We start from the raw sequence: 54,720 nt of genomic DNA, 5'->3' as shown, positions 1-54,720 counted from the left end.
TTCGACGCCGCGCGCCTGGCTGCGCACCGTTTCGTGGCCGTCGACAACGACGGGGTGGTGCTCGGCTGGATCGCCGTCTCGCCGACCTCGACCCGCGCGGTCTACGCGGGAGTGGTCGAACACTCCGTCTACGTGGACCCGGCGGCCCAGGGGCGGGGCATCGCCCGACTGCTGCTGAGCGCGCTGATCGCCTCCACCGAGGCCGCCGGCATCTGGACCATCCAGTCTGGAGTCTTCCCGGAGAACACCGCCAGCCTCACCCTCCACCAGCGGGCCGGTTTCCGGGTCATCGGCGTACGCGAGCGGGTCGGTCGCCATCACGACCGCTGGCGCGACGTCGTCCTGCTGGAACGCCGCAGCCCCACCATCACCTGACCAGCCGTGGCCCTCGACCCGGGCCCACCACACCGAGGAGCCACTGATGACCGCTCTGGACGACCTTCCCACCATCGTCATCGGCGCCGGTCCGACCGGTCTCGCCGCCGCCGCGCACCTGCACGAACGCGGACTGCCCTTCACCGTCCTCGAAGCCGGCGACACCCCGGGCGCCGCGGTACGCCAGTGGGGGCACGTGCGGGTCTTCTCGCCGTGGCGTTACAACATCGACCCGGCCGCCCGTCGTCTCCTCGACGAGGCCGGCTGGGTCGCCCCCGACCCGGGGGCACTGCCCACCGGCGCGGAGCTGGTCGACGACTACCTCCGGCCCCTCGCGCAGCTGCCACAACTGAAGCCACACGTGCGGTACGGGGCACGGGTCGAGGCGATCAGCCGGCTCGGCCTCGACCGGCTGCGTACCGCCGGGCGCGACACCGCACCGTTCCTGCTCCGCCTCGCCGACGGCGACGAGCTGGTCGCCCGCGCCGTCATCGACGCCTCCGGCACCTGGAGCACGCCGAACGTCCTCGGCGCGTCCGGCCTGCGGGCGCGAGGGGAGGCTGAGGCGGCGCCGTACCTGGAGCACGCGCTGCCGGACGTCCTCGGCGCCGACCGGGGCCGCTTCGTCGGACGGCACACCCTGGTGGTCGGCGCCGGTCACTCGGCCGCGAACACCCTGCTGTCCCTGGCGGAGCTGGCCGCCGTCGAGCCCGGCACCGAGGTGACCTGGGCCATCCGGGCCGCCGCGCCGACGCGTACCTACGGCGGCGGGGACGCCGACGCCCTCCCGGCGCGGGGCGCGCTCGGCGCACGGCTGCGTGCGCACGTCGACGCCGGACGGATGCGGCTGCTCACCGGCTTCTCCGTGCGGGCGCTCACCCCGACGGACGGCCGGGTGAGTGTGGCCCTGCGGCACGGCGACGGCAGCGCCGAGTCGATCACCGTCGACCGTGTTGTCGCAGCCACCGGCTTCCGCCCCGACCACAGCATCGCCGCCGAGCTGCGGCTGGACCTCGACCCGGTGCTGGGCGCGACCCGTGCCCTGGCCCCGCTGATCGACCCCAACGAGCACTCCTGCGGCACCGTGCCCCCGCACGGCGTGGACGTACTCGCCCACCCGGAGCAGGGCTACTACGCCGTCGGCATGAAGTCCTACGGCCGGGCACCGACGTTCCTCATGGCCACCGGCTACGAGCAGGTCCGCTCCGTGGTCGCCGCGCTCGCCGGTGACTGGGCGGCCGCCCGCGACGTCCAGCTCGACCTGCCCGAAACCGGCGTGTGCAGCAGTGACTCCGCCGTCTCGGCGGGCGGCGACGACTGCTGTGGGCCGCAGGCGACGGGGCGTGGACTGTCGACCGGCATCGCCGGAGGGCTGCTGTCCGCACCGATCAGCCTCATCGCCCTCGACGCCGCGCCCGCAGGAGGTTGTTGCGCCAGCTGATCACCGGTTACGACGGTGCCCACCGCCCTCGCTGGCGACGGGCGCCGTCACCGTCGGCTGGCGCAGGCGACACACGTACGCGCGGACGGGCGGGCGACGAGGCGCTCGGCGGGAATGGGGCGGGAACACCGTTCGCACACGCCGTAGCTGCCGTCGTCGACCCGTCGCAGCGCGACGTCCAGCTCGGCCAGGCGTCGGCGGGTGGCGTCCAGGACGGCCGTGAGCTGCGCGCGTTCGAAGGCGATCGTGCTGCCTTCGGGGTCGTGCTCGTCATCGGCGTTGGACGAGCGGGACGCCTCGAAGAGGCTCCGGAGGTCGCCGTCCAGGGCAGTGGCCTGGGCCTCGGTCTGCTCGCGCAGCCGTAGCAGCTCCTCGCGGACCGCGCTGGAATCCCTGTTCATGGCCTCTTCACTGTACCTGGGGGATGACAGCGGTCACTTCACTGGCATTCCGAGACGACCGGTCATATCGTGGTGTCTGTCAGCCAGTCGGAACCCTGGGCGGAAGGAGTGCACGAGATGCCACGACCGAAGTCACCGAACTCCGCCGGAACCCGGCAACGGTTGTCCGACGCCGCGTTGGACCTGTTCCACCTGCGGGGCTACAACGGGACGAGCGTCCAGGACATCGTCGCCGCGGCCGGGGCGCCCAAGGGCACCTTCTACAACCACTTCGCCAGCAAGGAGGACCTCGCCCTGGACTCGGTGGCGAGATACTCCGCGGCGATGGGGCTGGAGATGCTCGACGAGAAGCAGGGCGGCACACCGCTTGAGCGGATCACCGATCATCTGAGATACGTCACCGGCCTCGGCGACACCATGGGTGATCGCGGATGCCTGCTCGGCAACTTCGCCACCGAGATCCCGGCGCACAGCGATGCCCTGCGCAACGCCGTCGACGCCGGCTTCGGCCGCTGGGTCGCCGCGCTCGCCATGGCGATCGAGCAGGCGCGGGCTGCCGGTGAACTGCACGGCGACGAACCTGCCACCGATCTCGCCGGCTTCGTCGTCTCCAGCTACGAGGGCGCGGCAGCCCGGGCGAAGGCATCCGGTGACCCGGCCGCCCTCCGGGAGTTCTTCACGATCACCACGGCCCGGATCCTCACCTGATCCGCGTCCGATCCCGTCGGTAACAGTCCGGGTCTTTGCATCCGGCGCGGCGTGTACCCAATCCAAGACGACCGGTCGTACGCCCTCGGCCGGGAGCAGCACCCGAATTGAGGAGTGAGACATGAGCACGTACCTGATCAATCACCTGCGTATCCCGGGCGGAGTGCCGACCGAGGAGTCCCTGCGTTACCTGGAGCAGGTGCAGGCCACCACCGAGGCGTACGGCGCCAAGTGGCTCGTTCTGGATGCCCAGGTGGAGGTCCTTGAGGGCAGTTGGCCCGGGTCGGTCGTGCTGATCGAGTTCCCGGACGCGGAGACCGCCAGGAGCTGGTACAACTCGCCCGAGTACCAGGCGATCCTGGCGCTACGCGTCGATCACACCATCAACGACCTGGTCCTGGTGGACTCCGTCGGCCCGGACTTCACGGTGGCCGGCTACGCGCGTCAGATCCGCACCCTGCTCGGCCAGTGACCAGTTCTCGCTGACCTGCCGTACGCCGATCCCCGTGCACCGCACGGCGTGCGCGGGGATCGGCTACATGAAGTTGCGGGTGTGCAGGGCGGAGAGCGCCGCGGCCTCGTCGGGCCGGAAACCCAGCCGGACCAGCCGGCGCTGACGGCCCTGGTCCATGGCGTGTTGCAGAGCCCGCACCCGGTCGAAGCCGGCGGACACGTCGTCCGGGTGCCACCCACCCGCCGCGAGCACCACCAACGCGTCGAGAACGTCAGCGTTGAGGCCCGCCGTGTCGACGAGCGCGTCGTGACGGCGGTGGATGGCCGCCCGCAGCCGGTCGCGCAGCAGTGGATCCGACTGCGCCTGATGCTCCAGGTGTGCCATGCCGAACACCACGTGCCGGCGCTCGTCCTGCATGGCGAGCCAACAGATCCGGCGTGTCACCGGGTCCGGGGCGAACTCGTGCAGGAAGGACAGCAGATCGACGAAGCTGCCCTCGCCGAGCACGGAGAGCAGGAACGACGCCAACGCGAAGTCCGACTCCGCGACGAGGGTGAACAGCGACTGCCGACCGCCGGCGGACGACGTGCCCATCTCGGTGCCCCGTAGCAGTGCCCGCCGGCTGAAGACCTCCATGTGTCGGGCCTCGTCTGCCATCTGCACGGCGAGAAGCTGCACGACCTCCCGGAAGTGCGGGTGGATGCGCCCCACGAACCGGGCCGGCACGACGAGCGCTGCCTGCTCGTTCTCGACCAGGTACGTCATCACCTGCACCACCGCGGCCTCGACGTCGGCCGGCAACGCGAACGGGTCGTCCCACGGCACTGCGGTCTGCGGGTCCCACTGTCGCGCGGCGGCCTGCGCGTACAGGTGGGGGGCGATGTCGGCCCAGACCAGGTCGCGGTCGTCCAGGTCGAACCGGGCTTCGGGACCACCGGCCTCCAGGAGCGCGCCCCGGGCGCCGAGCCCCCATCGTGCGGGTGGTCGGCTGCTGAGCGCCGACGGCAGGGCCGGTCCGGCCCGCTCCGCGCCGAACCAGCGGTCGTCGTCCACCGACCCCCGGATGACGACGGCGACCAGGTCGCTCCGGTCACCCCGATCCGGCCACTCGACGCGGTGGCCCCGGCCACGACACCAGGCGGGCAGGTGAACGCGGAGCGCCGGGTCGCGACCGGAGACCGCCAACCGGCCGCCCGGCGGCAACCCGGCCAGGGCGCGCTGCACCAGCAGGTGTGCGCCCCGGCCGAAACCCAGCACACCCAGGTCGAGCGCGGCGACAGGTGTCGCGCTCACGGCCGGTAGTCCGTGGCCGTCACCCGCCCGTCGGGGGAGTAGAAACCGCTGGTGTCGACGGCGTCGGCGAGGACGTCGTACCCCGTGGTGCGGCCCTCCCGCCAGGCCGTCAACCCCTCCAGGTCCAGCAGCGGACGCACCTGCGGATCGGCGTACGACATGCCGAGCAGGAGCGTGCCGAAGAGCCGGACCCCCTCGGATTCCGGTGCGCGGACCGTCATGTTGCAGTGGTCGTAGCGTGCGGTCTGCGCCACGATCCGGGTGCCCTCGGGCGGTAACGTGCCCTCCTGGACGAAAGCCAGATGGTTGGCGTCGATCATGCAGGCGGCGTCGACCTCCCCGGCCACCAGGGCGCGGGCCGCGTCGCGCTCACCGCCGATGTGGTCGCCGTGCAGGCCGACACCCACGTCGAAGCGGCGTACGTCGACAGTGACCCCGCGCGCGGCGAGGTGATCCAACGGGATCAGCGTCGCCTGTGGACTGTCGACCGCCCCGACGGCGACCACCCGTCCGGCGAGGTCCGCGAGTTGGCGCACCGGCGAGTCCGCGCGGACCACCACGACCGAGGTGAGGTCCTGGTCGGTGTCGCGCATGGTGAGCGCGCGTACGGCAGTGCCGTTGGCGGACGCCAGCCGCTCGGCCCGCAGGTAGGCCAGGGGAGAGTTCCAGGCCGCGTCGATCCGCCCGGCGATGAGATCCTCGACCTGTCGCTCGTAGTGCGAGTAGAGGACGAAGTCGAAGTCCAGGCCCCGCCCGCGCAGCCAGGTGCGGAAGCCCTCCCAGATGGTCACCACCTTCGGGTCGTACGCGACAGCTCCCAGCAGAACGGTTGGCGCGGGCATCAGCGGTTGGCCTCGTCGAGCAGTGGCAGCCCGGTGGCGACCCGACCGACGAAATCGTGCAGCGCGTCGGTGGTCGGTGCCATCACCCGGGCCGCGCGGGCGTCCCGGAAACGGCGCTCGAGGCCCAACTCCTTGCGGAAGGCGCTGCCGCCGCAGAGCTGCATCGCGCCGTCGGTCACGTCGGCGACGGTCTCGCCGGCGAGCGCCTTGACCTGGAGCACCCGCAGCATCGCGTTGTCGCGGCCGGTCTCCAGGGCGGTGAGCGTGTCACCCAGGAAGGCCCGCAGCGCGTCGGTGCGGATCATCAGCAGGGCGAGGTCGCGTCGGGTGACGGGCGCGTCGCGCAGGGCGGCGCCGGTGTGCGCGAGCGTGGTCCTGGTGAGATGTCGGCCGGCCTCGGCCACCGCGCTGTCGGCGAGACCGAGACAGAAGGCGGCGTTGAGCACCAGGAACCAGGGCAGGACCGCCCCGAGCGCGGTGTCGAGCCCGGCCCCGTCGGCCGCCATCCTCGCCGTCGACGGAACCCGCAACCCGTCGGCGGTCATCGGGCGGGAGCCGTTGCCCCGCAGGCCCAGCCCGTCGAAGTCGCCTGTCACGCTGAGGCCGGCGCTGTCGGAAGGCACCAGCCACAGCGTCATCGGGCCGGCGTCGGGGGTCAGCGGAAGGCTCGACCAGACGTAGCTGTTGGCTTCGCCCGCCGCGGTGACCCAGCTCTTCCGGGCGTCGAGTCGGACGGTGTCGTCGTCGGCGGCGGCGGTAGCGGTGCCGGTCGGCGACCAGAAGTGGCTGCGCGAGCCGTACTCGGAGAACGCCAGCGTGGTGAGGTGATCGCCGGCGGCGATGGCCGTACGGACGTCGCGTGGACCGTGCGCCTCGATGACGGCGGTCGCCGCGTAGTGCATGAGCACCACCATCGCGGTGGACCCGCACTCGGCGGCCAGCCGCTCGATCACCTCGGCGACCGCCCGCATGCCGTGGCCGGCGCCGCCGACCTCGGTCGAGGAGGCCAGGCCGAGGAGGCCGGCTGCGGCGAGAGCATCGACACCCGGACGGGGGAAGGCCCCGTCCCGGTCGACGAACGGTGCCTGCGGGCGGATCACGTCGTCGATCACCGTGCCGAGCGTGTCTGTGGAATCGGTGGCGGTCTGGGCATTGTCGACACTGGCCGTCATGCCGGTACCCCTTCAGAAGGGCCGATGGGACCTCCGCCGACCCTATCCGAACGCGAGAACGCAGCGCGAGCGTCGGATCACCGTCTGGCGCGGGCGTTGTCCCGGTGGGATCGGCCGTGCCCGTCGTCGCGGTCGATGCGCAGCTCTCGTTCCAACTCGGTGATGACAGCCCGCAGATCGTCCAGTCGTTGGGTGAGCGCGATCCGGTCCACCTCGTCCGGTACGCCGTCGCCGTCCTCGTCGTATCCGGGGGCCAGTCGCTCGGTCATCTCCAGCCGGCGGGCCTCCTCCATGGAGTTCACGATGACCGCGATGAGGATGTTGAGCAGCAGGTTGACGGTGACGATCACGTAGCTGACGTAGTAGAGCAGTGTCCACGGTGAGATCGCCATGCCCTGCTCGATGAGGTCAGGCAGCGTCTCCAGAGACAACAGCACGAACAACGTCAGCAGTGACCGGCCGATGTCGCCGTACTCCTCCGGATACCTGTTGCCGAAGATGAGCCAGCCGGCCATCCCGTAGACGTAGAGCGTCACCACGGCCAGGGCGAAGAACCCGGTGACGCCCGGCAGGCTGCGCCACAGCGCGGAGACGATGGTCCGCAGACCTGGCGAGAACCGCACCAGGCGGACCATGCGGACGACCCGGACGACCCGTAGCAGCGCCGGGTCGCCGTGCAGGCCCGGAATGAAGATCGCCGCGATCACCACGAAGTCGAAGACGTTCCAGCCGTGCCGGAAGAAGTCCTGCGGGCGTCTGCCGTACGCCGCCAACCGGATGGCGATCTCGACGACGAAGACGGCTCGGAAGAACAGCTCCAGCCCGTGCAGCACGGTGCCCGCCGGGCTCAGGTCGTCGTACGTCTCCAAGCCGAGAACGATGCCGTTGGCGAGGATGACCACGACGATGGCGATCTCGAAGGGGCGGGACCGGGCGAGCTGGTCGCACCGGTCGGCCCATCCCGAGCGCGGGCCCGGTGTGGACGGCCCACCCCGGGGGGCGGGAACGGGTGCGTCACTCACCAGTCGGCCGACTCGATCGTGTGACGGTGCGAATGGTGTGCGGGCATGCCCACCAGACTAGCCAAGATCAAGACAGTGGAGATCGCGTGACCGCTCAGGAGTGGGGCGTCCGCTCTGTCGTCACGGGCGTGGCGAAGAAGGCGGCGAGTGGTTCGACGGTTCTCGGGTGCGCCCGGTTGATGGCGTCGTGGCCACTGCGCGCGATGGTCAGGGTCCGGGCGTGCGGCAGCGCGCGGGCGAGCGCCGCGTTCTGGTGCACGTAGTAGGGCGGGCCGTCGGCCCCGCAGGCCAGCAGCACCTCGGCGCGCACCCCGGCCCACCGGGTGGCCGGGCCGTCGTGCGCCAGGATCAGCGCGGCCTCGTCCAGCGTCGTCGGCAGCAGCTCGCCCATGGTCCGGCCGATCGGCGTTCGCAGGAACGCACGGATGATCGCGGTCCGAATGCCGAGTGGGAGTTTCGCCGCCGCCATCTGCGAGTTGATTCCGGCGGTCGTGATGGCGAGGCTGCGGGCGGTGTCGCCGGCCTGGGCCGCTGCCCGGGCCGGCGCGAGCCAGCCCGACGGGAAGCTGCCGTCGATCGAGACGGCGGCGTCGTAGAGGGCGAGCCGGTCGATCGGCAGTCGGAGCGCGGCTTCGAGCGCCAGGAAACCGCCGCCGCTGTGGCCGATGACGTTGCCGGACCCGGTGTGCTCCAGTACGGCGGCGAGGTCGTCGACCTCCTGATCAGCGGTGTAGGGCATCGACCTCGGTGGCGCGTCGGCCCGTCCCCGTCGGTTGTAGAGGTGAACGCTGAACCGGTCGGCGAGTGCCGTGGCCAGCCGCCGGTAGACGTCGATCGTCACGCCGCCGCCGTGCACCACGACGATCCCTGGCCCCGTCCCGGTTGAGTGCAGCACGATCGTCGCGCCGTCCCGTGCCCTGACCTGCTCCATGTCTGGTCCACCCTTCTCCCACCGACAAACAACTGCAAACGACGTTCGCAGTTTACAGTAGGTCGGTGAGCGACGCACCCGCGAGTACCGGCGACGGCGGCCCCGAGCGGCAGTCGATCTGGAGCAGACCCGAACGCGGCAGCCGCGGCCCCGCCCCGGCACACAGTCGGGACGCCATCGTGGAGGCCGCCATCGCCCTGGCCGACGCCGAAGGGCTGGCGGCGGTGTCGATGCGCGCCGTGGCCGCCGCGCTCGGCACCGGCGCCGGGTCCCTCTACCGCTACCTGACGTCCCGCGACGACCTGTTGGACCTGATGACCGACCGGGCCGTGGGGGAGCTGCGCCCGTACCCGCAGGTGAAGGGCGACTGGCTGGAAACGATGGTGCTGCTGGGGCGACGGCAGTTGGCGCTGTTCGCAGCCCACCCGTGGTTGCCTGACGTGATCCATCGGCCCTCGGGCGCCGGCCCGGAGAGCCTGGCCTGGTTCGACAACTGCATCCGGGTCCTGGAGCCCGTGCGCTGCCCGGTGACCGCCAAGTTCGAGGCCATCGCGATGATGACAGGCGTGGTGAGCCTATTCGCCCGCCGCGAATCCGCCGCTGGGGCGTTCAGCTTGGCCGGGGTGGACCTCACGACGTACCCGCACCTCGTCGCGGCGTTCAGCCAGCCCGCCGGACCACCGCCCCGGGCGGACCTCGTCGAGCGGACCCTGCGCGGTCTGCTCACCGGCCTGCTGGTCGCGGAGTCGACCGAGTCGGGCTGAGCGGATCGGCGTACGGGCGGTGTCCGTCGTTCGTCCGCCACCGCGACGCCCGCTGGTCTAGGTTCTCGATGGTGAGCGGGACCAGCTGCGAAGAGGTGCGCGATGTCCGACCCTGATCTTGCCGACCTGCGCCGACGGGCCACTGACGGTGACCGGGACGCGGTCGACCAGCTCGTCGAGCTCGCGGGGGAGCGGGGTGACCTCACCGAACTGCGTCAGCTGGCCGAGAACGGCAACGCCGACGCGGCGGCCCAGCTTGTCGAACTCGCCACCGAACTCGGCGACATGGGCGAGTTGCGGCGTCTCGCCGACCGGGGCGACAAGGACGCCGCTGACCAGCTCGTCGAGTTGGCCGCGGAGCGGGCCGACGTCGGTGAACTTCGCCGGCTCGCCGACGGCGGGAACCGGGACGCGGCCGACGTCCTGGCCGAGCTCACCGAGGAGCAGGACGAGGCGGAGTAGTCGGGCGGGACGCGGCAGCGGTCGGCGTCAGGTTGTCGTGGTGAGGTATCGGCGGTAGCCGAGGGCCGACTGCGCGAACCCGAGGGACGCGTAGAACCGGTGGGCGTCGGTACGCACGGCGTTCGACACCAGTTGGACCTTGTAGCAGCCGGCCGCCGTCGCCTCGTCGAGCGCCGCCAGCATGAGGGCCCGGGCGACTCCACGACGACGCCAGTCGGACGTGACCACCACGTTCTCCACCACCATGTACGGTCGCGCCCCGTGGGTGAGGTTGGGGACGACGACGGTGTCCAGCGTGCCCACGAAGGTGTCCCCGGCAACTGCCAGCAGGAGGCGGCGGCCAGCTTGGGCGTGCAGGTCACGCCAGGCGGTGGCGAGCCGGTCGACGTGCGGCCGTGCGTCGTCCGGAGCGAGCTGCCCCAGCACGTCGAAGACCAGCTCGGGGTCGTCCTGCGCCACGGCGGTGCGGATGACGACGTCGCCGCTCACCGAGTCGACGCCAGACTGTCCAGATCGGACGGCGCGGAATGCCGACGTCGTTGCCCCTCGTACCGGGAGAGCCGGCTGTCAATGTTCCTCACCATGGCGCCGAGGATACGGTCACCGGGTGGCGGGCGACGGCGACCTGCCACCGCCGCCCGCTTCGGCGATGACCCCGGTCAGGTCCGCGCCGCCCGGACGGCGTCGCGCAGTGGGGTGCTCGGTCGGCCGATCAGCCGGCTCAGGTCGTCGCTGTCGGTCGCCAGTTCGCCGTCGGCGATGGACTGGTCGAGCGCGGCGACGAACCCGGCGGTGCCCGCGTCCAGGCCGACGTTCTCCAGGGCCGAGGCCAGCGCGGCGGCGGACATGTCCTGGTGAACGACAGGGGTGCCGGTCACCTCGGTGACGGCTTCGGCCAGTTCGTCGAAGGTGAACGCCGTACCGCCCAGTTCGTAGACGGCGTTGCCGTCCTCATCCCGGGTCAGCGCGGCGACGGCCGCCCCCGCGTAGTCGGCCCGGGTCGCGGCGGAGATCTTGCTGCCGCCGGTGGCGCCGAGGATCGTGCCGGACCCCAGGTACTGCGGTAGCTGGTCGGTGTAGTTCTCGATGTACCAACTGTTGCGCAGCACGGTGTAGGCCAGGCCGGACGCGGCGAGCACCTCCTCGGTGGCCTTGTGCTCAGGGGCGAGCGGGTTCGCGGTGGTGTCGGCCCTCAGGATGCTCGTGTAGACGAGACGCTCGACGCCGGCGAGCTTGGCGGCGTCGATGACCGCGGTGTGCTGCGCGACGCGCTGACCGGGAGTGTCGCCGGAGATGAGCAGCAGGCGGCGTACGCCGGCCACGGCTCCGGGCAGCGTCGACGGGTCGTCGTAATTGGCCTTGCGGATCTCGACGCCGCGCGTGGCCAGGTCGGCGGCCTTCTCCGGGCTGCGGACGATGGCGGCGATGTCGGTGGCGGGTACCCCGTTGTCGAGCAGTTGCCCGATCACGAGGCGGCCCAGCCGGCCGGTGGCGCCGGTGACGGCATAGGTGGGCATGGGAACCTCCGGAGTTAGTGACAGATCAGCAGGCACTTACGAATCTACAGCACTAACCAACGGGCAGCGTGGGTTAGGCTGGTGAGGTGAGCGACATGCCGGCCCAGGACCCGGCGGGGCCTACCCAGGAATTCGTCAGCGATGTCTTCGCCCGGGGTTGCACCTCCCGCGCGGCCTTCGAGGACGTCACCTCGAAGTGGGCCTCGCTGGCCCTGTTGGCGCTCGGAGAGGGTCGCTACCGCTTCAACGCGCTGCGTCGGCGCATCGACGGGGTCAGCGAGCGGATGCTCTCCCAGACCCTGCAGACACTCGAACGCGACGGGATGCTCACCCGCGAGGTGCTCACCGCGATCCCACCGCGCGTCGAATACTCGCTGACCCCCCTCGGCGCCCGGGTCGCCGAGCAACTGCGTGGCCTCGCCGATCTGCTGGAGGCCTCGGTGCCCGAGTTGCAGACCGCCCGCGACAGCCGCGAGCGCGACCGGGGCTAGGACGAACCCGCGCCTGCCTCGCGTCGCGTCACGACCGACCGTGGGCTCTGGCGGATGCGCTGGGTCGCCACGACGCATCCCAGCACCGCCAGCGCCGCCACGATCGAGGCGGGGGAGACCACCTCGCCGAGCAGCAGCGCCGACCACCCCAGGGTCAGCACCGGCTGGGCGAGTTGGACCTGGCCCACCTGCGCTACACCGCCCCGGGCCAGGCCCGCGTACCAGGCGAAGAAGCCCAGGAACATCGAGACCCCGGTGAGATAGCCGAACGCCGACCAGCCGAGAGCGTCGGCCTGCGGCGGACTGACGGCGGCGGCAACGGCCGTGACCGGAACGGTGATGGGCAGCGAGAGCAGCAACGCCCAGCAGATCGTCCGAGCGCCGCCCAACTCGCGGGCGAGCGCGCCGCCCTCGGCGTAGCCAAGGCCGCAGAGCACGACCGCCGCGAGCAGGAACAGGTCGGGCAGGGTGAGGGCACCGCGTACCGCGCCACTGGCGCCGAGAAAGGCGAGAACCGCCAGCAGCCCGCCGGCGCTCACGATCCAGAACAGCGGCGGTGGGCGTTCGCCGGCCCGCAGCACCGCGAACACGGCCGTCATCGCGGGCAGCGCGGCGATGACGACCGCGCTGTGCGCGGAGGTCTGGGTGAGAAGCGCCATCGAGGTAAACAGGGGAAAGCCGACGACGACTCCGAGAGCGACGATCGGCAGCCGTCGCCACTGACCGGGGGTGGGCCGCGGTGCGCCGGTGAGACGCAGGTACGCCCATGCCAGCAGGCCCGCGCCGACAGCCCGGCCGAAGGCGACGAACCACGGGTCGAGTTGCTGCACGGCCATGCGGGTGACCGGAAGTGACAGGCTGAAGCCGAGCACGCCCAGGGCGCCGAGACCGAGCCCGGAGAGCCGGTCCGCTGTTACCGTGTTTTCCGCAGTAGCGCTACTCTTGTCCCTCATGGAAAACGGTAACGCAGCCCAACGCGTTATCCAAGATCTGCGGACCCTCGCGGCCGTCGCCGGCCCCGGCGCCCGACTGCCCTCGGTACGAGAGCTGACCGCCCGACATCAGGCCTCGCCGGTCACCGTCGCCGAGGCCATCCGACAGTTGGCGGCCGAAGGGCTGATCGAGGCGCGACCCGGCCGAGGCACCTTTGTGGCCACTGCACCGGACGAGCCGGGCGTACCCGACCTGTCCTGGCAGACCGTCGCGCTCGGGCCCCGCCGGTTCGGTCAGGATGAGATGCAGGCGCTGTTGGCGCTGACGCCCGCCGGAACGATCCCGCTGTCCGGTGGCTACCTCGACGCGGACCTACAGCCTGCCGCTGCGCTCGGAGCCGCCCTCACCCGAGCCGCCCGCCAGCCCGCGAGCTGGCAGCGGGGGCCGGTCGAGGGCCGCGCGGACCTGCGCACGTGGTTCGCCCGCGAGGCCGGGGCGGGGCTGCATGCCGAGGACATGGTGATCTGCCCCGGCGGGCAGGCCGCCCTGTCGTCCGCGTTGCGGGCCCTCACCGCGCCCGGTGATGCCCTGCTCGTCGAGTCGCCGACCTACCTGGGTGCGTTGGCCGCCGCCCGCGCGGCCGGGCTGCGGGTGGTGCCCGTGCCGGCTGACGCCGACGGGGTACGACCCGACCAACTCGCCGCCGCGTTCGCCCGCACCGACGCCCGGCTCTTCTACTGCCAGCCCTTGTACGCCAACCCCCACGGCGCGACGTTGGCGGAGCACCGCCGGGCGCAGGTCGCCGCTGTCGTCCGCGAGGCCGGGGCGTTCCTGATCGAGGACGACTACGCCCGTGACCTCACCATCGACGATGCGGCTCCGCCACCACTGGCCAGCGATGATCCCGACGGTCACGTCATCTACCTTCGTTCACTGACCAAGTCGACCGCCCCCGGGCTGCGCGTCGCCGCCATCGGAGCCCGCGGCCCGGCCGGAGCGCGACTGCGCGCCGCCCGGCTGCTCGACGACTTCTTCGTCGCCGGACCACTGCAACAGGCGGCGATCGACTTCGTCACCTCTCCGTCGTGGTCGCGGCATCACCGGGCACTGCGCAGAGCCCTCCGGATACGCCGTGACGCGTTGCTGACCGCGCTACGCCGGCATCTGCCAGGCATTGCCCCCCCATCGATCCCACGTGGCGGCATGCACCTCTGGGTGCGCCTCGCCGCCGGCGCCGACGAGGCGGCACTGGTCGCTGCCGCGGCGGCCGAGGGCGTCGCCGTCTTCCCGGGCCGGCCGTGGTACGCGGCCGACCCCCCGGCCCCGCACCTACGCCTCACCTACGCGGCAGCCGCACCCGAACTCATGGACGAGGCCGTTCGACGCCTCGCCCGCGTCCTCGGTTGAACACCGGTCGCAGACGTCCGGTGCGTGGGTTTCAGGCATTCAGCGTCTCGCGCGGCGGCACACCGAAGTTGGCGTGGTAGCGCGCGGTGAACCTGCTGTGGCTGGCGAATCCCCACCGACTGGCGATCGCCGAGACCGTCTCCTGGCGCGGGTCGGCGCGTACCAGGTCGTGGTGCGCCCGGACGAGCCGGACCCGACGCAGGTAGGCCATCGGGGTGGTACCGAGGTGACGGCGGAAGGCGAGTTGCACCGCCCGGAGGGAGACACCGGCGGCGCTGGCGATGTCGGCCGCGCTGATGTCCCGGTCGGCGTGCTCCTCCAGAAACGTGATCGCCCGTCGCAGCGTGGCGGTGGTGGCGTCGTTCCGGTCCGCCGCGGTCGGCTCGGTGAACGCGGTGTTGGGGAAGACCGCCAGCGCCGCCGCGGCCAGCATCCGGGCAGCGTTGCCGATCACCAGCGACTGTGCCCCGTCGGCCGGGCTGTTCAACACGATGTCGCGGACGAAGCTGGTGGTGTTGCGCCACTGCCGGGCAAGGGCAGTGCTGGCGGCACCGAGCTCGGTGAACTCGATCCGACCGGGCCGGCGGGCCGGCGCGGTGGTGGCCACCTGCTCCAGCACCGACAGGTCCAGTACGCAGAGCTCCACCTCGCCGGGATTCCAGTGGATGGTGCACGGCTCCTCGGGCCTCGTCACGAGGAATGCATCGCCGGGGCCGAACCGGTGGGCCGATCCGGCGCAGGAGCGACCGCCGTGCGCGGTGCGGTTGCGACCGATGGCCAGCCTGCCGAGGGCGCTGACGTCGATCTCCAGGTGCCCGTTCTGGCGCGTGGTCGCGATGGCGAAGGGGCCGGTGTCGACGCGGTGATGGGTGAGCCGATAGGCGTTCCTGCTCCGAATGCGCAGCTTCGGGTCGTATGTGTCGGACAGGAATTCCTGGATGGCCGTTGGATCACGGCTGTCGAACTGGTGGGTCTGCACGTGCGATGACGTCATCCGCTGTCTCCGTCGGGTGGAGGTGCCGCCGGGTGCTGGAACGGTTGCCGGCGGCAGGTTCGGGACGTGCCGGGGTACTCGGCGGTGACCCGGCACATCGTTGGCCGGCGGTGCGGGTGGGATGAAACGTCGCGAGCGGGACGGCAGCGACCGGTTGAGCGTGTCGGCTCTGGCTCTGGTCAGACCATTCACTGATGCTGATGCGCAATATCTGTAGATGGGAATGTCACCATACGACAATCGCCGACGTGTCGTGCTCCGAATCACGGCGATGTGTCAGCAGCTCGACTTCGTTTTCCGGCTAGCGCGCCACGTGGTTCTGCGTCCGCTGTCCTAGCCATCCGCGCGGCCGACAGCGAAATCTTGTTCATGATTCGTCGGAGGATGACCGACCGGCTCGTTGCCGGGAGGCCGACCCACGGAGGGGGAAGCGTTGGACAGTACCGATCCTGACCGCATCGTTCGGCTGGCTGTCGCCGAGGCGCTGGCCCGGGTGGCGGACGAGGACAGCCTGGGTCTGGGCGAGGGGGACGCGCTGGAGAGGCTCGGGCGTGGGCTCCGGGAGGTCCTGCGGCGCGCACTCGATGACCGGGTGCCGCTGACCACGCCGGAGTTCGTCGACCTCTGCCGGGACCTGCGTCTGCACCGTGACGCCTTCGACCTGCTCGGGCACTACCTGTTGACCGCGTTGCTGGCCCAGCACGTCGGACCGGACGCCCTGATCCGCGTCGGCGTGCTCTTCGGCACGGTCGGGCGTTACCTGCCCGGCGCCCGTCCGGTGGCCCACCGCAACGAAGGTCCCGCCGCACGGCGACGCGACGTGCGCTCGGACAACAGCGTCGTCGGTCGGTACCGGCGCGCCAAGCTGCCGGAGCACCTTCCCAACCCGCCAAGCTGGACCTGCACCGGATGCGGCCGCGAGTGGCCCTGCGCCACCAAGCAGAGCCAACTGCTCGCCGAGTTCGGTGGAGCGCGCGCCTCCCTCGCGGTCTATCTCGGCTCCTGCCTCGTCGCCGCCGCTCAGGACCTGCCCACGATGCCGTTGCCCCGGGTCCGGCTCCGCTTCCTGGGCTGGCTGCCGCGGGCCCGGATCTGACCGGGCCGTCGGCGGGGGACCGGTCGGCGAACGCCCTGACCCGGCCCCGCCGGGGCCGGGCCGGTCTGGACACGGCGCGATCACGGGGTGACCCGCTGCTGACCGGCCCGGCGCCTTGGCCAGGTCGGGGCAGGGTGTTCATCGCGCGCACCCGCTGCGTACGGCGGCTGTTCACCGCCTTCTCCGAGGCTCCTTGATCGAAAGAGCATTCGCTTGATCGAGGAGAGGCTCTCAGGTGAGAGACAAGCATCCCGAAGAGACCGAGCACGCGCAGCTGTCCCGGCGCAAGCTGGTCAAGTACGCGGGCGTCGGTGCGACGCTGGCCGCGGCCAGCCCACTGGTCGGCGCTGGCGCGGCCTGGGCCGCTGAGGACCGCAGGCCGGGTGACGACGACAAGACCGACCGGGGTAATTCCAAGAACCGGGCGTGGCGTGCGGGCGACCACCACATCCACTCCGAGTACAGCGGCGAGTTCGACACCACGAAGTCCCCGATCGTCTTCCACAAGGGCGCGGACGCGGTCTACCCGATCGTCACCAACGCCATCATGGCGAAGAACTTCGGCCTGACCTGGGCGATGTGCACCGACCACGGTGGACCGACCCACTCGAAGGTGAACATCGAGCAGGCATACCCCGACCTGCTGCGATCCCGCAAGCTGGTCCCCGAGGTGCTCCAGTTCTGGGGCATGGAGTTCGACGCGCCCTCGCTGGACCACCACACGCTGATGATCCCGCGCCATGAGGACGAGGCGAAGCAGCTCTTCGAGCTGGAGAGCCGGTTCGCCAAGTACGACGCGTTCCCCACCGACCCGGCCCGCGACACCGAGGCCAAGATGGTGGAGTTCCTCAAGGTGGCCCGGGGCATGCCGCACAAGCCGCTGGTGATCGCCCACCACGCGTCCCGTTCGGCGCCCGGTCTCGGCGTCTACGGTCAGGACACCCCGCGCGAGTTCCGCAACGGCAACAACGCCGCGCCGGACGTCTACATCGGCTTCGAGGGCGCGCCCGGTCACCAGGCCGGCCCGCTCAACGGCGGCAAGCGGGGCGGCTACGGCAACCACCCCACCTACGGCGGCTTCGACCAGATGACCGCGCGGGTCGGCGGCCTGTGGGACTCACTGCTCGGCGAGGGCCGGCGCTGGTGGATCACCGCGACCTCGGACTCGCACGTGCACTGGACCCGGGGTGGCTCCGACTTCTGGCCCGGCGAGTACAGCAAGACGTACGTGCACGCCCGTCAGGACTACGGCGACATCATGGACGGCCTGCGCAACGGCCGGATCTGGGTCACCACCGGTGACCTGATCCGCAGCCTCGACGTCACCGCCACGTCCCAGGGCAGGACCGCCGAGGTCGGCGAGACGATCACGGTGAGCCGTCGTAGCCGTACCGATGTCGAGATTGAGATCACCTTCCGCCCGCTGGGCGGGGTGAACGCGAACGGCGACCGGCCCGAGGTCCGCCGGGTCGACCTGATCGTCGGCCAGATCACCGGCCCGAGCGCCAGCCTGGACGCCGACACCAATCCCACCACCACTGTGGCGGCCCGGTTCGGCCCGCGGGACTGGCGTCGGCGGGGCGACAGCTACGTCATCCGGCACACCCTGCGCAATGTCGAGGCGGACACCTACGCACGGGTGCGCGGCACCAGCACCGACGAGGCCGAGCCGCTCGCCGACGGGCTGGAGAGCCCGTGGGACGACCTGTGGTTCTACTCGAACCCGGTCTTCGTGCACGTGCGCTGACCGATGCGGTAGCGACATCGCGGGCCTGTCCGGCACCGCACGACGTCCGGTGGTGCGGGGCAGGCCCGTTGCGCTGCAGTCGCAGGTCAGTCGGGCCTGCTGCGCCGGGCCCGGGGAGTGGCGGTTCGCCCACTCCGCGCCGCCGCGGCACCGCTGCGAGGCGCAGCGGGCGCGGCGGGCTCCGGGTCGGCCTGCACCTGTGTCACCACCTCGCAGAGGTCACGCAGCGGGTCCGCCGCCTGGGCCGAGCAGGCGACCTTCTGAAGCAGTGACCGCAGCGTCGCCGACTCGGCCGGGGTGAGCGCCCCCAGCAGATGCGACTCGACCTGCCGCAGTGCGACCCGCCGCTTTTCCCAGGCGGCACGGCCGGCGTCGGTGACCTCGATGAGCCGGTTGCGCCGGTCGGCCGGGTCCGCGCGCCGGGCAACGAACCCGGGCCGCTCCAGGTCGTCGATCAGGTACGTGAGGACGGTGCGGTCGATGCCGATCTCCTCGGCGATCGCGCCCTGGTTTCGGGCCGGCCCGTTGCTGGCCGCGGTGAGTAGTTGGTAGCCGCGCGGGCCACCGGGGAAGTCGGTGAGCGCGTGCTCGGCCGCCCGGACGTAGCCGCGGAAGACGATGCCGAGCATCCAGCCCAGGTCGTCGTCGAGCGGATCGGGCCGGTCCGGCCGGTGAGAGGCACCCGTCATCCCCCGACAATACCGCAGCGAGGCAGACCTTGTTGGCAGAAGATGTTCTGACTGGCATAAGGTTATGGCCACGGCGCATCGACCGAGGCGTCGGGGAAATCGGGAGGCTCGCAGATGAGCGACTACGGCCACGACCTGGTCTTCGGCTCCTTCGTCACGCCCAGCGCTGACAATCCGGACCGTACGGTCGGTGTCGCCGTCCTGGCCGAGCAGGTCGGGTTGGACCTGGTCACCTTTCAGGATCACCCGTACCAGCCGGCGTTCCTCGACACCTGGACGCTGCTGAGCTTCGTGGCGGCCCGCACCAGCCGGGTGCACCTGGCGGCGAACGTGACGAACCTGCCGCTGCGCCCGCCGGCGGTGCTCGCCCGCAGTGTGGCCAGCCTGGATCTGCTCAGCGGTGGCCGGGTCGGCCTCGGCCTCGGGGCAGGGGCGTTCTGGGACGCCATCGAGGCGATGGGCGGTCGGCGGCTGACCCCCGGCCAGGGCGTACGGGCGCTGGAGGAGGCCATCGAGGTCGTCCGTCAGCTCTGGGACGTCGAGACGCGCGGCGGAGTGCGGGTCGACGGAGAGTTCTACCGGGTGGTGGGTGCCAAGCGCGGTCCGGCTCCGGCCCACGCGGTGCCGATCTGGCTGGGCGCGTACAAGCCCCGGATGCTCCAGCTCACCGGTCGTCGGGCCGACGGTTGGCTGCCCTCGCTGGGCTACCTCCAGCCCGGTGATCTGACCAGGGGCAACGCGATCATCGACGACGCCGCGCAGCAGGCTGGCCGGTCCCCGCAGGACGTGCGTCGGTTGCTCAACATCGCCGGGGAGTTCTCGGCCGTCGGGCGCGGCCCGCTGAACGGACCCGCCGAGCAGTGGGCCGAGGAGTTGGCCGAGCTGGCGCTGGAGGAGGGCGTCGGCACCTTCATCCTGGGCAGCGACGACCCCGACGACCTGCGCCGCTTCGCCGGCGAGGTGGCGCCCGCCGTCCGCGAGCTCGTCGCCGCCGAACGTGACCGGGGCGCGGCTCCGGCACGTACGCCGGAGCCGGAACCGGAGCCGGAGCCGGTCGCTGCGCAGCCGGTCCGGGCGAGCCGCGCCACCGCGACCGGTGGTGCGTTCGCCGTGGTGCCGACCCCCGACGACGGCGTACGGCGAAGCGAGCGGCAGGTGTGGGACGAGGCGGCCCGGCCGACCGGGCCCGCGCCCGACCCGGAGCGCACCTACACCCCGCAGGAGCAGGCCACCGGCGCGCACCTCGTGCAGGTCCACGACGGGCTGCGCGCCGAGCTGGCCCAGATCCACGACCTGATCGAGCAGGTGGCGACCGGCGAGATCGACGCCGGTGCGGCCCGGTCCCACATCAACACGATGACAATGCGGCAGAACCGGTGGACCCTCGGCGTCTACTGCGAGTCGTACTGCCGCATCGTCACCACCCACCACACGATCGAGGACCAGTCGCTCTTTCCCAGGTTGCGGGCTCGTGACCCGCGACTCGCCCCGGTGGTCGACCGGCTGGAGCAGGAGCATCACGTCATCCACGACGTGCTGGAGGGTGTCGATCGGGCCCTGGTCGCGTACGTCGGGTCTCCGGACGGGCTCGCCGAGCTGCGGGCCGCGGTGGATCTGCTGACCGACGCCCTCCTGTCGCACCTCAGCTACGAGGAGCGGGAGCTGGTCGAGCCGTTGGCGCGTCTGGGCATCGCCTGATCAGCGCGCCGCTGTGGCGGCTCGGGGTTGCCCCGATCCAATCTGAGAGACTACTCTCGAAACATGTCTCTCAAGAATCCGTACGGGGATTTCGAGATCACCGAGCCGCAGGCGCTACGGGCGCTGGCCCACCCGGTGCGGCTGGCCATCCTCGAACACCTTCAGCGGCACGGCCCGGCGACGGCGACCGGGCTCTCGCCGCACGTCGGCGCCACACCGTCGGTGGTCAGCTGGCATCTGCGGCACCTCGCGACCTTCGGTCTGGTCAGCGACTGGGACGGTGCCACCAGCAAGCGGGAACGCTGGTGGCAGGCCGTCGCCCGGGGCTTCCGCTTCACCGTGCCCGACAGCGCCGAAGGGCAGTCCGCCAGCCAGCAGTTGCGCGGCGAGATGTTCGCCCGCAACGCCGACGCGCCCCAGCAGTGGCTGCTGCGCGAGGAGCCCCGGCTGGACCCCGAGTGGCGCGCGCTGGCCGGCATGGCCGACACCCGGTTCGTGGCCACCGCCGATGAGCTCCGCCAGCTGGAGGAGTCGATCGAAGAGCTGATCGCCCCGTACGTGCGGCGCAAGGAGGAGCCGGCCCCGGACGGCGCGCGGATCGTCCGGATGCTGCGCTACCTCCTGCCCGAGCCCGGCGACGACGACGCGGCCACGTCATGACCGCCACCGGCACCGGCTCCGTGAGCGCCACCGGCGCCGTGCCCCCGCCGGCCCTGCACCGCCACCGACGGTTCCGCACCTTCTGGATCAGCGAAACGATCTCCCAGTTCGGTGACCGGATCAGCGAACTGGCTCTGCCGCTGATCGCCGTCACCCTGCTCACCGCGACGCCCATTCAGGTGAGCGTCCTCACCGCGCTGATCTGGCTGCCCAACCTCCTGGGCCTGTTCCTCGGTGCGTGGGTCGACCAGCGCACCCACAAGCGGCGACTCCTGATCATCGCGGACCTGGTCCGCGCCGCGGTGCTGCTCAGCCTGCCGGTGGCCTACCTCTTCGACGCGATCACCCTCACCCAGCTCTACCTGGTGGCACTGCTCACCGGCCTCGGAGCGGTCCTGTTCGCCATGGCGCGTCAGGCGTTCTTCGTCGCGCTGGTGCCGCGATCGGCGTACGTGGACGCGAACAGCAAGCTGAGCATGAGCCGGTCGCTGTCGTTCATCGCCGGCCCGGCCGTCGGCGGCGGGCTCGTCCAGGCCCTCAGCGCGCCGGTCGCGATCCTCGTCGACGCGGTGTCGTTCCTCGGCTCCGCGCTGCTGCTCCGCCGCATCCCGGTGACCGAAACGCCGCCACCGCCGCGTCGAACGTCCACGCTGGGCCTGGTCCGCGAAGGGCTCACGCTGGTGCTGCGGCACCCGGTGCTGCGGGCCGCCCTTGGCTGCACCAGCACCGTCAACTTCTTCACCTTCATCTCCGGCGCGCTGCTGGTGCTCTACGCCAGCCGCGAACTCGGCCTGTCGGCCGGCGCGATCGGCATCGCCCTCGGGTTCGGAGCGCTCGGCGGCTTCGCGGGAGCGGCGCTCGCACCGCGGGTCTCCCGCGCCATCGGCCTGGGCCGTACCGCCATGATCGGCGCGGTGCTCTTCCCCGCGCCGCTGGCGCTGACCGCGCTGGTCTCCGGACCGACCTGGACGAAGGTGGCCATGCTGGCGGCCATCGAGCTCGTCTCCAGCATCGGGGTGATGCTCATGGACGTGAACCTCAACGCCCTGCTCACCGCCGTGACACCCGACGACGCGCGGGGCCGCCGGGCCGGCGCCTACAGCGCCGTCAACTACGGCATCCGACCGCTCGGCGCGCTGGTCGGCGGCACCTTGGGCACCACCATCGGGCTGCGGCCCACCCTGGCCATCGCCGGCCTCGGCGGCGTGCTCGCCGTGCTGTGGTTGTTCGCGTCACCGGTGCGCCACATCCACACCCTCGACGAAACGGCGACCTGACCGACGAGGCGGCGCGGTGTGCTGGGCCGCGGCCCAGCACACCGCCCGTCAGGCGGTCTGCGCCAGCAGGATCCGGGCCAGCTCGGTGGGCTGGGAGAACATCGGCCAGTGGCCCGTGTCCATCGTGACCAGTCGCCAGTTGTCACTGGTCAGCAGCGTGGCCACCGTGTCGTTGGGCTCGGGCCCGTCGAGCAGGCACTTGACGTACGTCGCCGGCAGCTCACCCAGCGGCCGGCCCACCATGGCCGGCTCGGTCAGCGTCGCGCCCGGATGCGGCGTGGAACCCTCGATCAGCCGGGCGACCTGCTCGTCGGTGAGACCCTGACCATCGAAGTCGGCCGCGCCGAGCGGCGCCCAGTCGCCGCCGTTGTCGGCGAGCTGCGCCTCGAACGCCGCCTGGCCCTGCCACCAGCCGGAGGCGAACGACCCACCGTCGACCGGAACCTCGGAGTCCACGAAGACCACCCGGCTCAACCGGTCGCCGATCCGCTCGGCCGCCTGACCCACCGGAATGCCCGAGTAGCTGTGCCCGACCAGCACCACATCGCGCAGGTCGCCGCGCTCGATCTCGTCGACGATGTCCTGCACGTGGGTCTGCTGCCCGGCCGGGACACCCCGCTTGTCGGCGAGGCCGGAGAGGGTCAGCGGGTGGGTGCCGTGCCCGGCCGCCCGCAGGGGCGGCACCACCTCGTCCCACGCCCACGACCCCAGCCACGCCCCTGCCACCAACACGAAATCAGCCATGGCCCGGGACCCTAGCGGCACCCTGCGACACCGCCGACACGTCAGGACAGGCGCGTGCCTGGCCGATGACCGCGAACGGTCAGCCGGTGGCCAGGACGGGGGAAACCCGGTGCGGATCGGCGGCTGCGGGATTCAGCACTCAGACGTGGTCCCGGGCGGGCGGCCCGATCTCGACGGCCATCCGGTAGATCAGGGCCGGGTAGTCGACGGCCGCGACGCCGCCGTTGAGCCCAGCGGTCAGGTGCAGCTGGGCCGCCGGCATCCAGAGCCGGGCATCGGCGTCGAGCCACATCGCGTCCACCCAGGCCAGTCGGGGGTCGGCGACGAGCGTCCGTACGCTGCGGTCGGGTGCGAGGACGAGGACGCGCCGCCGCTCCAGGTCGCTGAGGTAGATGGTGCCGGTGGCGTCGATGGCCGTGCCACCGGTACTGGGAGTGTCACACCAATGTTCGACAGCCTGGGCCAGCTCGTCGGGGGACACCGACGGATCGTCCAACCACCGGGTGGCGATCCTGGACATTCCGCCGGAGGCCGGCTGGTAGTAGAGCCAGCGACCGTCCGGCGACACCTCCAACTGGTCCACGTGCAGGCGTACCTCGGCCCCGCCCGGGTCACGCAGCACGCGACCGTCGGCGACCACCGGCCCGCCCGCCGTGCTCGGATGCCCGTCCAGCACCCGTCTCGACCGACCCGAGTCGAGATCGAGCACGATGAGGCCCGCCGCCCCGGCGTCGCTGACATACGCCACCCGGCCGTTGAAGCGGACGTCGTCGACGTAGCTGCCCGGGTGCACCGCCTCGTCGAGGTGGTAGACCCGCTCCACGCGGTCGTCGTCCGGGTCGACAGCGATCAGCCGAGCGCCGCCCGGCACCTGCGCGCCGCCGATCCGCGGCGAACCCGAGTCGACGATCCACAACCGGCCGTCCGGGCCGGCCCGCAACCCGTTGACGTGCACGAATGCCCCGTCCGGCGGCTGGTCGGCACGGTTCCAGGCGACATCGGGGTACGGGACACGACGACCGTCCGGCAGCGCCTCCACCACCTGCACGCCGGGCCGATCCGCCGACGGGTAGCTCAGGAACACCCGCCCCCGCACAGTGGTCACGCCCGTGCACACCCGGTCTTCCTGGAACACCGGCGTCAAACGGTGATCCTGTTCGGTGGGCAGCGACGACATCGCGCGGTATCCCCGGATCGTGCCGGCCGAAACCGCCGGTTGAAGGCGCCGCCGTGCTCAGCGCATCTGCGGTGCCGGGGGGCCCACCCGGGCGGCGAGCCGCTTCGGAGCCATGACGCAGTAGCTCTCGGTGAGCAACTCACTCACCTCCTCCCAGTCGGTGTCGTCGTCCAGGACCATGCCCATCACGGTCGGGCTCCAGTCCGGTTTGTAGAAGGGGTGCCCGGTGGCGAGGAGCCCGGCGATCTCGTCGAGTGGCGACCGGAAGGTCAGCAGGCAGGCGGGCTGGTCGAGTGCGGCGGCCCGTGCGTGCACCGGCTGGCGATCCGGGTCGACGGTGAGCACGTGGGCGATGGTCCGCTTGCGAATCCGCCAGCGGGTGCCCACCCAGGCAGGCTCCTCGTAGGTCTCCGGCAGGCCGAGGCAGATCGGCCGCAGCCGGTCGAGGACCTCGGGCGGGACGTCTCCGGGTGCGGTCACGGGCAACGACGCTAGTCGTACGGTGTGACAAGTTCCGCTCGTCGAACTCCACCCCGCCCGGTGGTGCGCGCCCTGCCGATCGGCCAGGATGGGCCGGGGCGACAGTGGGCCGTCGCCTTGGCCCGACCAGCCGCCCGTGCCCGCTGAGGAGTGCCGTGCCGTCCACCCTGCTCTCCCGCCGTGACCTCGATTTCCTGCTGCACGAGTGGCTGCGGGTGTCCGAGCTCGTCGAGCGCCCCCGCTACGCCGAGCACTCCCGGGAGACCTTCGACGACGCCCTGGATCTCGCCGAACAGGTGGCCACCGAGCAGTTCGCCCCGCACAACCGCGCCGCCGATCTGGCCGAGCCCACCTTCGACGGGCAGCGGGTGCGGCTGATCCCGCAGATCCGTGCCGCGTTGGACAGCTTCGCCGAGACGGGCCTGCTCACCGCCGGGCTGGACGCCAGTGTCGGTGGCCTGCAACTGCCGCACGCCGTCGCGGCGGCGTGCTTCACCTGGTTCCAGGCCGCCAACGTGGCCACCTCGGCGTACCCGTTCCTCACCCTGGGCAATGCCAACCTGCTGCTGGCCCACGGCAGCCCCGAGCAGGTGGACACCTACGTCCGGCCGATGCTGGACGGCCGATTCTTCGGCACCATGTGCCTGTCCGAGCCGCACGCGGGCAGCTCGCTGGCCGACATCACCACCCGCGCCGAGCCGCAGGCGGACGGCACGTACCGGCTGCACGGCACCAAGATGTGGATCTCCGGTGGTGACCACGAGTTGGCCGAGAACATCGTCCACCTGGTGCTGGCGCGCATCCCGGGCGCGCCGCCCGGCGTCAAGGGCATCTCGCTGTTCATCGTGCCGAAGGTGCTGGTCGGCCCGGACGGGACGCTCGGTGAGCGCAACGACGTGGCGCTGGCCGGGCTCAACCACAAGATGGGGTTCCGGGGCACCACCAACACCCTGCTCAGCTTCGGCGACGGCGCGCACACCCCCGCCGGCCGCGCCGGAGCGGTGGGCCACCTGGTCGGCGCGCCGCACCAGGGTCTGGCGCAGATGTTCCACATGATGAACGAGGCCCGGATCGGGGTCGGGGCGGGCGCCACCGCGCTGGGTTACACCGGCTATCTCAAGAGCCTGGCGTACGCGAAGGAGAGGCCGCAGGGCCGGCCGGTCGGCGCGAAGGACCCGGCCGCCGCGCAGGTGCCGATCATCGACCACCCTGACGTACGACGGATGCTGCTGGCCCAGAAGAGCTACGTGGAGGGGGCGCTGGCGCTGGTGCTCTACTGCGCCCGGTTGCTCGACGAGCAGGGGACCGCACCGGCCGAGGCCGACCGCGAGCGCGCGCACCTGCTGCTGGACGTGCTCACCCCGATCACCAAGAGTTGGCCGTCGCAGTGGTGCCTGGCGGCAAACGACCTGGCGATCCAGGTGCTCGGGGGCGCCGGCTACACCCGCGACCACGACGTGGAGCAGCACTACCGGGACAACCGGCTCAACCCGATCCACGAGGGCACCCACGGCATCCAGGCACTGGATCTGCTGGGGCGCAAAATGGTCATGCAGGGCGGCGCAGGTCTCACCCTGCTGACCACGACGATCGGTGACACGGTCGAGCGGGCCCGCAAGGTCGGGGGAGAGGCGTCCGAGCTGGCCGAGCGGCTGGCCGCCGCGGTGGACCGGGTCACCGCTGTCACCCGTCGACTGTGGGCTGACGGTGACCCGGTGCTCGCGCTGGCCAACGCCAGCGCCTACCTGGAGGCCGTCGGGCACGTGGTGATCGCGTGGATGTGGCTGGAGCAGGTGCTGGTGCTGCCGCCGGAAGGCGCCGGCGACGCGTTCCACGCCGGCAAGCGGCAGGCCGCCCGCTACTTCTTCACCGTCGAGCTGCCCCGGACCGGCCCGCAGTTCGACCTGCTGGACAGCCGGGACCGGACCACGCTCGACATGCGCCCGGACTGGTTCTGACCCTCAGCGTCGTCGGCCCTGGTGCTGCACCGCCTGCCGCCCCTTGACGACGCCCCAGACGATCACGATCACCAGCGCGATCAGACCGATGATGATCAACCAGCGGACCGCCTCGAGGATCAGGCCGAGCAGGATCAGCACGCCGGCGACCACGCCGACGACCCAGAGCAGTGCGCGCATGTCGACCTCCAGTGACCGGCCGTGCCTGGTGCGGCCGGCCCCGGTTTCTCATTCCCCGTCCGGCCGACACCATGCGCGGGCGGCACAACCGAAGTCGATCAGAGGCCGGTACGCGCCACGTAGACGGTGTTCGCCGACTCCCCGCCGGTCAGCGGGTTGGCGAACGGCACGACATGCGCGCGTACGCTCACGAACACCTCGCTGAGCGCGGCGGTGAACTCGGCGTCCGGCGGGTCGTCCGACCAGAGCGCGAAGACTCCCTCGGTGCGTAGCAGGGCGGCCAGGCGACGCAACCCGGCCGGCTGGTAGAACGCCGCGTGGCTCGGGTGCAGGACGTTGCGCGGGGAGTGGTCGACGTCGAGCAGGACCGCGTCGAACCGCCGGCCGGGCACCTCGGCGTCGAAGCCGGTGTCACCGGCCACCGCCGCGAAGAAGTCGGCCTGCACGAAGCGGGTCCGGGGGTCCTCGGCGAGCCCCGCCGCGAACGGCAGCAGCCCTCGTTGGTGCCAGTCGATCACGTCCTCGATGGCCTCCACCACCAACAGCGAGCGCACCCGGGGGTCGCCCAGCGCCGCGCAGGCGGTGTAGCCCAGCCCGAGGCCGCCCACCACCACGTCGAGCGAATCACCGGCCACCTCGGCGAGACCGAGCCGGGCCAGCTCGATCTCCGCGACCGGGAAGAGGCTGGACATCAGGTACTCGTCGTCGAGCTTGACCTCGTACACCTCGACCTGGAGTGCCGGGTCCCGGCGTCGGCGCAGGCTGATCGCGCCGATCGGCGTCTCCCGCCAGGCCAGCTCTTCGAAACGCGCGCCCACGGGTGCCCTCTCGCCGCCGGATTCGTCCACGGATGGTACCGGTTGCCCCGCGACGGGCGGCCACGCAGGGTCCACGGGACATTGACGCAGCGCATATCCTGTGCCCGGCCGATCCACCGGAGGGGACTCATGCCGTCGCGGCAGGACCAGCTGCACTCCTACCAGTTCAGCGTCCAGCGTGCGGTCGCCGCCCTGGTCATGCGGGAGACCGACCCCGCACAGTCGCCGTTTCGGCGGCTGGCCGGCGCCGGCCTGGCCAGCGTCCTGGTCGCGGCGATCGGGCTCGGTGGCTTCGCCCTCTACGGCCTGTTCGCCGGCGGCGGCAAGGGCTGGCGGGACCCGGGTGCGGTGATCGTGGAGAAGGAGTCCGGCGCCCGGTTCGTCTACCGCGAGCAGAAGCTGCACCCGGTGCTCAACTACGCCTCGGCGCTGCTCATCGTCGGTGCGGACCGCTCGAAGACCGTCCTGGTGTCCCGACGCACGATCGACGGAGTGCCGCGCGGGCTGCCGTTGGGGATCGCCGACGCACCCGACTCGCTGCCCGCCCCGGGCCGGCTGGCCGCCACGGCGTGGACGGTCTGCTCGACTGTCCCGGCCGGCACGGGCGTCGAGGCGCCCCGCTCCGCGTTGCTGATCGGCACCGAGCCCGACGGCGGCCGGCCGTTGGGCGACGACGCGCTGCTCCTGCGCCACCCCGACGGCGGGCTGCACCTGGTCTGGCATCAGCGCCGCTACCTCGTCCGTGACCCGAGCCGGGTGCTGGCGGCGCTCGCCACCACCCGAGCCCAGGCGGTCGGGGTCGCGCCGGCACTGCTCAACTCGCTACCCGCCGGCACCGACCTCGCTCCGCTCGATCTGCCCGCGTTGGGTCGGCCCGCCACCCGGGTGCCGGGTGCCGCGATCGGCACTGTCTACCTGGTGAGCAACTCCGGCGGCGGTCGGCAGTACGCGGTGGCGCTCGACGCCGGCCTGGCCGGCATCACCGAATTGCAGGCGGGGTTGCTGCTGGCCCGCACCGGGCAGGTCGAGCCGGCACCGATGACGTTGGGTCGGTTCGCCGCGCTGCCCACGGTGCCTGATCTCGCGCCGACCGGCCCGAACGCACCGCCACCGACCCCGCCCCGGCTCGCGGCCGGCGACGGCGGGGCGCTCTGCACGCGCATTGGTGACGACGGCGGGGTTGGTGAGGTGCGGTGGGGCGTACCGCTGCGGGACCTGACGGCCGTGCCCCGGACGGCGCGGACCGGCGGCGCGGTGCTGGCCGACCACGTGGTGGTGGAGCCGGGCCGCGGCGCGGTGGTCGAGGCCGCCGCGGCGCCCGGCGCGACCGGCGGCGCGGTCTCCGTGGTCACCGACCTGGGCCGACGGTACGTGCTGGCCGACCGGGAGGTGCTCCCGATGCTCGGCTACCGCGACGTGCGGCCGGTGCGGTTACCGTCCGGGCTGGTCAGCCTGGTACCTGCCGGCGCCACCCTCGACCCGGTCGCCGCCCGCGCCGTCGCCGCCCCGGACTGACCCCGCCCGAAACCCGCCGGCCGCGGTGCTCAGTCGGCTGGGCGGCGCAGGACGGTGACCGCGAACGGGGCGTCGTCGCGCCACGGTCGCAGGTCCCAGGTGGCGAAGCGCTGCTCCACGCGCAGCCCGGCGGCCACCGCGTCGGCGTCGAACGCGGTCAGCGGGTAGCCGCGCTCCGTGCCGAAGCCCACCGTCAGCACACCATCGGGTCGCAGGTGCGCGGCCACCCGGCGCAGCACCTCCGGTTCGGTGCCGACGGCGACGAAGGCGAGCACGTTGCCGGCCAGCACCGCCGCGTCGAACGGCTCGGCCTCACCCAGCGCCGGTAGATCAAGCTCGGCGAGGTCGGCGACGAGCCACGTCGGGCCGGGATAGTCGGCGCGGGCGGCCTCCACCAGCGCGGGGTCGGCGTCCACCCCGACCACCGTGTGGCCCCGCTCGGCCAGCGCGGCACCGACGCGGCCGGTGCCGCTGCCGGCGTCGAGAATGCGGGAGCCGGGAGCGACGAGGGCGTCCACCAGTCGGGCCTCGCCGGCCAGGTCCGCGCCCTCGGCCATGAGCTTGCGGAACCGGTCGATGTACCACTGTGAGTGCTCGGGACCGGTGTCGGTCGCCCAGCGGGTCGGGTTGGCCATGAGGCCACCGTATCCGGGCCGGCGGGGGTCGGGCGGGCGACCCGGACGAGACGATCATCCCTTCTCCGCGCCGCTGGTCAGCCCCTCGGTGAGCAGCCGTTCGCTGGCGAAGAAGAGGATCACGATGGGCAGGGTGAGCACGACCGACCCGGCCATCAACACCGTCTTGGGGACCTCCACCCCGTCGGCGAGCAGGGACAACCCGAGCGACACTGTCCACCTGTCGGGTTTGTCGACCAGGAACAGCAGGGCGAAGAGAAACTCGTTCCAGGCGATCATGAAGTCGTAGAGCGCGACCGCCATGATCGACGGCATCGCCAGGGGCAGGCTGACACGGCGGATGATGCCGAGCCGGCCGGCGCCGTCGATGGCGGCGGACTCCTCCAGGCTGACCGGGATGGTCTCGAAGTAGTTCTTCAGCATGTAGACCGACACCGGCAACGTCTGCGAGATGTAGACCAGCACCAGACCGAACAGCGAGCCGCGCAGCCCGGCCCGGGTGAAGACCACGAACAGCGGGATCGCGATGACGATCGACGGGAACAGGTAGACCGCCAGGAACAGGAAGTCCACCTGTCGCCGGCCGAAGAACCGCAGCCGGGCCACCGCGTACGCGCCGGGGATCGCCACCAGGAGAGTGAGCACGGTCGCCGCGACGGCGACCAGCCCGCTGTTGCGGATGAAGGTGAGGAAACCCTGGCCGCCGTCGTCGGTGGCCTTGAGCACTTCGGCGTACGTGGCCACGGTCAGCTCACCGAAACCGACCACCAGCGCCCCGGGGTCGAGCAGCAGCCGCTCGATGGGGCGCACCGAGAGCACCAGCATGTAGTAGAAGGGGAAGACCGTGATCGCCAGGAACACGGCGATCACCAGGCGGCGCAGCCAACGCAGGCTCACCGTCTCGACCACGTCCCGGTCCATCAGCTCACCCTCCGTCCGAAGAAGCGCAGATAGATCAGCACGAACACGATGAGCACAACGGCCAGCACGACCGCCTGCGCGGCTGCGGCTCCGATGTCGGTACGGGCGGTCAGGAACTCGTACACCCGGACGCTGACCACCTCGGTGCCGGCCGCACCGCCGGTGAGCAGGTAGACGTCGTCGAACTTGTTGAACGTCATGATGAAGCGCAGCACGCCCAGCAGGGCGATCACCGGCAGCAGTTGCGGCAGCAGGATGTGCCGGAACCGTTGGGTGGGGGTGGCGCCGTCGACACGGGCGGCCTCCTCCAACTCGCCGGGCACCGCCTGGAGCCGGGCCAGCAGGAACAGGAACGCGAACGGGAAGTACCGCCACGCCTCGAAGACGATCACCGTGGCCAGCGCTGTCGACTCCTGGGTGAGGAACGGCACCGGGGCGTCCCAGCCGAGCAGGCGTTGGCCCCACGCGTTGACGATGCCGAGCTGTGGGTCGAGCATCACCTGCCAGACAAATGTGACGGCGACCACCGGCGCCACGTACGGCAGCAGCATGGACGCCCGGACCAGGGTGCGACCCCGGAACGGGCGGCGGACGACCAGTGCGGCCACCAGGCCGAGCACTATCGACCCGACGGTGCCGCCGATGCTGTAGATCAGGGTGACCCACAGCGTCTCGGCGAAGCCGGGGGTGTGCAGCACCCGGTCGATGTTGTCCATGGTGAACTCGCCGAACAGGCCGGTCTTGCGCAGCGTGGCCAGCCGGACCCGCTGGAAGGCGAGCACCACTGTCCACACGATCGGGATGCCGATGACCGCGATGGTGACGAGCAGGGTCGGTGCGACCAGCGCGAGCCCGGCCCGGGATTCGCGGCGGCGCAGGGTCAGCGGTCGGCGCCCGGGTGGCGCCGGCTGCTCCCTGGTGGGGGAGCGGCCGGGGCCGGGCGCGGTGGTGGTCAATTGACGCCCGCCTTGATGGCGTCCACGTCCTTCGTGGCGCGCTTGGCGGTGGCCGCCGCGTCGGACTTGCCGGAGACGAGGTCGCCCAGCACCTTGGGCACCGGCAACTCGCCGAGCATGGCGCCGACGAGTTTGCCCTGCCCCTGGCTGAGGCCCCAGCGCCCGAAGGTGTCCGGGCTGCGGCGTAGCGTGGCCAGCACCTCGTCGCCGTACACGTCGGTGAGGGGTTTCTTCGCGTCCACGCCGGCCTGGCTGGTGTTCCAGGCGGTCAGGTACGCCTCCGGCTCGGCGGGGGTGCCCTTGCGCACCGGGAAGCGGCCCTCCGGCGACATGCCGAACCAGCGCGGGTAGCCGTCACCGAGCATGTACTCCACGAAGGACTTCGCCGGGTCGGTCACCGCGCCGTCGAGGACCGCCCACGAGCTGATCTCGCCGTACTGGGCTGGTTCGGCGCCGTTCGGGCCCTTGATCGCGGTGACGAACCCGCTGTTCTTCGCGAGGAACGCCGGGTCCGCCTGGCACTGGGGGCAGGTCGGCTTGGCGTCGTTGCGCAGCCCGGCCAGCTCGTCGAGGATGAACGGTGACCAGATCACCATGGCCGCCTTGCCCGCGAAGTAGGTGGCCCGGGTGGTGTCCACGTCCTGTGCGCCCTTCACCGAGCTGGTGCGGATCAGGTCACCGTAGAAGCGGAACGCCTCGACGCACTGGGGCGAATCCAGTGTCACCTTTCCCGAGTCGTCGGTGAGCTGGCAGCCGTTGGCCAACGCCAGGTGCTCGAAGGTCTGTTGGGTGAACACGTCGCTGGGGGCGGTCGCCGCGGTGATGCCGGCGACGCCGCCGGTGTTCAGTCTTGCGGCGGCGGTGGTGATCCGCTCGTACGTGTCGGGGGCGGGCAGGCCGGCCGCGGCGAACAGGTCCTTGCGGTAGACGAGCAGTTGCCCCCACCCGTCGCTGGGCACGGAGAGCTGCTTGCCGTCGTCGGAGGTGAGCTCCAGCGCTCGGGGGGAGAACGTCTGCCTGCCCAGCTTGTCGACGACCTCCGCGTTCGCCGAGGCGTGCAGCAGCTCGTTGCCGGCGAGCGTACGGATGCCGGCAAGCGAGACCGACCCGACCACGTCGGGCAGGTCACCGGCGGCGGCGTTTGCGGCGATCAAGGAGGGGAACTGGTCCTCGTTGACGGTCACGAGATCGACCTGGATCCCGGTCTTGGCGGTGAAATCGGCGATGATCGCCTTGGTGGCGGTGACCCGGTCGGCCACGTCCTCCAGGCTCCAGACGGTGATCTTCTTGCTGTTGCTGTCTGGTTCGTCGTCGCCGCAGGCCAGCAGGGTGGACGCGGTCAGTGCCAGGATCACTGTGGTGGCGAGTATCCGCCTCGGAGGTGCTGACATCGGTGGCACTCCTCTCGAAGGGTACATGAAGGATCCAACACCTTCGATTGATCAATAGCAAGACATATGGCGATTTTTTGCTATCCTGGAGCCCAGTGCTACCGGGATGTGACACATGGGCAACTGGGTGGTCTCTCTCGCCGGACCTCGACGCATCAGCCTCGAGCCCTGCCCGCCGGATCAGCTCGGCCCAGGCCAGGTCCGAGTCCGCACCTGCTACTCGGGCATCTCCGCCGGCACCGAGCTGACCCTCTACCGGGGCAGCAATCCCCGGCTCAGCAAGGACTGGGACGACGCTGCCCGGATGTTCGTCCCCCGACAGACCCCGGTGCCCTACCCGTTGATCGGCTTCGGCTACGAAGAGGTCGGCGAGGTCGCCGAGGTCGCGCCGGACGTCACCGACCGACACCCGGGGCAGCTCGTCTGGGGCATCTGGGGGCACCGGGCGGAGGCCGTGCTCGCCGCCGACGCGGTCCGCGTGCTCCCCGCCGGGCTGGATCCGCTCGCCGCCGTCTTCGCCCGCCCCGGTGCCATCGCGCTGACCGCAGTGCTCGCCGGTGATCTGCACCTCGGCGACTGGGTGGGCGTCTTCGGCCAGGGCGTCATCGGGCTGCTCGCCACCCGGCTCGCCGTGCTCTCCGGGGCCCGGGTGGTGGCCGTCGACCCGGTACCCGACCGGTTGGAGTACGCCGCCCGCTACGGCGCACACTCGACTGTGGATGCCAGTGTCACCTCCGCCGCCGCCGTGCTGCGCCAGGCCACCGCCGGCCGGGGGGCCGACGTCTGCCTGGAGTTGTCCGGGGCGTACCCGGCGCTGCACGAGGCGATCCGCTCCACCACCCACGCCGGCCGGGTCGTGGCCGCCGGCTTCTACCAGGGCCAGGCCGACGCGCTCGGCCTCGGCGAGGAGTTCCACCACAACCGCATCCAGTTGGTGGCCGCCCAGGTCTCCGGGCCCACCCCCGCGCCGAGCATGGCCGGCCGGTGGACCGGAGACCGGGTCGCGCAGACCTTCATGGACCTGGTGGCCGACCGCAGCGTCGATCCGCTGCCGCTGGTCAGCCACATCGTCGACGCCAGCGCGGTCGCCGACGCCCTCGCGCTGCTCGACCGCGGCGCCGGTGACGTCCTCCAAGTCGTGCTGAGGTTCTCATGACCACCATCGCGCTGGCCTGTCAGGAACAACTCCTGCCGGGCACCAACCTGATCCAGAAGTACGCCCTCGCGGCCGCCCTCGGCTACCAGGGCATCGAGCTACGCGGCCGCGGCGACCTGGCGTTCGCCCGCCGGTTGCCCGAGCTGCGCCGGGCCCGCGCCGCCGGGGTGGTGATGCCCACCGTCTGCGTCGAGATGGACCACTTCATCGGCGACTTCGACCCCGCCCGGTCCGCCGACGCCGTCCGCAACCTGCGCTCCCAACTCACGGTGATCGCCGAGCTGGGTGGCGTCGGGGTGATGACCCCGGCCGCCTGGGGGATGTTCTCCCGACGGCTGCCGCCGTTCGATCCGCCCCGCCGGCCGGACGGCGACCGGCAGGTGCTCCTCGACGCCCTCGGCGAGCTGGGCGAACACGCCCGGGCCGAGGGGGTCACCCTCTTCCTGGAACCCCTCAACCGGTACGAGGACCACATGGTCAACCGTCTCGACGAGGCGGTGGCGCTCTGCGCCGCGCTCGGGTTGCCGTCGGTCCGGGTGGTCGCCGACACCTTCCACATGAACATCGAGGAGGACGACGTGCACCGCGCGCTGCGCGCCGCCGCGCCGTACCTCGGGCACGTCCAGGTCAGCGACTCCAACCGGTACCAGCCCGGTGCCGGGCACCTGGACTGGCCGGCGCTGGTGCGTACCCTGCTGGAGATCGACTACCGGGGCTGGCTGGCGCTGGAGTGCCGGCTCCGCGGCGACCCGGTCCGGGCCCTGCAACAGGCGGCCACGGTGCTGCGACACGCGCTGCCCCGGCGGGCCGCCGCGTGACCGCCGACGCCGGGCCGACAAGCGTCGACGCAACCGCCGGTGTCGGGCTGCCCGCTGACGCCGGGCCGACGCGCGCCGACACCGCCGGCACGGGTGGCCCGGCCGACGCCGCCGGGCTGCGTCGGCTCGCGATCGACACGCTCGACGCCAACTGGGAGCACGACCACACGGTGCCCTCACGCACGCTCTACCCGCACCAGTGGAGCTGGGACTCCGCGTTCATCGCGATCGGGTTGGCCCAGGTCCGTCCCGACCGCGCCTGGCGGGAGCTGGCCAGCCTGTTCGGGGCGCAGTGGGCCGACGGACGGGTGCCACACATCGTGTTCAACCCGGCGATGCGGGTCGGCGCGTACTTCCCGGGGCCGGAGATGTGGCGATCGGCCGACGTGCCGGGAGCACCGACGGTCGCCACCTCCGGCCTGGTCCAGCCGCCGGTGCACGCGCTCGCCGCGTTGTTGGCGTACCGGCGGACGCCCGACCCCACCGCCCTGGCCGCGCTGCGCGTGCTCTACCCCGCGCTGGTCGCCCAACAGCGCTACCTGGCCGACCGGCGGGACGTGGCCGGTGACGGACTGGTCTGCATCGTGCACCCGTGGGAGTCCGGGTTGGACAACAGCCCGGCGTGGGACGAGCCGATGGCCGCGGTGCCGGCCGAGGCGGCAGTCATGCGGGCGTACCGTCGGCACGACACCACGCACGCCGACGCCGCGCACCGCCCCACAGACCTCGACTACGCGCGTTACCTGGCGATCGTCGCCGCCTACCGCGACCACTGCTACTCCGACCGGGACCTGGCCGGTGGGCACCCGTTCCTGGTGGAGTGCCCGCTGTTCAACGCGGCGTTCGGGGCCGCCGAACACGCCCTCGCCGAGATCGCCGCGCTCGTCGGTGGCGACCCCGGGCCGCACCGGGCCCGCGCGGCCCGCATCACAGAAGCTTTGGTACGCCGACTGTACGACCCGGACACGGGCACGTTCCAGCCCCGTGACCTGCGCACCAACCGTCTGCTGAGCGCCCGTACCGTGCTCGGGCTGACCCCGCTGATCCTGCCCGACCTGCCGACCCGGCATGTCGACGCGCTGGTCGTCGAGGCCCGGTCGGCGCGCTTCGGGGTGGCCCGTCGGATGGATCGGCCGCTGCCCACCCACGACCGCACCGCACCCGACTTCGAGCCGCTGCGTTACTGGCGTGGGCCGAGCTGGCTCAACATCGGCTGGCTGGTCCGGCGTGGGCTGCTCGGTCACGGGCACCCGGAGCTGGCCGCCGGGCTGCGCTGCTCGATGATCGGTCTGGTCGCCGGGGCCGGCTGCCACGAGTACTTCCACCCGGACACCGGTGCCGGGCTGGGCTCACCGGCGTTCAGTTGGAGCGCCGCGCTGCTGCTCGACCTGCTCGCCGACTGAGCGCGGTGCCGGGTGGTAGCGTCCCCGATCCCGGCGGCAGCAAGGAGCATCGTGCGCGAGATCGACAAGGTGGCCTGGATCCTCGTCGAGGACGGTCGGGTGCTGAGCACCCGGTCGGCGGGCAAGGACGTCTGGTACCTGCCGGGCGGAAAGCGCGAGCCGGGCGAAACCGACCTGGAGACCCTGCGACGGGAGATCGACGAGGAGTTGAGCGTCGAGGTCGACGTGCCAGGTGCCGTGCACCTGGGCACCTTCACCGCTCAGGCGCACGGCCACACGCCCGGCATCACAGTGCGGATGACCTGCTATCGGGCGGGCTATCGGGGGCAGTTGCGGCCGGCCAGCGAGATCGCCGAGATGGCCTGGCTCGGGTACGCGGACCGACACCGCACCTCACCGGTCGACCAGATCATCTTCGACCACCTGCTGGCCGAGGGTCTGCTGGCCTAGCGGCAGTTTGTCGCGCCCGGGCAGGGGTAACCGGCCGGGCGTGACCGACGGCGACGGGTTCCCGTACTTCATCGACGCGGTGTCCCAACAGTCCGGCCTGCCCGCCGAGGAGGCCGCCGTGCTCGCCCGCGCCGTGCTCCAGACGTTGGCCGAACGGGTGACCGGCGGCGCGCCCGGCGACCTCGTCGTGCACCTTCCGAACGAGGTCGACGGCTACCTGACCGACCCGGCCCCGGATCCGGCCGGGACGGCCTTTCCGGCCCCGGATCCGGCCGGGACGGCCTTTCCGGCCCCGGATCCGGCCGGGACGGCCCTCCCAGCCCCAGATCCGGCCGGGACCCTCGGCCCGGATCCCGCGGCCGCCGGGTTGACCAGCGGGCTGGGCCTGGAGGTCGGCGGTGCCGGCGCGACCCCGATGGAGGCCGGCCCGACGGAGTTCCTCCGTCGGGTGGAACAGCGTGCCGGGGTGGACCCGGCCACCGCCCGGGCCGGAACCGGGGCCGTCTTCGCAACGTTGCGCACGGCGATGACGGTAGGGGAATTCCAAACGATGGTGGCGCGACTGCCGCGCGACGGCGGTCCCTGACCCGGCCCGGCGGGGTCAGCCCAGGAGTGCCCTGGTGACGTCGGCCCGGGTGACGGCCGCCACGCACCAGGCCACGTGGCCGTCCTGACCCGTTGGGTAGTTATGCCTCGGGCACGTCCTCGGGCTCGGCGACCCAGGCGGAGAAGACCGGCACCCCGTGCCAGGGGCCGGTGACGCCGTCGGCCCGGGTGTCGGTGGCGACGGCCACCACCGCGTACGGGTGGCCGAAGCGCAGCTCGGCGGTGCGGGCCACACCCTCCGGCGGCATGCTGGTAATTCCGGCCATGCCTGTCACGGCCGCCGCCTCGAAGCCGTACCTGTCGAACCGGGCCACCGCCGTCTGCCGTGCCTCGAACTCGTTCATCGGTAGCGCCAGCGCCGTCGCGAGCGTGGTCGCCGCGGCGGGGAAGCCGAGCGCCGGGGCGGTCAGGTCATGGTCGTTCCGAGCGGACCAGCAGGGAAGGACGGCGTTGTGCCGTTCTTCGCGGCCGTCGCGTTCCCAGGTGTGTACCCGCTCCTCGGTCAGCGTCCAGAGCGGAGTCTCGCCGAGCGGCAGGTCGAACAGCGAGTGGCTGCCCGCCGGTCGCGCGCCGTCGGCCGCGCCGGCACTGAGGTCGTACGCAATGGCCAGCACCTCGGCCGGTGGCACCTGCGGCGCGGCGGCCACCGAGAGGACGACCAGCCCCGCGCCGTCGGTCGTCTGGGCCGGTGCGGCGTGCACGATCACGTCACCGGCCCGCGCGGTGGACACGATGGCGCAGCGGTGGCCGTCGCTCGGGCTGCGCAGTGCCCGCCGTAGTTGGCCGGCCCACGGGCTGTTGGCGCCGAGCGCGCGTGCGTCGGCGACGTCGAACGGGGTCGCCCAGGACACCCGGGTGGCCAACGCGCTGGCCAGGATGAACCTCACGGTCGGCTTGACCTTCAGGGGAAACGTCTCGATCAGACCGAGGGTGTGCTCGCGCGCCCAGGCGTCCAACCCGGCCTGATCGGGCAGTGCGCCGACTTCGGTCGTGCGGGGGAGCGCGGCCCGCCACGCCGTCGATCCGTCGTCGCCCTGCCCCGCTGTGTGCCAGAGCGCGGTGGCGGACCCGACCAGCGGGTGCGGCGCGTCCAACAGCGTTCGGGCCACCTCGGCCGCGCTCGGCAGGTCGGTGCCCAGCGCCTGCGCCAGCTTCACGGCGGCTCCGTCCGCTACGGCCGGATCACTGTCGGCCGTCGTGGCGGTGACCGCGAGCAGCAGCCAGGCGCCGAGCGGGGAGGCGACATGGTGCCCGTCGCCGACCGTCGCGTGCAGTCGCGCGGCGTACGCGGACAACGGGCCGTGCAGATCGCTCCTCATGCCCACACTCTGCCCGCCGACCCGGCTCACGACCACAGTTCGAACGGCTCGTCGATCTGCGTGCCGGCGAGAAAGGGGGTGATCAGCCGGGGGAGCTGTCCGGGATAGAAGCGTTCCCGACTGGCCACCACCTCCGGCAACGGCCACCAGCGGAAGCCGAAGTAGTCCTCCCGCTCGTAGTCGAGCCGGTGCGCCTCGTCCACGTCCGGGCCGGGGCCGGCCAGCCGTACCGCGACGACGACCTCGTCCTGGACGTGCCGCACCTGGCGGTGCAGGAAGCTCGCCCGCCGCCGCCACACCGGCGCGCCCACCTGGTCAGCGGTGATCACGATGCCGGTCTCTTCCCGCAGCTCCCGCACCGCCGTGTCGCGATAGGTCTCACCGGGATCCATGCCACCGCCCGGCAGCTCCCACCAGGTGCCCAGCCGGGCATGGTCCGGGTCGTGGGTGTGGAACAGCAGCACCCGGTCGGTGCCGTCGGTGACCACCACCCGCACCGTGCGTCGCTCCAGGATCGGCAGGTCGCGGGGCAGCTCGTTCATGGGGCCAGTCTGTCGTAGCGTTTCCTTCGGCGGCGGGTAGGCTGCCCGCCGTGGCTGGTCTGTTGAGGAATGTCGCGGCGCGTATCTCCCGGGTCGGTGCGGTGATCCCGTTGCCCCGGCGTACCGGGCCGGCGCTCGCGCAGGTCGCCCGCCGCCGTCAGGTGAGCGCCTTGCAGCGTCGGGAGTTGACCTACGCTCCGGAGCGGGACGGTCAGGCCGACCCGGGCGAGATCGTCTGGACGTGGGTGCCGTACGAGGACGACCCCCGCCAGGGCAAGGACCGGCCGGTGCTGGTCGTCGGTCGGCACAGCCGGACACTGTTCGGGTTGATGCTGTCCAGCCAGAGCGACCGGGACGGGCAGCGGCACTGGTTCGCGCTCGGGCCGGGTGAGTGGGACCGCGACAACCGGCCGAGCTGGGTCCGGCTGGATCGGGTGCTCACCATGCGCGAGGACAGCATCCGCCGGGAGGGTGCCGTGTTGGACCGGCCCCGGTTCGACCGGGTTGGGCAGGCGTTGCGCGCCGGTTACGGCTGGCGCTGACCGCGCCGGGCGCGGATCGGCGGCGAGCCGCGCGCGGAGCTGCCCAACAGTAGGCGGCCCGGGCGGTGACGCCCCTGGCGGTGAGGTCTATTCGCGGCTCGGACCGACCGCCGCGCCCTTCGCGTCCGGCGGCGGGTACGGCTGGTCGGCGAGGAGCCGGGCCAGGTGTGCGCTGTTGAGCGCCAGTGCCTTCGTGGTGCGACCGGTGGTGTCGGGCTTCGGGCCGGCGTCGCGGTAGTCCACCGTGTGCAGCGCCTCGCCGACCCAGTAGGTCGCGCCGGCGGCGGCGACGGTGAAGCCCACCTCGTTGAGCGCCCCCTGCACCTCGGCGATGCTGTGGTGCGCGCCGTCCTCGTTGCCAACGACCGCGACACCGGCCACCTTGCCGTAGGTGAGCAGCCGTCCCTCGTCGTCGGTCTCGGACAGCTCGGCGTCGAGGCGTTCGAGGACCATCTTGGTGACGCTCGCGGGTTGGCCGAGCCAGATCGGGGTGGCGATGATGAGGATCTGGGCGGCGAGCAGCTTGGCGCGGATGGCGGGCCAACCGTCGCCGTGGCCCTCGTCGGTCGACACCCCGAAGCGCACGTCGTGGTCGACCACCCGGACGATCTCGCCGTCCACGCCCTGACGGGCCAGTTCGGCCAACACCTCCCGGCCCAGTTGCTCGGAGCTGGAGGGGGCAGGCGACGGCTTGAGGGTGCAGTTCAGTACGAGGGCACGGATGCTCGGCACGAGGGGTTCCTCTCGTCGGTCGGCTGGGCCGTCCCTTCGCGTACCCAATTCATTTCCGCCCACGCCCCCCACCAGGCACACGTGATCAAGAGGTTTGCGTCAGAATCCGGGCCGACAGTGACGCGAACTTCTTGATCACCGCGAGCAGGCGGGGTGGGGTGGGGGTGGGTCGGTGGACGTGGTGGGGTGGGTCCGGGAGGAGTTTGGGCTTTGGCTGTCCACCGTGGATGAGGTTTCGCACGGGGCTGATCTGCGGGCTCGGCTCTGGCGGGGTGAGACGGGCGACGGCGAGCGGTATGCCGTCAAGGTCAGCGGTGGCGGTACGCCGGCCGGCCTGATCGTGACCGCGCACCTGGCCGAGCGGGGCGTGCCAGGTGTAGCGGCGCAGGTCCGCACCTGCGACGGACGCCTGTACGCCGAGCGTGACGGGCACCGCCTGTCCGTGGTCCCGTGGGTGTCCGACCTGCGGGCGCTGGACGGCCCGATGAGCGAGGCGCACTGGCGTGCCTACGGCGAACTGCTGGCCGCCGTGCACGCGGTGCCGGTGACCGACGAGTTGGAACGGCTGCTGCCAGGCGGCGGTGACGCGTACCCCTCGATCGTGGCCGCGACCCGGGACATGGCCGGACGGCTCCGCGACCAGGCCGACTCTGGCGATCCGCTGGTCGCCGAACTGGCCGCCGTCTGGGCGGCGAACGCCGACCGGGTGTCCACGCTGCTCCGTGGGGTCGAGCGACTCGCCGTCGACCGGTCGGGGCCGGCGGTGGTCTGCCACGGCGACCCGCACCTGGGCAACCTGCTGCTCGGCGCGGACGGGCAGGTCTGGCTGATCGACTGGGACGACGCGGTGCTCGCCCCACCCGAGTGCGACCTCATGTTCGTCCTCGGCGGGGTGCTCGCCTTCGCGCCGATCACTGCCGAGCAGCAGCAGGCGGTGCTCGCCGGCTACGGCAGGACCGACGTCGACCCGCTGCGCCTGGCCTGGTTTCTCGCGGTCCGCGCTCTCGACGACCTCAGCGACTGGACCCGCCAGGCGTTGGACCTCGACGTCGAGCCGGCCGACCGGGACCGGGCCGCGCGGATCGTGCGGGGGCTGGTGTCACCGGTGGGTCTGGTCACCCTCGCCGACGCGGCAGTGCGCGACCTCGACCGGCGGCTCTGAGCGGCGACCACGTCGCCGTCTACGCCGGACAAAAAGTAAGGCAAAGAGCGGATGCGCTCTCTGCCACCTCCAACATATATCGCACTGGGGGCCTTGCGGCAAGACCCGGGTGATGCCGCAGAATCTCCATCCGACGCCCAATCTGGGAAAATCGGGGGATTACATGATCGATGTCATCATTGCCGGCGGCGGGCCGACCGGCTTGATGTTGGCCACCGAGTTGCGGCTGCACGGACTGCACGCGCTCGTGCTCGAGAGGGAGACCGAGCCGACCAGCTACGTCCGTGCGCTCGGCCTGCACGCGCGAAGCATCGAGGTGCTGGACCAGCGAGGTCTGCTGGAGCGGTTCCTCGCGCTCGGAACGCAGTACCCGGTCGGGGGCTTCTTCGCCGCGATCCCCAAGCCGTCGCCGGGCGGGCTGGACACCGCACACGCGTACGTCCTCGGCATTCCGCAGACCATCACCGATCGTCTCCTGGGCGAGCACGCCAGTGAGGTCGGCGTCGAGATCCGGCGCGGCAGCGAACTCGTCGGGCTCAGCCAGGACGACGACGGGGTGACCGTGCGGCTGGCCGACGGCACGCAGGTGCGTTCCCGCTACCTCGTCGGCTGCGACGGCGGTCGCAGCACCGTCCGCGGGCTGCTCGGTGTCGGCTTTCCCGGCGAGCCCAGCAGCGTCGAGACGTTGCTGGGGGAGATGGAGGTGGGCGTGCCACCGGAAAAGGTGGCCGACGTGGTGGCCGAGGTCCGCAAGACCCATCTCCGATTCGGTCTCGGGCCCCTCGGAGACGGGGTCTACCGCGTCCTCGTCCCGGCCGAGGGGGTGGTCGAGGACCGCACTGTCCCACCGACCATCGAGGACTTCAAACACCAACTGCGGGTGTACGCGGGCACCGACTTCGGTGTCCACTCACCGCGCTGGCTCTCCCGCTTCGGTGACGCCACCCGGCTGGCCGAGCGTTATCGGGTCGGCCGGGTGCTGTTGGCAGGCGACGCGGCGCACATCCACCCGCCGACCGGTGGGCAGGGGCTCAACCTCGGCATCCAGGACGCGTTCAACCTCGGCTGGAAACTGGCCGCCGAGCTCAACGGCTGGGCGCCGGAGGGGCTGCTGGACAGCTACCACAGCGAACGGCATCCGGTGGCCGCGGACGTGCTGAACAACACCCGGGCGCAGATGGTGCTGCTCTCACCCGAGCCGGGGCCGCGGTCGGTGCGCCAACTGTTGTCGGAGCTGTTGGACTTCGAGGACGTCAACCGGTACCTGATCGAGAAGATCACCGCGATCGGGGTCCGCTACGACCTCGGCGCGGGGCACGAACTGCTCGGGCGTCACATGCGTGACGTACCGCTGCGGCGGGGGCGCCTCTACGAGCTGATGCGCGGCGGCCGGGGCCTGCTGCTCGACCAGACCGGCCAGCTCTCGGTCGCTGGTTGGGCGGAGCGGGTCGACCACGTCGTCGACGTCAGCGATGAGGTGGAGGTGCCCGCCGTGCTGTTACGGCCCGACGGTCACGTGGCGTGGGTGGGCGACGATCAGACCGAGCTGCTCAGCCATCTGCCCAGGTGGTTCGGCGCGCCCGTCAGCTGAACGGTCAGCGCTCGCCGAGGAACGCGCTGTCGACCAGTTGGCGGGGCGATCGGGCGCCACCGAGGCTCTTCGCCTGGTACATGGCCGCGTCGGCGCGGCTGAGCGCGTCGGTGAGCTGGGCCGGGCCGGTCACCGGGGCGAGCCCGACGGACGCGGTGACCCGGACGCTGCACCCGCTCAGCCGGATCGGCGCGGCGACGGTCTCGCTGAGCCGGCGGGTCGAATGCTCGATCCAGCGCCGGTCGACGGTGGGGCTGGAGAGCAACCCGGCGAACTCGTCGCCGCCGAGGCGCGCCACGAGATTGTCCCCGGCGAAGCCGGCCAGCCGTTCGGCGACACTGATCAGCACCTGGTCGCCGGCGGCGTGCCCGTACCGGTCGTTGATCTGCTTGAAGTCGTCCAGATCGAGCACCACGGCGATCAACGGCTGGCCGGCGGCGTCGGTGAGCAGTGCGGCTGCCAGGCGGTAGAAGGCGCGGCGATTGGGCAGCCCGGTCAGCGGGTCGTGACTGGCGGCGTGCCGTTCGGCGGCCAGTTCTGCCTGGAGGTGACCAATCTCGGCCTCGGCGCGCACCGCCCGTCGGCGTAGTTGCCAGGAGGAGAGCAGCGCGCCCGCCGCGCAGACGCCGGAGGCGACACTCATCGGATCCGGCACGAACCCTCCCATCGCCGCGACCGCCTCCAGCCTTCGGTTGACGCGGTACGCCGCGTCGGGCCCAGTTTTGCCTGATCGTTGCCCGTGTGGGGGTAACACAAAGTGAACGGATGGGCACCGATCATGTGCGTTATCATGCTCGCCGTCGGGTGCAGATGCAATAGCAGATGCACGTGCAGAACCGTCCAATGTCGATACCGCACCCCCTCGCCGTCACCGCTCCTCCCACGGCCACCGGCGGGCTCGTAACAGAAAGACGCCCCCATGCAGCAGCCACCCAATGGCGTACCGATCCACCAGTTGCCTCCGCTGAGCTGGCAGAAGAGTCGCCGCAGCAACCCCAGCGGCAACTGCGTCGAACTGGCCGAACTGCCCGAGGGAGCGGGCATCGCGGTCCGCAACTCACGACACCCGGAAGGGCCGGCGCTCATCTATACGGTGGATGAGATCGCCGCCTTCGTTCTCGGTGCGCGGGACGGAGATTTCGACCACCTGATCAACTGACCGTCCGGGGGCGGGTCGTCCCGGCGACGAGACTGATTCACCGGCGCGGAGGAGTTCACCTCACTGTCGGTCCATGGCATGCTTACACGTCGGCCGGGCCGGGGCGCCCGGCCGTCGTGGGTCGGTGTCCGGAGGTCCGCACGTGACGATGGTTCCCGCCGAGGGTGGCCCGACAACCGGGCCGACCGTGCTGCGCATGCTGCTCGGCGCCCAACTGCGCCGTCTCCGGGAGTCCAGCGGGGTGACCCGGGAGGGCGCCGGCTGGGAGATCCGCTCCTCCGAATCCAAGATCAGTCGGATGGAGCTCGGCCGGGTCGGCTTCAAGGAGCGCGACGTCGCCGACCTGTTGACCCTCTACGGCGTCACCGACGACCATGAGCGTGACGCGTTGCTCAAGCTCGCGCGGGACGCGAACAGCCCCGGCTGGTGGCACCGATACGGCGACGTGTTGCCGTCCTGGTTCCAGTCGTACCTGGGCCTGGAGGCCGCCGCCGCGCTGATCCGCAGCTACGAGGTGCAGTTCGTGCCCGGCCTCCTGCAGACCGGGGAGTACGCCCGGGCGGTCGTGCTGCTCGGGCACGGCACTGCCGGTCCGGGCGAGATCGACAGGCGTGTCGCGCTGCGGATGCAGCGTCAACAGTTGCTCCAGCGGCAGAACCCGCCGCAGCTCTGGGCCGTGGTGGACGAGGCGGCCCTGCGCCGGCCCATCGGCGGCGCGGAGGTCATGCGCGGCCAGCTCACCGCGCTCATCGAGGCGACCAAGTCGCCCCACATCCGGTTGCAGGTCATTCCGTTCGCCGCCGGTGGCCACGCCGCCGCCGGGGGTGCCTTCACCATCCTGCGCTTCGGCGACCAGGAGCTTCCGGACATCGTCTACATCGAACAGCTCACCAGCGCCATCTACCTGGACAAGCGCGACGATCTGGATTACTACGCGGTGGCCATGGAGCGGCTCTGCGTCGAGGCCGAGCCGCCCGAGCGTACGGCGGAGATCCTCGGCGGCCTGCTGAACGACCTCTACGCGGCCTGACTCCCGACCGCGCTCCCACTCTCCGTTCACGTATTGACCGACGCCGACCGGTCGAGCTAGTCTCTGAATCGATACAGACTGGATCGATTCAGAGAGGTGCCGGTGAAGCCAACACTGCAAGCCGTGGCCGACGCCGTCGGCGTCTCGCGCAGCACCGTGTCCAACGCCTACAGCCGCCCCGACCAGCTCTCCGCCGCCCTGCGCGAGCGGATCCTGGACGCCGCCCGGCAACTCGGCTACCCCGGCCCCAACCCCACCGCGCGCTCCCTGCGCCGAGGTTTCGTCGGGTCGATCGGGGTGCTGTTCACCTCGCAACTGTCGTACGCCTTCACCGACCCGTTCGCGGTCCGCTTCCTCGCCGGTGTCGGCGCGGCGGCCGAGCGGCACGGCACCAGCATGCTGCTGGTGCCGCTGCCACCGGCGGTGACCGACGCCCGGCAGGCGGTGGAGAACGCCGCCGTCGACGGGTTCTGCGTCTACTGCGTCGCCGACGAAGAGTGGGCGTTGGACGTGATCCGCCAACGCGGGCTGCCGTTCGTCAGCACCGCAGCCCGCGACGACGCCGGCGCTGACGAACGGTTCGTCGGCATCGACGAGCGGGCCGCCGCACGCAGCGCCGCCGCGCACGTCGCGGGGCTCGGGCACCGTCGGGTGGCGCTGCTCGCCGACTCCGTGCTGCCCGACGCGCCGGCCGGCCCGCTCACAGTGGCCGGGGTGGACCAGGTGCCGCATCCGACCACCCGAGGTCGGCTCAGCGGGTTCGCCGACGCCTTCGCCGAGGTCGGCGTCGGCTGGGCCGAGCTGACACTTGTCAACGTCCCCGGCAACAGCCGCCCGGCGGCAGCCGCAGCCGTCGCTGGGCTGTTCGACCAACCCGCACCGCCGACCGCCGTACTGGCCGGCTCCGACGTCCTCGCGCTCGGTGTGCTGGACGCCCTGGCCGCACGGCCGGCCCATGATCGTCCCCCCGTCTCGGTGACCGGCTTCGACGACGTCCCCGAGGCCGCCGCTGCCGGCCTCACCACCGTCCGGCAACCGGCCGAGGAGAAGGGCCGCATCGCCGCCGAACTGCTGCTCGACCCGCCCGCGGACGCCGCGGCCGGTCACGTGCTGCTGCCCACCGCACTCGTCGTCCGGGAATCCACCGGACCGGTCCCAAGGAGTTGACCATGGAACTTCCCACCGGGTACATCACCGCGCTCGACGCCATGAACCGGCACGTCAACTCGGCCCGACCGGACGCGCCGGTCCAGGTCGAACACCCCCGCCGGGCCCTGCTCGCCCCGACCCGGCAGGCCACCGCCCTCGCCCTGCGCCGGCTCGCCGACCGCATCCAACCGCGACCGCTGCCCGGCACCCCGCGCTGCTCCTGACCCGCACCAATCCCATTCCGGTACGCACGGGACGAACAGTGTGGGTCCGGGCACGCAGAGTGGTCGACTGCGGTGTTGCCAGGCAGACTGGTGAAGTTATGTCGCCGCTCACGCCCACTCTCCGCCTCCACGACCGCTACGTACTGCACGAGCGGATCGGTCTCGGTGGCATGTCCGAGGTGTGGCGAGGCGACGACGAGGTGCTCGGCCGGCCGGTGGCGATCAAGGTGCTAGCCGGGCAGTTCGCCACCGACCCACAACTGCGGGCCACCATCCAACGCGAGGCCCGCGCGGCCGCCCGGCTGACCCACCCACACGTGACACAGGTGTACGACTACGCCGAGGCGACACTGGCCGGCGGCGTCGTGGTCCCGTACCTGGTGATGGAGCTTGTCGACGGTCACAACCTGGCCGACCGGCTGCGGACCGGGCCGCTGCCCTGGCCGGAGGCGGTCCGGGTGGCCGGGCAGATCGCCGCCGCACTGGCCGCCGCACACCGCATCGGCGTCGTGCACCGCGACGTCAAGCCCGGAAACGTCATGCTCACCGACGACGGCGCCAAGGTGCTCGACTTCGGCATCGCCGCGCTCGGCGGCCTCGACAGCCAGTCCGGCGAACCGCTGATGGGCACCCCCGCCTACTTCGCCCCGGAACGGCTGACCGCCGGCCCGCCCGACCCGGCGAGCGACGTGTACGCCCTCGGCGCACTGCTCTACCGCACCCTCACCGGGCGAGCGCCGCTACCCGTGCAGAGCTGGGAAGACGCGCTGGAGGTGCACCGGCGCGGCACCCCGGTGCCGCCGCTGCGAGTGCCCGGCCTTCCCGCCGACATCGCCGAGCTGACCGTGGCCTGCCTGGCCGCCAACCCGGCCGACCGGCCGAGCGCCGCGCATCTGGCCCGCCGATTCGGCGCCGGTCAGCCGGTCGAGCCGCCCACCGAGCTGCTGCGCATCCGGCCGACCGCCCACCCGCCCACCCTGATCGACAGATCGGTGGTGGCCCGCCCCGTCCCGGCGACCGCCGCACCGCCCCGACGCCGGTCGCGTCGGCCCCTCGGCGTGCTCGTCGCGGCCGTGCTCGCCGTGCTGATCGGCGTCGGCACCCTGATCGCGCAGAATCCGCTCGGCAACCCGGGCACACCCGACCCGACCGAGATCGCCGCCGCGCCGTCGACCTCCGCCCCGGCCCCCGCGCCCACGACACACTCGCCGACGCCGGCCGCGCCGTCCTCGCCACCCCCCGCCGCCAGCACCGCGCCCTCAACCGTCGGGCAGCAGGTACCGGTCAGCTTCCGCGAGGTGAGCAGCGAGTTCGCCGCCATCCTCGCCACCGCCGTCGCCCGCGACGACATCGACCGGAAGACCGCCGAAGACCTGCGTGACGACCTGGCCGACCTCAACCGCCGCACCAGGGACCGTGCCGAGCGCGTCGCCGACCTACGGGACCGCATCGCCGAGCTGGTGCGGCGGGACCGCCTACCAGCGCAGACGGGCGAGAAACTGGACGCTCTGCTCGCCCGGACCGGCACGTTCTCCACCAGCCGGACGGACGACTGATACCCCCGTCGATACCGCTGGCATGATGTCCCGATGCGGACACGTCTGATCTTCGTGCGACATGGCGAGTCGGTCCACCAGCTCGAAGGAATCATCGGTGGGCCACGTGGCTGTCGGGGCCTCACCGCCCTCGGCCACGAGCAGGCACACGACCTGGCCAACCGGCTCACCGGCGACATCGCCGCCGACGGGCCGGTGGCGGTCTACTCGTCCGTGCTGCGCAGGGCCGTCGAGACCGCGCAACCGATCGGCGCGGCGTTCGGCGTCCGGCCCGTGGCCGACTGTGGTCTCTGTACCTGGCACACACCCCCGTACGCCGACGGCCTGCCGACCTCCCTTTTCCGTACCGACCATGCGATTGCGGGCGGCGGCGTGTTCCGACCGTTCGAGGAGGGCAACGAGAGCTGGGCCGAACTGGTGGTCCGCGTCAGCCGCGCGATCATGGAGATCGCCCACCGGCACCGGGGCTCCACAGTGGTCCTGGTCGGCCACAGCGAAACCGTCGAGGGCGCCTTCCACGCGCTCGGCGCGCAGCCGGTCTTCCGGGCGTTCGACCTGGACGTGCCCCCGGCCTCGATCACCGAATGGACCACCGACCACGACCCCGGCGGCTGGCCGCCGGCCCGCTGGACGCTGCGTCGCTTCGCCGACACCGGGGGGTGGGCCAGAGCGTGATCCAGTACCGCCGGGCCGGACCGAGTTCGGTGTCTCGGGCGACGCTATTCGGCGGCCAGGACCTGCTCGCGCAGGATCTCCGCGTGCCCGCAGTGCTGCGCCATCTCGCGCAGCACGTGCAGGTAGACCCAGCGCAGCGGCAGCGGACCACGCCGGTTGCCGCGAAGCAGGTCGTCGAGGCCCAGGCTGGACGTGGCGCGGCGGGAGGCTTCGCAGGCTTCCCGGTGCGCGCTCTGGACGGTGGCGATCGTGTCGCCGTCGTCCAGGATGAACGATTCGTCCGGCGTGGCCGGGATGCCGATCTCGGAGCGGGGCCGGCAGGTGACGGCCTCGTCGAACCAGACCTTCTCCACGAACGCGGCGTGCTTCACCAGACCCAGCAGCGTCGTCCGGGACGGCACCAACGACCGCCGCGCCTGCTCCTCGGTCAGCCCGTCCAGGTAGCCGTTGAGTGCTCTGCGGTGCTCGTCGATGAACGCCTCGAACTGCGTCTGGGCTGACTGGCCGACGACATCATCGTCGAAGGTCGGAGGAAAGGAGGTCATTCCCGAAGCATTCCAAGGTCATTGGCGCCGCGCAAACAGCACATTCAGCCGAAGGAGAGAAGAGCGCCGCGCTCGTCGAAGCGGGCGGTGCCCGCCCAGGCGATCTCCCACCGGTTGCCCTCCGGATCGGCGATGTAGCGGGTAGAGCGCGAACAGCACACCACCCAGCAGGAAGGCCGACCAGCCGTCGTCACTGGCCGGCAGCTCGGGCCACCCCAACGACGTCGGTTCCCGGTCAGCCGATGCTGACACTTAGCGACTCGCCCGGGTCGGTGCCCGCCCGGGCGTACACCTCGCCCTTTGGCGTCCAGACGCCCGAGAGCCCCGCCGCCTCGGTGTAGCCACCGCCGGTCGACCCGGCGAAGCTCGCCACCGCCACCCAGACCCGGTGCGCGGCGGCGATCCGGTGCGCCCGCTGGTCTGTCACTGCGGCGTCGCGGGCCGACTCCAGGACGCCCGCGGCGTACACGTCGATCCCAAGCGCGGCCGTCCGGTCCGCGTGCGCGGCCACGCCGGTGTCCTTGCAGATCGCCAGCCCCACCCGCCAACCGTCCACATCGAGCACGACCGGGGTGTCACCGGGCCGGAACCGGCGGGCCTCCGCGTCCCCCAGCCACATTTTCCGGTACGCCACCGTCGCACCGCCACCGGTCACCGCCAGCATCGCGATGTGGTCGCCGGTGACCGGCGCGCCGACCAGGGCCAGCGCACCCGCCTCGGCGCACGCCTCGACCAGCGGCGCCAACCGCGGGTCGTCGACAGACACGACCGGCGCGTCCAACTCGTACCCGGTCAGCGACAGCTCCGGAAAGACCACCACCCGGGCGCGCGCCGCGCGGACCGCGGCGGCGTGCGCCCGCGCGTTTGCCGCGACGTCCAGGGGTACGCACGGCGGCTGGACCACCGCGAGCCGCAGCGGGGTGCGGCTTTCCGCACCCCCACCGGTGTGGTCGACCCGCGCGGTCGGGCGGTCGGCCCCATGGTCGGCTCTCAGGATGACTTCGTAACGTGGGCGCATGATTCGAACGTCCCACGCCGTGTTCGCCACCGGAACCCCCGCCGCCGCAGCGGAGCCACCACAGGACGGGATCGTCGGCTACGTCACTGACCTGGTGGAACGACTCGGCGGACCGGGCGCTGGCCTGGCAGTGGCGTTGGAGAACCTCTTCCCGCCGATCCCCAGTGAGGTGATCCTGCCGCTGGCCGGGTTCGTCGCCGCACAGGGACGGATGAGTCTGGTCGGTGCGATCTTCTGGACCACGCTGGGTTCGGTGGTGGGCGCGCTCGCGCTCTACCTGATCGGCGCGGCCCTGGGACGCGACCGGATGCGCAACATCGTTTCCCGGCTTCCACTGGTCAAGCTCAGCGACGTGGACCGGACCGAGGCGTGGTTCCTGCGCCACGGTGTGAAGGCCGTCTTCTTCGGCCGGATGATCCCGATCTTCCGAAGCCTGATCTCCATCCCGGCGGGGGTGGAGCGGATGCCGGTGAGCACGTTCCTGCTCTACACCACGCTGGGCAGCCTGATCTGGAACACCACGTTCGTGCTCGCTGGCTACCTGCTGGGTGACAACTGGCATCTCGTCGAGGGCTACGCCGGCATGCTCCAGAAGGTGGTAATCGTCGTCTGCGCGGCGGCGGCCGCCTGGTTCGTCGGGTCCCGCGTGCTGAAGGCCCGCCGCGCTGCCCGCGACCCCGAGCCGACCGAACCCGAGCAGGGCGCACTGAACGGGATGCCCGACCCGGGCGGTCGCGGCACCCTCTACCGAAGCGGATCGTGGGCGTCGGACGAGCGCTAGCCAGCCCTTCTGGTTTGCTTGTTCCTTTGCTCTGCACCCCAGACTGCACCAGCGTCGCGTGCGGACGGGTCACGTGACGCCCCACATCGCGCCGACGTTTCCTGCGGGCGCGTCGCATGAAGCGGAGCAAGGGGGAGCAGGCTTGGTGCGGAAGGCGGGCGAGGCGGTGGGGGAGCGGCAGACCGGCAGGTGGTTGCTCCGGCTCCGGCCGCCGCTCGGTGTCGCCGTCGGAATCGCGACGGCCGCCGTCGAGTTCGCCTTCCTCGCCGTCGCGGTCACAGCCTGCGGTGTGTTCGCGGTCGCGCCTTCGGCGGGCCGTCGGGTTACCGGCCTGACCAGCAGGTACGGCGGGCGGCTCGTGCGGATGGAACACCGCCGCCTCGCCGGGCTGCTCGCCGCGCAGGATTTGCCCGTGCCGCACACCGTGGCGACCCGGCGGCAGCTCGGCTACCTGGCCGCCCGACTGTTACCCGGCGCGCTCGGTCTGCTGGCGTACGCCGTGCTCGGCGTCGGCGTGGTGCTGGCCGGGATCGTGCTGCGCGCGGCCGTGCGCGGAGAGTTGACTGTTCTCGACGCCCTGTCCCAGGTCGCCGTCGGGGCGGTGCTGTTACTGCTCAACGTTCAGGCCGTCGCCAGCATCGCCGCGCTGGACATCTGGCTGGCGCGACGACTGCTCGGCGCGGGAAGTCGGGCGGAGCTGACCCGCCGGGTCCACGAGCTGACCACCAGTCGGGCCGGGGTCATCGCCGCTGTCGACGCCGAACGGCAGCGCATCGAACGTGACCTGCACGACGGCCTCCAGCAGCGGCTGGTCGCCCTCGGCATGCTGCTCGGCCGGGCCCGCCGCGCCCGCGACGCCGACCGCACACACGCACTGCTCGCTCAGGCACACGAGGCCGTGCAGCGGGCCATCGAAGAGTTGCGCGAGGTGGCGTGGCGGGTCTACCCGTCAGCGCTGGACGACAGCGATCTGGGTGAGGTCCTGGCCATCGTCGCCCGCGGATCCGAGGTGCCGGTGCGAATCCGCTGCGAGCTGCCGGTCCGCCCCGAGCGGCAGGTCGAGACGGTGCTGTACTTCGTGGCCTGCGAGGCGCTCACCAACGCTGCGAAGCACGCCGCCGCTACCCTGGTCACCGTCGAAATCGGAGTACGGGATGGGTGGATCCGGATGTGCGTACACGACGACGGCGTCGGCGGGGCGGAACCGACCGGACGCGGGTTGTCCGGGCTGGCGCGACGGGTCGCCGCGCTGGACGGCCGATTCCTGGTGACCAGCCCAGCCGGCGGTCCGACGACCGTGCTGGCGCAGCTGCCGTGCGCCTAGTCCTCGCCGAAGACTCGACACTGCTCCGGGAGGGCCTGACGCGGCTGCTCGCCGACGAGGAGCACGAGGTGCTCGCGGCGGTCGGGACCGCCGACCAGCTTGTCGAGGCGGTCGGACGATCCCGTCCCGACGTGGTCGTCACCGACGTCCGGATGCCACCCAACCACACCGATGACGGGCTGCGGGCCGCCCTGGAGATCCGTCGCCGGTGGCCCGACACCGGGGTCCTCGTGCTCTCCCAGTACGTGGAGCGGCGTTACGCCGGGAGGTTGCTCGCGGACCGTCCCGAGGGGGTCGGCTACCTGCTCAAGGACCGGGTCGCCCAGGTGGACGACTTCCTCGACGCCCTCGACCGGGTGGCCGCCGGAGGCACCGCCCTCGACCCGGAGGTGGTCCGTCAGGTGGTGGCCGGCTCGGACCGTCCCGACCCGTTCGGTCGGCTCACGCCGCGGGAACGGGACGTGTTGCACGAGATGGCCCAGGGGCACACGAATCTCGCCATCGCCCAGCGGCTGCACGTATCGCAGAGCGCTGTCGAGAAGCATGTCAACGCCATCTTCGACAAACTCGACCTCGCACATTCAACGGGCTACAGCCGACGAATCCTCGCAATCCTGCGCTACCTGGGCTCCTGACCCGTTCGGGCTCTAGGCAGGGCATGCGGCGGCCGGCCAGGCATGATCAACTCGGGTTTCCTGATGTCGGGGTGTCCGGGCGTCCGGGATGCCCCGACTTCCGTGAACCCGAGTGGACCACCCCGAGTGTGGGGCGATTCGACACCACCGAACCGGCGGGGCGTGGGTGGTTTGTCGGTTGCTGGGCGTTTGTGGGTGGTGACCGGCCGCACGCCTGGGCTGGAATCATGGCCGGGGCGGGGTCGTTACATACTCTGACGATCGCAGTACCACCGGCTCGCCACCCGACCTTTGAGTGGGCGGGTCGCGCAGGGGGAATGGCAGCCTCCACCCGGTCGTTACAACCCCCCACGACCGCTGGCACCGCCGCGATGAGGGTGCCGATGGACGGGCCACCCCGGAATGACCCCGGCCCGGCGGTCGTTACACATGGTCCCGGCGCCACGAGCCCCCCGCTCGGCAGGCCGCTGACCCTGACGCCCGACCAGGCGTCACCCCCAGACTTTTCCCCGTTTGTGAAGTGCAGCGCCGGACGAGGTGCTCACACCCTGCCGCCGCCCCCCTTTTGGCGGTCGGCGGTCGGGGTGTCCTACCCCCGAAGGAGCTACCCCCATGAACACCATGATTCGTAAGAGCATGTTGTCTGTTGCTGGTCTCGCGTTCGCCGGTGGTGTGTTCGCCGGTCCGATCGCCGCCCATGCCAACCCGGTCGACGCCAAGCCCGTCGCGGTGGCCGTGCAGTCGGCGCCGAAGCCGCAGGGTGACCAGTCCCGGATCAGCCTCAACGACGAGCAGACCGCCAACGTGAAGGCGATCATCGCCGCGACGAAGAAGGCTGGTCTGCCGGAGCGGGCCGCGGTCATCTCGATCGCGACGAGCCTGCAGGAGTCGAAGCTGGAGAACCTGGGTCACCTGGGCGACATGAATGACCACGACTCGCTGGGCCTGTTCCAGCAGCGCCCGAGCTCGGGTTGGGGTACGCCGGAGCAGATCACTGACCCCGAGTACTCGACCACGGCGTTCCTGAAGGGTCTGAAGCAGGTTGACGGGTGGCAGGATATGGCGCTGACCGACGCCGCGCAGACCGTGCAGGTGTCGGCTTACCCGGACGCCTACGCCCAGTGGGAGCAGCAGGCCGCCGACCTGGTCGGCCA

General features: G+C 71.6%; 60 protein-coding genes (1 of these 60 only partly in view). 33 read left to right on the top strand and 27 right to left on the bottom strand.

Annotation, left to right across the window (positions count from 1 at the left end):
• Nucleotides 1–375, top strand: the 3' portion of a protein-coding gene (locus ABZU43_RS31610) for an N-acetyltransferase family protein (protein WP_355010040.1). 123 nt of this gene lie to the left of the window's left edge; the window shows 375 of its 498 coding nt (coding positions 124–498); the start codon falls outside the window, past its left edge; it ends in the stop codon at nt 373–375.
• 46 nt (nt 376–421) lie between these two features.
• Entirely contained in the window at nt 422–1,816 is a 1,395-nt protein-coding gene (locus tag ABZU43_RS31605) for an FAD-dependent oxidoreductase (RefSeq protein WP_355010039.1), read from the top strand.
• 47 nt (nt 1,817–1,863) lie between these two features.
• Here the strand turns inward: ABZU43_RS31605 and ABZU43_RS31600 are convergent, their stop codons facing one another.
• Complete coding sequence (locus tag ABZU43_RS31600) at nt 1,864–2,217, bottom strand: TraR/DksA C4-type zinc finger protein (RefSeq protein WP_196922598.1); 354 nt, start codon at nt 2,215–2,217, stop codon at nt 1,864–1,866.
• A 117-nt stretch (nt 2,218–2,334) separates the two neighbouring features.
• On the opposite strand from ABZU43_RS31600, the gene ABZU43_RS31595 reads away from it, so the two are divergent.
• Together ABZU43_RS31595 and ABZU43_RS31590 are read left to right on the top strand one after the other, a co-directional pair.
• A complete protein-coding gene (locus tag ABZU43_RS31595; RefSeq protein ID WP_355010038.1) occupies nt 2,335–2,925 on the top strand; it encodes a TetR family transcriptional regulator C-terminal domain-containing protein in 591 nt (196 codons plus the stop codon).
• A 121-nt stretch (nt 2,926–3,046) separates the two neighbouring features.
• Nucleotides 3,047–3,397 (top strand): DUF1330 domain-containing protein, encoded by a 351-nt coding sequence (locus ABZU43_RS31590; RefSeq protein WP_355010037.1) that lies wholly within the window; start codon nt 3,047–3,049, stop codon nt 3,395–3,397.
• 63 nt (nt 3,398–3,460) lie between these two features.
• On the opposite strand, the gene ABZU43_RS31585 is transcribed toward ABZU43_RS31590, so the two are convergent.
• From ABZU43_RS31585 to ABZU43_RS31565, 5 genes are all read right to left on the bottom strand, one after another.
• Nucleotides 3,461–4,672, bottom strand: a complete 1,212-nt coding sequence (locus tag ABZU43_RS31585; protein WP_355010036.1) for a ferritin-like domain-containing protein — start codon at nt 4,670–4,672, stop codon at nt 3,461–3,463.
• A complete protein-coding gene (locus tag ABZU43_RS31580; RefSeq protein WP_355010035.1) occupies nt 4,669–5,514 on the bottom strand; it encodes a PhnD/SsuA/transferrin family substrate-binding protein in 846 nt (281 codons plus the stop codon). Before ABZU43_RS31580 ends, ABZU43_RS31585 begins: the two co-directional genes overlap by 4 nt.
• Entirely contained in the window at nt 5,514–6,686 is a 1,173-nt protein-coding gene (locus tag ABZU43_RS31575; protein ID WP_355010034.1) for an acyl-CoA dehydrogenase family protein, read from the bottom strand. The genes ABZU43_RS31580 and ABZU43_RS31575 overlap by 1 nt, the downstream gene beginning before the upstream one ends.
• A gap of 77 nt (nt 6,687–6,763) precedes the next feature.
• Nucleotides 6,764–7,708, bottom strand: a complete 945-nt coding sequence (locus ABZU43_RS31570; RefSeq protein WP_355010033.1) for an ion transporter — start codon at nt 7,706–7,708, stop codon at nt 6,764–6,766.
• Nucleotides 7,709–7,802: 94 nt separating this feature from the next.
• Complete coding sequence (locus tag ABZU43_RS31565) at nt 7,803–8,639, bottom strand: alpha/beta fold hydrolase (RefSeq protein ID WP_355010032.1); 837 nt, start codon at nt 8,637–8,639, stop codon at nt 7,803–7,805.
• A gap of 65 nt (nt 8,640–8,704) precedes the next feature.
• On the opposite strand from ABZU43_RS31565, the gene ABZU43_RS31560 reads away from it, so the two are divergent.
• On the top strand, nt 8,705–9,403 hold the full coding sequence (locus ABZU43_RS31560; protein ID WP_355010031.1) for a helix-turn-helix domain-containing protein: 699 nt from the start codon (nt 8,705–8,707) through the stop codon (nt 9,401–9,403).
• A 102-nt stretch (nt 9,404–9,505) separates the two neighbouring features.
• Entirely contained in the window at nt 9,506–9,865 is a 360-nt protein-coding gene (locus tag ABZU43_RS31555; RefSeq protein ID WP_355010030.1) for a hypothetical protein, read from the top strand.
• Between the two features lie 27 nt (nt 9,866–9,892).
• Here the strand turns inward: ABZU43_RS31555 and ABZU43_RS31550 are convergent, their stop codons facing one another.
• A complete protein-coding gene (locus ABZU43_RS31550; protein ID WP_355010029.1) occupies nt 9,893–10,354 on the bottom strand; it encodes a GNAT family N-acetyltransferase in 462 nt (153 codons plus the stop codon).
• A 170-nt stretch (nt 10,355–10,524) separates the two neighbouring features.
• Nucleotides 10,525–11,382 carry an SDR family oxidoreductase gene (locus ABZU43_RS31545; RefSeq protein WP_355010028.1) on the bottom strand — a complete coding sequence of 286 codons (858 nt, stop codon included), beginning with the start codon at nt 11,380–11,382 and terminating at the stop codon, nt 10,525–10,527.
• A 95-nt stretch (nt 11,383–11,477) separates the two neighbouring features.
• Between ABZU43_RS31545 and ABZU43_RS31540 the strand changes: the two genes are divergently transcribed.
• Nucleotides 11,478–11,873 (top strand): helix-turn-helix domain-containing protein, encoded by a 396-nt coding sequence (locus ABZU43_RS31540; RefSeq protein WP_196924914.1) that lies wholly within the window; start codon nt 11,478–11,480, stop codon nt 11,871–11,873.
• Here the strand turns inward: ABZU43_RS31540 and ABZU43_RS31535 are convergent.
• Nucleotides 11,870–12,826 carry a DMT family transporter gene (locus ABZU43_RS31535; protein ID WP_355010027.1) on the bottom strand — a complete coding sequence of 319 codons (957 nt, stop codon included), beginning with the start codon at nt 12,824–12,826 and terminating at the stop codon, nt 11,870–11,872. The two genes, ABZU43_RS31540 and ABZU43_RS31535, sit on opposite strands and share 4 nt — an antisense overlap.
• Here ABZU43_RS31535 and ABZU43_RS31530 point away from each other — a divergent pair.
• The gene (locus ABZU43_RS31530) at nt 12,825–14,213 is read left to right on the top strand and encodes a PLP-dependent aminotransferase family protein (protein WP_355010026.1); all 1,389 of its coding nucleotides are present in this window, start codon (nt 12,825–12,827) and stop codon (nt 14,211–14,213) included. The genes ABZU43_RS31535 and ABZU43_RS31530 overlap by 2 nt on opposite strands.
• 31 nt (nt 14,214–14,244) lie before the next feature.
• On the opposite strand, the gene ABZU43_RS31525 is transcribed toward ABZU43_RS31530, so the two are convergent.
• Complete coding sequence (locus ABZU43_RS31525) at nt 14,245–15,207, bottom strand: helix-turn-helix transcriptional regulator (protein ID WP_355010025.1); 963 nt, start codon at nt 15,205–15,207, stop codon at nt 14,245–14,247.
• Between the two features lie 433 nt (nt 15,208–15,640).
• Between ABZU43_RS31525 and ABZU43_RS31520 the strand changes: the two genes are divergently transcribed.
• Together ABZU43_RS31520 and ABZU43_RS31515 are read left to right on the top strand one after the other, a co-directional pair.
• Nucleotides 15,641–16,303 carry a hypothetical protein gene (locus ABZU43_RS31520; protein ID WP_355010024.1) on the top strand — a complete coding sequence of 221 codons (663 nt, stop codon included), beginning with the start codon at nt 15,641–15,643 and terminating at the stop codon, nt 16,301–16,303.
• 235 nt (nt 16,304–16,538) lie between these two features.
• On the top strand, nt 16,539–18,050 hold the full coding sequence (locus ABZU43_RS31515) for a phosphoesterase (protein ID WP_355010023.1): 1,512 nt from the start codon (nt 16,539–16,541) through the stop codon (nt 18,048–18,050).
• An 86-nt stretch (nt 18,051–18,136) separates the two neighbouring features.
• Here ABZU43_RS31515 and ABZU43_RS31510 read toward each other — a convergent pair whose 3' ends face one another.
• Nucleotides 18,137–18,739: a MarR family winged helix-turn-helix transcriptional regulator gene (locus ABZU43_RS31510; protein ID WP_355010022.1), complete on the bottom strand. Its 603-nt coding sequence runs from the start codon at nt 18,737–18,739 to the stop codon at nt 18,137–18,139.
• Nucleotides 18,740–18,853: 114 nt separating this feature from the next.
• Between ABZU43_RS31510 and ABZU43_RS31505 the strand changes: the two genes are divergently transcribed.
• The 3 genes from ABZU43_RS31505 to ABZU43_RS31495 all read left to right on the top strand — a co-directional run bounded on the left by ABZU43_RS31505 (nt 18,854) and on the right by ABZU43_RS31495 (nt 22,374).
• The gene (locus ABZU43_RS31505) at nt 18,854–20,437 is read left to right on the top strand and encodes an LLM class flavin-dependent oxidoreductase (RefSeq protein WP_355010021.1); all 1,584 of its coding nucleotides are present in this window, start codon (nt 18,854–18,856) and stop codon (nt 20,435–20,437) included.
• 63 nt (nt 20,438–20,500) lie between these two features.
• Nucleotides 20,501–21,097, top strand: coding sequence for a helix-turn-helix domain-containing protein (locus ABZU43_RS31500; protein ID WP_355010020.1), 597 nt, complete (start codon nt 20,501–20,503; stop codon nt 21,095–21,097).
• The gene (locus tag ABZU43_RS31495; RefSeq protein ID WP_355010019.1) at nt 21,094–22,374 is read left to right on the top strand and encodes an MFS transporter; all 1,281 of its coding nucleotides are present in this window, start codon (nt 21,094–21,096) and stop codon (nt 22,372–22,374) included. Before ABZU43_RS31500 ends, ABZU43_RS31495 begins: the two co-directional genes overlap by 4 nt.
• A 48-nt stretch (nt 22,375–22,422) precedes the next feature.
• Here the strand turns inward: ABZU43_RS31495 and ABZU43_RS31490 are convergent, their stop codons facing one another.
• The 3 genes from ABZU43_RS31490 to ABZU43_RS31480 all read right to left on the bottom strand — a co-directional run bounded on the left by ABZU43_RS31490 (nt 22,423) and on the right by ABZU43_RS31480 (nt 24,775).
• Complete coding sequence (locus tag ABZU43_RS31490) at nt 22,423–23,118, bottom strand: alpha/beta hydrolase (RefSeq protein ID WP_355010018.1); 696 nt, start codon at nt 23,116–23,118, stop codon at nt 22,423–22,425.
• A 139-nt stretch (nt 23,119–23,257) separates the two neighbouring features.
• Nucleotides 23,258–24,253 (bottom strand): L-dopachrome tautomerase-related protein, encoded by a 996-nt coding sequence (locus ABZU43_RS31485; RefSeq protein WP_355010045.1) that lies wholly within the window; start codon nt 24,251–24,253, stop codon nt 23,258–23,260.
• A 99-nt stretch (nt 24,254–24,352) separates the two neighbouring features.
• Nucleotides 24,353–24,775, bottom strand: a complete 423-nt coding sequence (locus ABZU43_RS31480; RefSeq protein ID WP_355010017.1) for an MmcQ/YjbR family DNA-binding protein — start codon at nt 24,773–24,775, stop codon at nt 24,353–24,355.
• Nucleotides 24,776–24,930: 155 nt separating this feature from the next.
• Here ABZU43_RS31480 and ABZU43_RS31475 point away from each other — a divergent pair, with 155 nt between their 5' ends.
• A complete protein-coding gene (locus tag ABZU43_RS31475; RefSeq protein WP_355010016.1) occupies nt 24,931–26,733 on the top strand; it encodes an acyl-CoA dehydrogenase in 1,803 nt (600 codons plus the stop codon).
• A 3-nt stretch (nt 26,734–26,736) separates the two neighbouring features.
• On the opposite strand, the gene ABZU43_RS31470 is transcribed toward ABZU43_RS31475, so the two are convergent.
• Together ABZU43_RS31470 and ABZU43_RS31465 are read right to left on the bottom strand one after the other, a co-directional pair.
• Complete coding sequence (locus ABZU43_RS31470; protein ID WP_355010015.1) at nt 26,737–26,913, bottom strand: hypothetical protein; 177 nt, start codon at nt 26,911–26,913, stop codon at nt 26,737–26,739.
• Nucleotides 26,914–27,011: 98 nt separating this feature from the next.
• Entirely contained in the window at nt 27,012–27,731 is a 720-nt protein-coding gene (locus tag ABZU43_RS31465; RefSeq protein ID WP_355010014.1) for a spermidine synthase, read from the bottom strand.
• Nucleotides 27,732–27,860: 129 nt separating this feature from the next.
• Here ABZU43_RS31465 and eccB point away from each other — a divergent pair, with 129 nt between their 5' ends.
• The gene (eccB, locus tag ABZU43_RS31460) at nt 27,861–29,246 is read left to right on the top strand and encodes a type VII secretion protein EccB (protein WP_355010013.1); all 1,386 of its coding nucleotides are present in this window, start codon (nt 27,861–27,863) and stop codon (nt 29,244–29,246) included.
• Nucleotides 29,247–29,275: 29 nt separating this feature from the next.
• Here the strand turns inward: eccB and ABZU43_RS31455 are convergent, their stop codons facing one another.
• Genes ABZU43_RS31455 through ABZU43_RS31440 form a run of 4 tightly spaced genes read right to left on the bottom strand, consistent with a single transcriptional unit; the run spans nt 29,276 to nt 33,149 of the window.
• A complete protein-coding gene (locus ABZU43_RS31455) occupies nt 29,276–29,881 on the bottom strand; it encodes a class I SAM-dependent methyltransferase (protein WP_355010012.1) in 606 nt (201 codons plus the stop codon).
• Between the two features lie 54 nt (nt 29,882–29,935).
• A complete protein-coding gene (locus ABZU43_RS31450) occupies nt 29,936–30,802 on the bottom strand; it encodes a carbohydrate ABC transporter permease (protein WP_355010011.1) in 867 nt (288 codons plus the stop codon).
• Nucleotides 30,802–31,758, bottom strand: coding sequence for a sugar ABC transporter permease (locus ABZU43_RS31445; RefSeq protein ID WP_355010010.1), 957 nt, complete (start codon nt 31,756–31,758; stop codon nt 30,802–30,804). The genes ABZU43_RS31450 and ABZU43_RS31445 overlap by 1 nt, the downstream gene beginning before the upstream one ends.
• Nucleotides 31,755–33,149, bottom strand: a complete 1,395-nt coding sequence (locus tag ABZU43_RS31440; protein ID WP_355010009.1) for an extracellular solute-binding protein — start codon at nt 33,147–33,149, stop codon at nt 31,755–31,757. Before ABZU43_RS31440 ends, ABZU43_RS31445 begins: the two co-directional genes overlap by 4 nt.
• Before the next feature lie 115 nt (nt 33,150–33,264).
• Here ABZU43_RS31440 and ABZU43_RS31435 point away from each other — a divergent pair, with 115 nt between their 5' ends.
• The 5 genes from ABZU43_RS31435 (at nt 33,265) to ABZU43_RS31415 (ending at nt 37,562) form a co-directional block, all read left to right on the top strand.
• Nucleotides 33,265–34,305 (top strand): zinc-binding dehydrogenase, encoded by a 1,041-nt coding sequence (locus ABZU43_RS31435; RefSeq protein ID WP_355010008.1) that lies wholly within the window; start codon nt 33,265–33,267, stop codon nt 34,303–34,305.
• The gene (locus tag ABZU43_RS31430; protein WP_355010007.1) at nt 34,302–35,123 is read left to right on the top strand and encodes a sugar phosphate isomerase/epimerase family protein; all 822 of its coding nucleotides are present in this window, start codon (nt 34,302–34,304) and stop codon (nt 35,121–35,123) included. Before ABZU43_RS31435 ends, ABZU43_RS31430 begins: the two co-directional genes overlap by 4 nt.
• Nucleotides 35,124–35,239: 116 nt before the next feature.
• Nucleotides 35,240–36,526, top strand: coding sequence for a hypothetical protein (locus tag ABZU43_RS31425; protein WP_355010044.1), 1,287 nt, complete (start codon nt 35,240–35,242; stop codon nt 36,524–36,526).
• Between the two features lie 51 nt (nt 36,527–36,577).
• Entirely contained in the window at nt 36,578–36,976 is a 399-nt protein-coding gene (locus ABZU43_RS31420; RefSeq protein WP_355010006.1) for an NUDIX domain-containing protein, read from the top strand.
• Nucleotides 36,977–37,016: 40 nt separating this feature from the next.
• On the top strand, nt 37,017–37,562 hold the full coding sequence (locus ABZU43_RS31415; RefSeq protein WP_355010005.1) for a DUF2267 domain-containing protein: 546 nt from the start codon (nt 37,017–37,019) through the stop codon (nt 37,560–37,562).
• Between the two features lie 100 nt (nt 37,563–37,662).
• On the opposite strand, the gene ABZU43_RS31410 is transcribed toward ABZU43_RS31415, so the two are convergent.
• The gene (locus tag ABZU43_RS31410) at nt 37,663–38,901 is read right to left on the bottom strand and encodes a hypothetical protein (protein ID WP_355010004.1); all 1,239 of its coding nucleotides are present in this window, start codon (nt 38,899–38,901) and stop codon (nt 37,663–37,665) included.
• 26 nt (nt 38,902–38,927) lie between these two features.
• The gene (locus tag ABZU43_RS31405) at nt 38,928–39,443 is read right to left on the bottom strand and encodes an NUDIX domain-containing protein (protein WP_355010003.1); all 516 of its coding nucleotides are present in this window, start codon (nt 39,441–39,443) and stop codon (nt 38,928–38,930) included.
• A 50-nt stretch (nt 39,444–39,493) separates the two neighbouring features.
• Here ABZU43_RS31405 and ABZU43_RS31400 point away from each other — a divergent pair, with 50 nt between their 5' ends.
• Entirely contained in the window at nt 39,494–39,985 is a 492-nt protein-coding gene (locus ABZU43_RS31400) for a type II toxin-antitoxin system PemK/MazF family toxin (protein WP_355010002.1), read from the top strand.
• Between the two features lie 87 nt (nt 39,986–40,072).
• On the opposite strand, the gene ABZU43_RS31395 is transcribed toward ABZU43_RS31400, so the two are convergent.
• Complete coding sequence (locus ABZU43_RS31395) at nt 40,073–40,717, bottom strand: NAD(P)H-dependent oxidoreductase (RefSeq protein ID WP_355010001.1); 645 nt, start codon at nt 40,715–40,717, stop codon at nt 40,073–40,075.
• 223 nt (nt 40,718–40,940) lie between these two features.
• On the opposite strand from ABZU43_RS31395, the gene ABZU43_RS31390 reads away from it, so the two are divergent.
• Both ABZU43_RS31390 and rox read left to right on the top strand, forming a co-directional pair.
• On the top strand, nt 40,941–41,879 hold the full coding sequence (locus tag ABZU43_RS31390) for a phosphotransferase (protein ID WP_355010000.1): 939 nt from the start codon (nt 40,941–40,943) through the stop codon (nt 41,877–41,879).
• 163 nt (nt 41,880–42,042) lie between these two features.
• Nucleotides 42,043–43,470 (top strand): rifampin monooxygenase, encoded by a 1,428-nt coding sequence (gene rox / locus ABZU43_RS31385; protein WP_355009999.1) that lies wholly within the window; start codon nt 42,043–42,045, stop codon nt 43,468–43,470.
• 4 nt (nt 43,471–43,474) lie between these two features.
• On the opposite strand, the gene ABZU43_RS31380 is transcribed toward rox, so the two are convergent.
• Entirely contained in the window at nt 43,475–44,125 is a 651-nt protein-coding gene (locus tag ABZU43_RS31380; RefSeq protein ID WP_091407349.1) for a GGDEF domain-containing protein, read from the bottom strand.
• Nucleotides 44,126–44,389: 264 nt separating this feature from the next.
• Here ABZU43_RS31380 and ABZU43_RS31375 point away from each other — a divergent pair, with 264 nt between their 5' ends.
• From ABZU43_RS31375 to ABZU43_RS31350, 6 genes are all read left to right on the top strand, one after another.
• Nucleotides 44,390–44,629: a DUF397 domain-containing protein gene (locus tag ABZU43_RS31375; RefSeq protein WP_091406718.1), complete on the top strand. Its 240-nt coding sequence runs from the start codon at nt 44,390–44,392 to the stop codon at nt 44,627–44,629.
• Between the two features lie 142 nt (nt 44,630–44,771).
• Nucleotides 44,772–45,659, top strand: a complete 888-nt coding sequence (locus tag ABZU43_RS31370; RefSeq protein ID WP_355009998.1) for a helix-turn-helix transcriptional regulator — start codon at nt 44,772–44,774, stop codon at nt 45,657–45,659.
• A gap of 123 nt (nt 45,660–45,782) precedes the next feature.
• Nucleotides 45,783–46,826, top strand: a complete 1,044-nt coding sequence (locus tag ABZU43_RS31365) for a substrate-binding domain-containing protein (RefSeq protein ID WP_355009997.1) — start codon at nt 45,783–45,785, stop codon at nt 46,824–46,826.
• A 2-nt stretch (nt 46,827–46,828) separates the two neighbouring features.
• Nucleotides 46,829–47,032 (top strand): hypothetical protein, encoded by a 204-nt coding sequence (locus tag ABZU43_RS31360; protein WP_170158647.1) that lies wholly within the window; start codon nt 46,829–46,831, stop codon nt 47,030–47,032.
• A 98-nt stretch (nt 47,033–47,130) separates the two neighbouring features.
• On the top strand, nt 47,131–48,588 hold the full coding sequence (locus ABZU43_RS31355) for a serine/threonine-protein kinase (protein ID WP_355009996.1): 1,458 nt from the start codon (nt 47,131–47,133) through the stop codon (nt 48,586–48,588).
• A gap of 33 nt (nt 48,589–48,621) precedes the next feature.
• A complete protein-coding gene (locus ABZU43_RS31350) occupies nt 48,622–49,263 on the top strand; it encodes a histidine phosphatase family protein (protein ID WP_355009995.1) in 642 nt (213 codons plus the stop codon).
• Between the two features lie 44 nt (nt 49,264–49,307).
• Here ABZU43_RS31350 and ABZU43_RS31345 read toward each other — a convergent pair whose 3' ends face one another.
• Genes ABZU43_RS31345 through ABZU43_RS31335 form a run of 3 tightly spaced genes read right to left on the bottom strand, consistent with a single transcriptional unit; the run spans nt 49,308 to nt 50,826 of the window.
• Nucleotides 49,308–49,808: a DinB family protein gene (locus tag ABZU43_RS31345; RefSeq protein WP_355009994.1), complete on the bottom strand. Its 501-nt coding sequence runs from the start codon at nt 49,806–49,808 to the stop codon at nt 49,308–49,310.
• Between the two features lie 44 nt (nt 49,809–49,852).
• Nucleotides 49,853–50,002: a hypothetical protein gene (locus ABZU43_RS31340; protein WP_355009993.1), complete on the bottom strand. Its 150-nt coding sequence runs from the start codon at nt 50,000–50,002 to the stop codon at nt 49,853–49,855.
• Nucleotides 50,003–50,043: 41 nt separating this feature from the next.
• Nucleotides 50,044–50,826: a carbon-nitrogen hydrolase family protein gene (locus ABZU43_RS31335; RefSeq protein WP_355009992.1), complete on the bottom strand. Its 783-nt coding sequence runs from the start codon at nt 50,824–50,826 to the stop codon at nt 50,044–50,046.
• Here ABZU43_RS31335 and ABZU43_RS31330 point away from each other — a divergent pair.
• From ABZU43_RS31330 to ABZU43_RS31315, 4 genes are all read left to right on the top strand, one after another.
• Nucleotides 50,825–51,607, top strand: coding sequence for a DedA family protein (locus ABZU43_RS31330; RefSeq protein ID WP_355009991.1), 783 nt, complete (start codon nt 50,825–50,827; stop codon nt 51,605–51,607). The genes ABZU43_RS31335 and ABZU43_RS31330 overlap by 2 nt on opposite strands.
• 145 nt (nt 51,608–51,752) lie before the next feature.
• Nucleotides 51,753–52,931 (top strand): histidine kinase, encoded by a 1,179-nt coding sequence (locus ABZU43_RS31325; RefSeq protein ID WP_355009990.1) that lies wholly within the window; start codon nt 51,753–51,755, stop codon nt 52,929–52,931.
• Nucleotides 52,922–53,566 carry a response regulator transcription factor gene (locus ABZU43_RS31320; RefSeq protein ID WP_355009989.1) on the top strand — a complete coding sequence of 215 codons (645 nt, stop codon included), beginning with the start codon at nt 52,922–52,924 and terminating at the stop codon, nt 53,564–53,566. The genes ABZU43_RS31325 and ABZU43_RS31320 overlap by 10 nt, the downstream gene beginning before the upstream one ends.
• Nucleotides 53,567–54,178: 612 nt before the next feature.
• The coding region (locus ABZU43_RS31315; protein ID WP_355009988.1) for a hypothetical protein at nt 54,179–54,720 on the top strand (542 nt) is incomplete at its 3' end.

This window comes from Micromonospora sp. NPDC005205 (assembly GCF_040608275.1).
In the GTDB taxonomy this organism is placed as follows: Bacteria; Actinomycetota; Actinomycetes; order Mycobacteriales; family Micromonosporaceae; genus Micromonospora.
This window is presented reverse-complemented; position numbering and strand designations above follow the sequence as displayed.

Bases quoted from the DNA above. Each gene is read 5' to 3' on its own strand.
- ABZU43_RS31590 (WP_355010037.1), top strand. From the start codon at position 3,047: ATGAGCACGTACCTGATCAATCACCTGCGTATCCCGGGCGGAGTGCCG.
- ABZU43_RS31350 (WP_355009995.1), top strand. From the start codon at position 48,622: ATGCGGACACGTCTGATCTTCGTGCGACATGGCGAGTCGGTCCACCAG.
- ABZU43_RS31605 (WP_355010039.1), top strand. From the start codon at position 422: ATGACCGCTCTGGACGACCTTCCCACCATCGTCATCGGCGCCGGTCCG.
- ABZU43_RS31375 (WP_091406718.1), top strand. From the start codon at position 44,390: ATGCAGCAGCCACCCAATGGCGTACCGATCCACCAGTTGCCTCCGCTG.
- ABZU43_RS31335 (WP_355009992.1), bottom strand. From the start codon at position 50,826: ATGCGCCCACGTTACGAAGTCATCCTGAGAGCCGACCATGGGGCCGAC.
- ABZU43_RS31500 (WP_355010020.1), top strand. From the start codon at position 20,501: ATGTCTCTCAAGAATCCGTACGGGGATTTCGAGATCACCGAGCCGCAG.
- rox (WP_355009999.1), top strand. From the start codon at position 42,043: ATGATCGATGTCATCATTGCCGGCGGCGGGCCGACCGGCTTGATGTTG.
- ABZU43_RS31405 (WP_355010003.1), bottom strand. From the start codon at position 39,443: ATGAACGAGCTGCCCCGCGACCTGCCGATCCTGGAGCGACGCACGGTG.
- ABZU43_RS31595 (WP_355010038.1), top strand. From the start codon at position 2,335: ATGCCACGACCGAAGTCACCGAACTCCGCCGGAACCCGGCAACGGTTG.
- ABZU43_RS31435 (WP_355010008.1), top strand. From the start codon at position 33,265: ATGGGCAACTGGGTGGTCTCTCTCGCCGGACCTCGACGCATCAGCCTC.
- ABZU43_RS31575 (WP_355010034.1), bottom strand. From the start codon at position 6,686: ATGACGGCCAGTGTCGACAATGCCCAGACCGCCACCGATTCCACAGAC.
- ABZU43_RS31360 (WP_170158647.1), top strand. From the start codon at position 46,829: ATGGAACTTCCCACCGGGTACATCACCGCGCTCGACGCCATGAACCGG.
- ABZU43_RS31525 (WP_355010025.1), bottom strand. From the start codon at position 15,207: ATGACGTCATCGCACGTGCAGACCCACCAGTTCGACAGCCGTGATCCA.
- ABZU43_RS31545 (WP_355010028.1), bottom strand. From the start codon at position 11,382: ATGCCCACCTATGCCGTCACCGGCGCCACCGGCCGGCTGGGCCGCCTC.
- eccB (WP_355010013.1), top strand. From the start codon at position 27,861: ATGCCGTCGCGGCAGGACCAGCTGCACTCCTACCAGTTCAGCGTCCAG.
- ABZU43_RS31355 (WP_355009996.1), top strand. From the start codon at position 47,131: ATGTCGCCGCTCACGCCCACTCTCCGCCTCCACGACCGCTACGTACTG.
- ABZU43_RS31430 (WP_355010007.1), top strand. From the start codon at position 34,302: ATGACCACCATCGCGCTGGCCTGTCAGGAACAACTCCTGCCGGGCACC.
- ABZU43_RS31490 (WP_355010018.1), bottom strand. From the start codon at position 23,118: ATGGCTGATTTCGTGTTGGTGGCAGGGGCGTGGCTGGGGTCGTGGGCG.
- ABZU43_RS31495 (WP_355010019.1), top strand. From the start codon at position 21,094: ATGACCGCCACCGGCACCGGCTCCGTGAGCGCCACCGGCGCCGTGCCC.
- ABZU43_RS31535 (WP_355010027.1), bottom strand. From the start codon at position 12,826: ATGAGGGACAAGAGTAGCGCTACTGCGGAAAACACGGTAACAGCGGAC.
- ABZU43_RS31330 (WP_355009991.1), top strand. From the start codon at position 50,825: ATGATTCGAACGTCCCACGCCGTGTTCGCCACCGGAACCCCCGCCGCC.
- ABZU43_RS31345 (WP_355009994.1), bottom strand. From the start codon at position 49,808: ATGACCTCCTTTCCTCCGACCTTCGACGATGATGTCGTCGGCCAGTCA.
- ABZU43_RS31600 (WP_196922598.1), bottom strand. From the start codon at position 2,217: ATGAACAGGGATTCCAGCGCGGTCCGCGAGGAGCTGCTACGGCTGCGC.
- ABZU43_RS31410 (WP_355010004.1), bottom strand. From the start codon at position 38,901: ATGAGGAGCGATCTGCACGGCCCGTTGTCCGCGTACGCCGCGCGACTG.
- ABZU43_RS31455 (WP_355010012.1), bottom strand. From the start codon at position 29,881: ATGGCCAACCCGACCCGCTGGGCGACCGACACCGGTCCCGAGCACTCA.
- ABZU43_RS31540 (WP_196924914.1), top strand. From the start codon at position 11,478: ATGCCGGCCCAGGACCCGGCGGGGCCTACCCAGGAATTCGTCAGCGAT.
- ABZU43_RS31555 (WP_355010030.1), top strand. From the start codon at position 9,506: ATGTCCGACCCTGATCTTGCCGACCTGCGCCGACGGGCCACTGACGGT.
- ABZU43_RS31450 (WP_355010011.1), bottom strand. From the start codon at position 30,802: ATGGACCGGGACGTGGTCGAGACGGTGAGCCTGCGTTGGCTGCGCCGC.
- ABZU43_RS31580 (WP_355010035.1), bottom strand. From the start codon at position 5,514: ATGCCCGCGCCAACCGTTCTGCTGGGAGCTGTCGCGTACGACCCGAAG.
- ABZU43_RS31505 (WP_355010021.1), top strand. From the start codon at position 18,854: ATGAGCGACTACGGCCACGACCTGGTCTTCGGCTCCTTCGTCACGCCC.
- ABZU43_RS31530 (WP_355010026.1), top strand. From the start codon at position 12,825: ATGGAAAACGGTAACGCAGCCCAACGCGTTATCCAAGATCTGCGGACC.
- ABZU43_RS31565 (WP_355010032.1), bottom strand. From the start codon at position 8,639: ATGGAGCAGGTCAGGGCACGGGACGGCGCGACGATCGTGCTGCACTCA.
- ABZU43_RS31470 (WP_355010015.1), bottom strand. From the start codon at position 26,913: ATGCGCGCACTGCTCTGGGTCGTCGGCGTGGTCGCCGGCGTGCTGATC.
- ABZU43_RS31440 (WP_355010009.1), bottom strand. From the start codon at position 33,149: ATGTCAGCACCTCCGAGGCGGATACTCGCCACCACAGTGATCCTGGCA.
- ABZU43_RS31510 (WP_355010022.1), bottom strand. From the start codon at position 18,739: ATGACGGGTGCCTCTCACCGGCCGGACCGGCCCGATCCGCTCGACGAC.